Here is a 45,881-nt window from a genome sequence, read left to right as displayed (position 1 = left end):
GGCGGCACCACGGGCTTCGGGGTCGGCTTGGGCGCCGGGCTCGGCGGTGGCGCGTCCGTGCGGCGGGTGGCTGCGGTGCTGAGCGACAGGGGAGGACGGACGACAATGGCCTGGTGGCGGTTCCTGCGGCCCAACGGCCCGGACCAGTTCGACGTGACGAACACGCACAGCGTGGAACTCACCAAGCGGCGGCCCGAGCTGTCGCTGACGAAACACGGTGCCGCGGTCGGCAACATGCGGGTGAACCTGTCCTGGCAGATGCGGCCGACCGACTCCGGGGACTGGGTGACGGATCGGGGCAGTTTCCTGCGCCGCCAGATCGACGTGTTCAAGCCACGTGTGGTCCAGGCGGCCGGCCCGGCGATGGTCAACGTCGACCTGGACCTGGCGTGCATGTACGAACTCGCGGACGGCACCAAGGGGGTGGTCCAGCCGCTCGGCGACTTCCACGGTGACCTGGACGCGCCGCCGTACATCCAGATGACCGGCGACGACCGGTTCGGCGGCACCTCGGGCGAGACGCTGTACATCAACTTCGACAAGCGCGAGGAGTTCAAGCGCCTGCTGGTGTTCGTGTACATCTACGACGGCACGCCGGCGTTCGACCGCACGCACGCGAAGGTGGAGATCTTTCCCGGGTCCGGGCCGCGGATCGAGATCCCGCTCACCGAGCGGGAGCCGCAGGCGCGGTCCTGCGCGGTGGTGCTGATCGAGAACCGCAAGGACGAGATGGTCGTCCACCGCGAGGTGAAGTACGTCTACGGCTTCCAGGCGGAGATCGACCGGCTCTACGGGTGGGGGCTGCAGTGGGGGCGGGGGTACAAGTCCAAGGTGTGACCCTGGCGGTGGGGTCGAGCGGACCCTCCGGGGTGGGTGGTGCTGTCGGTTCCGGGACCACCTGTCGGTGGGGGGCTTGTCGCGCCGTTCCCCGCGCCCCTGGGCAACTTGACGGCTTTTGCTTGAAAAGAAGCTCCCCTGTCGGGGGTGGTTGTTGTTGTTTGGGGATCACCTGTCGGTGGGGGCTTGTCGCGCAGTTCCCCGCGCCCCTGGGTATGCGACGGCTCTTCCTTGAGAAGAAGCTGTCCTGGCTTGGGTGGTGTTTCGGCTGTGGGGTCACTACCCAGGGCTTCGCCTGGGGTTGCCGCCAAGCTCCCGTTGGTTCTCCCGAGCGGTCAGGCGGATTGGAACTGGGGGCCCTGCGGGGGGAGGGTGAAGTGGCCGTCGGGGGGGAGGGCGTTGGTGGCGACGGGCTGGGGGTAGCCGTAGGCCGGGTAGGCCTGTTGGGGCTGTTGGTGGACTACGGGTTGCTGAGGGGGCGGGGGAGGGATGGTGGCGGCGACGGGCTGGGGGTAGCCGTAGGCGGGCTGGGCGGGGACGTGGGAGGGGTACGGGGCCGGGAGGGGGTAGCCGTAGGCGCCGGGGGGTTCGGGGGCGGACACGGCGGGTCCTGCGGCCGCGGTGTAGCCGCCGGTGGGTGCGGGGCCGGGCATGGCGGCGGTGGGGCCCGCGGCGGCGGTGGCGCCCTGGGCGGGCTCCTCGGAGTCGCCGTCGTCGACCGCGATGCCGTATTCCGTGGCGAGGCCGACCAGGCCGGTGGCGTATCCCTGGCCGAGCGCGCGGAACTTCCAGCCGGCGTCCTTGCGGTACAACTCGCCGCAGATCAGCGCGCTTTCCTGGCCGGTGTCGGGCACCACGTCGAAGGTGACCAGCGGGGCGGCGTGCTGCGGGCCGGCCGCGTCGAAGAGGGCGAGCACCAGGTCGGGCACCAGCCGGAACGGCCCGCCGTCGCAGGACGCGGCGACCACCACCCGGTCCACGCCCGGGTCGAGCGCGGCCAGATCGACCTCCACGGTGTCGGTGAAGCCGTCGGAGACGCGCTGCTTCGGCAGGTGCCGGGCCAGGCCCGAGGGGTGCCGGGGGGCGTTGTAGAAGACGAAGTCGGCGTCCGAGCGCACCCGGCCGTCGGCGCCGAGCAGCAGCACGGAGGCGTCCACGTCGGGAGCGGTCGGCGCCGGGCTCCAGCGGAGCACCGCCCGGATGCCCGAGGCGTCCAGCGGGATGTTCGAGCCCTTCACCATCACGTGCGTCATGACTGCCATCCTGCCCGTCCTGCGGGGCGGCCCACAACGCCGCGGACGGCGGGCCGGGCGCGGGGGTCCGCTCCGGCCGCGCGGGCGGGGCGGGTGACGCGCGGGGACGGACACCTGGCCGACCGGAGCCGGTTACCTGTTTGTCACGCGCTGCGGGAACCTTTGCGACACGGGCACACGTACGATAATCGGCCACGCGATTGACGCCTTCTCTCGCGGCTGCGACTCTGAAAGGGGGCGTATGCGACACTTCGGACATCTTGCGTCAGACCTCAGGGGTGAGCTCTTCCACCGGGAACCTCAGGAGTTCACCTCCGGCTCACCCGCGCGCGTCCTCGCGACCGCCCTCGGCGCCACGCTCTACAGCCCGGCCACCCGGCCGCGCCTCGCCGACGACGTGCTCAAGCAGGCCGCCCGCGGCGTGGTCTCCATGGTGCTGTGCCTGGAGGACTCCATCGACGACCGCGACGTCGAGGCGGGCGAGGCGAACCTGGTCCGGCAGTTCGCGGATCTGGCCGCCCGGCCCGGCGCCGAGCAGGCGCTCCCGCTGCTGTTCATCCGGGTCCGCACCCCGGCCCAGATCACCGATCTGGTGCACCGGCTCGGCGGCACCGTACGGCTGCTGTCCGGATTCGTGCTGCCCAAGTTCACCGAGGAGACCGGCGTCCCCTTCCTCGAAGCGGTCGGCAACGCGGAAAGCGCCTCGGGGCATCGGCTGTTCGCGATGCCGGTGCTGGAGTCCCCGGAGCTGCTGCACCTGGAGAGCCGGGTGGAGACGCTCTACGGGATATCCCGCACCGTCGACAAGTACCGCGACCGGGTGCTCGCCCTGCGCCTTGGCGTCACCGACTTCTGCTCCTCCTACGGCCTGCGCCGGGCGCCCGCGATGACCGCGTACGACGTGCAGATCGTCGCCTCCGTCATCGCCGACGTGGTCAACGTGCTCGGCCGCGCGGACGGCAGCGGCTTCGTCGTCACCGGCCCGGTGTGGGAGTACTTCCGGCACCACGAGCGGATGTTCAAGCCCCAGCTGCGCCGCAGCCCGTTCACCCCCGAGGCCGAGGACCTGCGCGAGGCCCTCATCGAGCAGGACATGGACGGCCTGCTGCGCGAGATCGAGCTGGACCGGGCCAACGGCCTTCAGGGCAAGACCTGCATCCACCCCAGCCATGTGCCGGTCGTCAACGCGCTGAGCGTCGTCACCCACGAGGAGTTCTGCGACGCCGCCGACATCCTGCACCAGGACCGCAGCGGCGGCGGGGTGCTCCGCTCCGCCTACACCAACAAGATGAACGAGGTGAAGCCGCACCGCGCCTGGGCCGAACGCACCCTGCGCCGCGCCGAGGTCTTCGGTGTCGCCCGCGAGGACGTCGGCTTCGTGGAACTGCTCGCCGCGAGCCTGCCCTCCTCCTGACCGGTGCCCACCCATCCGCACGTAAGGACACCCGCCTGATGCCAACGAACGCGCCCTGGACCGGGCAGTGGGTCGCCGACCGCCTCGGCGTCACCCTGCACGGCGACGGCCTCGCCGACCTGGTCGGCCTGGCGCTGCGGCGCAACCCCAAGCGGGCCCATCTGCTCGTCTCCCAGGTGCTCGGCAAGCACGTCCCGCAGGACCCCGGCACGGTCTACGGGTGCGCCTTCGCGCTCGGCCTGCGGGTACGGGACCTGCTGGGCGCGGCCGACGCGCGGAACGCGGTCGTGCTCGGATACGCCGAGACCGCCACCGGGCTCGGCCACGCGGTCGCCGACGGCATCGGCTTCGCGCCTTACCTGCACTCCACCCGCCGCGCGGTGCCCGGCGTCACCCCGCACGGCGGTTTCGAGGAGGAGCACAGCCACGCCACCTCCCACCTGCTGCTGCCGGAGGAGCCCGGGCTGCTGACCCGGCCCGGCCCGCTCGTGCTGGTCGACGACGAGTTCTCCACCGGCCGCACCATCCGCAACACCATCGCGGCCCTGCACGCCCTCCACCCGCGCGAGCACTACGTCGTCGTGGCGCTCACCGACATGCGCGCGCCCGCCGACCGCGACGCGCTGGACGCCTTCGCCGCCGAACTGCCCGCGCGCATCGACGTGATCGCCCTGGCCACGGGGACGGTCGGCCTCCCGGACGGGGTGCTCGGCAGGGGCCAGGCTCTGGTGGCCGCGCACCACGCGGCGGACGAGGCGTCCGTCGCCGTCCCTCCGGCGGCCGGCGGCCCCGCTTCCGCCGGGCGCGTACGCCGGGTGGAGCTGGAGTGGCCCGAGGAGGTGCCCGACGGGGGCCGGCACGGCTTCCTGCCCGGGCACGCCATGCGGCTGGCGGAGGCGCTGCCCGCGATGGGCGGCCGGCTCGCCGACGCCCTGCCGCCGTCCGCCGGCCGCGTCCTCGTCCTCGGCAACGAGGAGCTGATGTACGCGCCCCTGCGGCTGGCCAAGGCGCTCCAGGGCGCCCTGGAGGCCCGGGCGCGCGCCTCGGCGCCCGGGAGCGCCCCGGCCGCCGTCCGGTACTCCACCACCACCCGCTCCCCGGTACTGGCCGTCGACGACCCCGGGTACGCCATACGGCACCGGATCGCGTTCCCCGCACACGACGACCCGACCGACGAGGGCAGCACGGACCGGTTCGCGTACAACGTGCGCGGGTTCGACGCGGTGGTGTGCGTGGTGGACTCGACCGGGGACACCGCCGCCCTGCACGCGCCCGGCGGGCTGCTGGACCGGCTGGCCGCCGCCACCGACTCGGTACTGCTCGCGGTGGTGCCGTCCTACCGACCGAACGGAAGCACGCACGCGATGAGCCCGACGAACAGCCCGAGCGGTGCGACCGCGCGGGCCCCGCAAACCCCTGAGGCCCCGGCCGGGTCGTACGGTCCGGCCGGGTCGTCCGGCCTGGCCGAGCCGCTGCGGGGGCCGGAGTTCTCCTCCTACGCGCCCGACGAGGTGGGCTGGCTGCTCAAGGACCTCTCCGACGTCGAGTTGGAGGCGCCCACCGAGGAGCGCGAGGAGGCCATCCAGAGCGGCGGCGCGCACTACGCCGAGTCGCTGCCGGTGGAGTACCAACCCACCCCGGAGTACCAGGAGTTGTTCCGCTCGGCGCTGGACGGCTCGGCGCGGCGGATCGCCCGTGCGGTCGGCACCGTCACCGAACTGGTGCTGGCCGAGCGCGGACCGGACGCCGTCCTGGTCTCGCTCGCCCGCGCCGGCACCCCCGTCGGCGTGCTGATGCGCCGCTGGGCCGAGCACGCGCACGGGCTGCGGCTGCCGCACTACGCGGTCTCCATCGTCCGCGGGCGCGGCATCGACGCCAACGCGCTGCGCTGGCTGGCCGCCCACCACGACCCGGCCGACGTGGTGTTCGTCGACGGCTGGACCGGGAAGGGCGCGATCACCCGCGAACTGGCCGCGGCCGTGGCCGAGTTCGCCGAGGCGCAGGCGTCGGAGCAGGGCTCGGGCGGGGCTTCGGGTTCCGGTGCGGCTTCCGGTTCGGGTTCGGCTTCGGGTTCGGGGAAGCCGGGATTCGACCCGGAGATCGCGGTCCTCGCCGACCCGGGCGGCTGCGTACGCACCTACGGCACCCGCGACGACTTCCTGATCCCCTCCGCGTGCCTCAACTCCACCGTCTCCGGGCTGATCTCCCGCACCGTGCTGCGCGAGGGGCTGATCGGACCGCACGACTTCCACGGCGCGAAGTTCTACCGCGACCTGCTCGGCGCCGACGTCTCCGGGTACTTCCTCGACACCGTCGCCGCCGCCTTCGACTCGGTCGCCGACCCGGTCGCCGCCGACGTCAAGGCGCTGCGCGGGCAGGACCGTTCGCCGACCTGGGCGGGCTGGGCCGCGGTGGAGCGGATCAGCGAGGAGTACGGCATCGGGGACGTCAACCTGGTCAAGCCCGGCGTCGGCGAGACCACCCGGGTGCTGCTGCGCCGGGTGCCGTGGAAGATCCTCGCCAAGCGCGGGGTGGGCGCCGACCTGGACCACGTCAGGCTGCTCGCCGCGCAACGCGGCGTACCCGTCGAGGAGGTGGACGACCTGCCGTACTCCTGCGTCGGCCTGATCCACCCGCGCTTCACGCGCGGCGCGACCGGTGTGGACGGCAAGGCGGTGGCCGCGAAGTGAGCCGCGCACCGATGCCCACGCACCACCGGACCGTGGTCGCCAGCGACCTCGACCGCACCCTGGTCTACTCCGCCGCCGCGCTGGGCCTGACCATGCCGGACGAGCAGGCCCCGCGGCTGCTGTGCGTCGAGGTCCACGAGGCCAGGCCGCTGTCCTACCTCACCGAGGCCGCCGGGCGGCTGCTGGTCGAACTCGCCGACACCGCGCGGTTCGTGCCCGCCACCACCCGCACCCGCAAGCAGTACCGCCGGATCAAGTTGCCCGGGCGGGTGCCGCGTTACGCGATCTGCGCGAACGGCGGGCACCTGCTGGTCGACGGGCGCACCGACCACGACTGGCACGACGAGATGCGGCGCAGGCTCGCCGACGGCTGCGCGCCGCTGGCCGAGGTGCGGGCGCACCTGGCCGCCACCGCGGACCCGGAGTGGCTGCGCAAGGAGCGGATCGCCGAGGAGCTGTTCGCCTACCTCGTGGTCGACCGGGACCGGCTGCCCGTCGGCTGGGTCAAGGAACTCGCCGGGTGGGCCGACACCCGCGGCTGGACCGTCTCGCTCCAGGGACGCAAGATCTACGCCGTGCCCAAGCCGCTCAGCAAGTCCGCGGCCCTCGCGGAGGTGGTCCGGCGCACCGGTGCGCACGAGGTGCTCGCCGCCGGAGACTCGCTCCTGGACGCCGACCTCCTGCTGGCCGCGGACGCCGGCTGGACCCCCGCGCACGGCGAGCTCGCCGACACCGGGTGGACGGCTCCCCACGTCACCGCGCTCGCGTCCGCCGGAGTGGCCGCGGGCGAGGAGATCCTCCACCGCGTCCTCGCCCGGCTCGAAGACCGTCCCGGCGTACGGCTCGACGGCTGACCGGCGCCCGCTGCCGGCCGCGCGTCAGAGCCCGGGGCGCCGTGGCGGGAGCGGGCCCGGAACCGCCGGGACGCGGGAGTTCGCGAGGATGACCGCCAGGCAGCCGACCGCGAGCACCGCCAGCGCGAGGAGCAGCACGGGATAGCCCACGACGGACGACGCGGCGGCGAGCACGGTCGGCAGCAGGAAGCCGGCGTACGCCGCCGCGTAGTACACGCCGGTGAGCCCGGCGAGGTCGTCGGGGCGGGCTATGCGCTGGATCTCCACCAGTCCTGAGACGATCGCGATCCCGTAGCCCGCGCCCAGCACCAGCGCGCCGACCGGCGCCAGCCACGGCGAGCGGGTCTGGGCGTCCAGCCCGCACACGGCCATGCCCAGCGCCATCAGCACCATGGCGGCCGACATCGCCGGCACGCTCGACCGGGCGCCGAGCCGTTTCGCGAGGGGCTGGACGACGGCTCCCATGCCCAGGGTGAGCACGGTCAGCGCGGTGGCGTAGGCCAGGCCCCAGTGGCCGACCCGGGCGTCGACGAGCTGGGGTGTCACGGCGTACGCGATGCCCGCGGACCCGAACACCCAGGGCGCCATGGGGAGGACGATCCGCCGGAAGCGGCGGTGACCGGCGGCCGGGACCCTCAGATCGGCCAGGAACTCGCGGGCCCGCAGCCCTGCGACGCGTAGCCCTCGCCGTCCTCCGGTCGGCAGCCCTCCGGTCGGTTCCGGCCGGACCGCCGGCCGCCTCCGGGTCTCGGGTGCCCCGAGCATGACCGCCAACAGGGCACCGCCGACCGCCACATGGACCAGGTAGGGCAGCGCGGTGGGCCACGGACCCCACTGGGCGAGCGCGCCGGCCACGCCCGGACCGATCCCGAAGCCCGCGGTGAGCGCCAGCGAGCTGCGCCGGGCGCCCGCGCCCGGGTCCGCGCCGGGGTCGAAGGGGGCCTGCGACAGCTCCTTCACCCAGCTCGACCCCACGGCCATCGCGATCCCGACGGCGGCGCCGGTCAGCAGCCGCCCCGCGACGAGCGGGCCGAGCCCTAGCGACCCGGCCGCGAGGACGGCACTGGCCAGCAGCGAGAGCGCCGTGCCGGCGATCATCAGCGGCCGCCGCCCCCAGCGGTCGGAGAGCGGACCGCCGATCAGCAGGCCGGGGATGAGACCGACCACGTACGCGCCGAGCAGCGCGTCGACGGTCACCGTCGAGTAGCCGTCCGTACGCCGGTACATCAGCAGCAGCGGGGTGAACTGGTTGCCGCCCCACCCGCAGGCGACCAGCCCGGCGGCGGCCTGCCGCCAGCCGCGCGGGCGGGCGGCGCGGGGCGTCGTCGCGCGCGTGGCCCCGGTGGTCGCGGTGGAGGCGCTGGAGGCGGTGGTCGCGGTCATCGGGCCGCTCCGCTCCGCGCGGTGGGCTCTGCGGCGCTCGGTGCTGTTCGTGCCGACGCTGTTCGTGCGGGTGCTGTTCGTGCGGGCGCTGTCGGGCTCCGCCGTGCTGTCGCCGGTGTGCTGTGCGCGGTCCTTCGCATGGTCAGCGGTCGCCGCCGTCCAGCGCCCGGTGGGTGTCGTCGAGGTGGCGGCGCAGCGCCGCGGCGAAGGCGGTCTCGTCACGCGCGGCGATGTGGCGCACCAGCGCCTCGTGTTCCCGCGCGAGCACGCTCAGCCGGTCCGGCCGGGGCCGCAGCGCGTGGACGGCCATCCGCCGCTGCCGGTCGCCGAGGGAGGCGTAGAACCGCTCGGCGAGGCTGTTGCCCGAGACGGCGACGATCGCGAGGTGGAACGCCTGGTCGAGGCGGGTGAAGGTGTCGACGTCCAGGTCCCGGGCGGGTGCCTCCTGCTCGCTCAGGCGGCGGCGCAGCAGGGTGACGGCCTCGGCGAGCCGGTCGTCGTCGCCCGCCAGCAGCCGCCGGACCGCCGCGCACTCCAGCGCCTCGCGCACCTCCAGCACGTTGGCGGCCTCGTGCGGCGGGACCGGCACCACGACCGCGCCCCGCTTGGGGATCAGCCGCAGCAGCTCCTCGCTCTCCAGGCGCAGGAAGGCGGCCCGGACCGGGGTGCGGCTCAGCCCGATCCGGTCGGCGACCTCGACCTCGCTGATCAGGCTGCCGCCGGGCAGGTCGCCGGCGAGAATCCGCTCCTTGGTGTCGGCGTAGGCCCGCTCGGCGGCCGAGACGGGCCGGTCCTGGCGGTCCTGGCGGTCCTGGCGGTCCTGGCGGTGCGCGGAGTCGGGAGGTGAGGTATCCATACATGCACCCTAGCATGGATACATGTATGGGCCATGAGATCTCGGGGAGCCGGGCGGGCATCGCGGGAGCCGGTCGGGTGCCGCCGGAACGGGGTCGGGGTCAGGCACCCCGTTCCGCGCTGATGACGCGGGAGCAGTGGGCGCGGCCGGACTCGGCCCGTCGGGCGTTGGGCCGCTCGCTGTCGGCGATGAAGGCGATCGCCTCGTCCTGGGAGCGCCCGCCCCCTACGTGCCGGTGCAGCAGCCGGCGTTCGCGCAGCCGCCGGGGCGTGTCGACGTACCAGAGTTCGTCGAGGAGGTCGCGGACCTCCGACCAGCCGGCCCCGTCGTCGGCCAGGTAGTTCCCCTCGGTGACGACGAGCCGCGCGGTGGCGGGGACGACCAGGGCGGCGGCCACCGGCTCGTCGAGCCGCCGGTCGAACCCGGGCGCGTAGACCGGCCGTTCACGGATCGCCCGCAGCCGGCGCAGCAGGTGCACGTACCCGTCGACGTCGAACGTCTCGGGCGCGCCCTTGCGCCCGCGCAGCCCCAGCCGGTCCAACTGGGCGTTGGACAGGTGGAATCCGTCCATCGGCACGTACGCCGCCGTGTCCGCGCCGAGCCGGCCGTTGACGCCGCCGACCAGTCGCTGCGCGAGCGTCGACTTCCCGGCGGCCGGCGCGCCCGCCAACCCGAGCAGGGCTCGGCGGCCTGGGATGCTGGGTACCAAGGCGATCACGTCATCGACGAGCATCCGGACAGCCTAGGGCGACGGGCCCCGGGGTGGGCCCGAGCCAGACACCGTTCACGGGAGAAGACGTTGTACGAGACGAAGAACCCCCCGCTCACCCCGGAGTTGTACGCGTACGTCCTCGCGCACAACCCGCCGCTGAGCCCGGCCCAGCGCGCGCTGGTGGACACCACGCACCGTCGGTTCGCGGATTCCGCGGGGCTCCAGACGGCGCAGGAGCAGGGCCCGCTGCTGGAGTTCCTGGTCCGGCTCACCGGGGCCCGCCGGATCGTGGAGGTCGGCACGTTCACCGGCTTCTCGACGCTGTCGATGGCGGCGGCGCTGCCGGAGGACGGCCGGGTCATCGCCTGCGACGTCTCCGAGGAGTGGACCTCGGTGGGGCGTGCGGCCTGGGCGGAGGCGGGCGTCGCGGACCGGATCGACCTGCGGATCGCCCCCGCGATCGAGACGCTGCGGGCGCTGCCGGACGGCCCGTGGATCGACCTGGTCTTCCTCGACGCCGACAAGGGCTCCTACGTCGACTACTGGGAGGAACTGGTGCCGCGGATGAACCCCGGCGGCCTCCTCGTGGTCGACAACACCCTCTTCCACGGCGAGGTCACCGACCTGGGCAGGGGCGGCGGGGCCGCGGCGATCCGGGAGTTCAACGACCGGGTGCGGGCCGACGACCGGGTCGACGACGTGCTGCTGACGGTCGCGGACGGCACGACGCTGGCCCGCAAGCGGTGAGGTGGCGGGGGTAGCGGAGCGGGGTGGGGCGGGGCGGGCGGCGGATGGCGGATGGCGGCGGCCCGGCGCGCGGGCTTACGAGGCGGGCGTCTCGGGCATCGCGGGTGTCTCGGGCGTCTCGGGCGTCTCGGGCCTGAGCAGGGCCGCCAGCAGCGGGCGGTAGTGGGCGAAGGGCGGCACCTGCGCGGCCGGGTCCTTCGCCCGCTCGTCCCAGCGGCGCAGCGTCACCGCGTCGCGGGCGTACGGCTCGGCTTCGTACGCCCGCGCCTGCGCGACCGTCATGGGGCCGCCCTGCAGCGCCAGGGTCCGCACCGACTCGGCGGAGAGCTTGTCGTGGTAGCCGGGTTCGGCGCGGCACAGATACCGCTTGGCGGCCACGTGCAGCCGTACCGGCTCCGTGACGTCCGGGCCGAACCACGCGGCGAGCCGGTCCGCACCCGTGTGGCTGTGCCGGTTGTCGGTGCCTTCCAGCCACTCCTCGCCGCTCACGGTGCCGTGGAAGTGGCCGATGTCGTGCAGCAGCGCCGCGGCCACCAGCGCGGGCCGGGCGCCGTCGGCCTCGGCGAGTGCCGCCGCTTGCAGCATGTGCTGGGCCTGGGTGACGTCCTCGCCGAGGTACTGGTCGGCGCCGGCGCCGAGGAAGAGCGCTTCCAGCGCGTCGAGGGGGGCGGTGTCCATGGCCGGAAGATGCCACACCCGGGCGGTCCTTCGGCGTCACCCGGGTTACCTGTGGATGAACGCCGACCCCGCCCACGGCTCCGGCTACCCTGAGGGCATGCCCCGTTACGAGTACCGCTGCAAGGCGTGCGGCTTCACCTTCGAGATGCGCCGCCCCATGTCCCAGTCCGACGCCCCCGCGCCCTGCCCCCGCGGCCACGCCGACACGGTCAAGCTCCTCTCCACCGTCTCCGTCGCCTCTTCGTCCTCCCCTTCCCCGGCAGGGCCCTCCGGGGGTTCCGGCGGAGGAGGCTGCTGCGGAGGCGGCTGCTGCGGCTGACCCCGTCCCTCTGGGGCGCCCGGGGTGCCCGGGGGAGTGCCCGCACTTGCTCAGGGACGCGTGGGGGACTCTCCCCGGCTCCGCCGGGGGCACCCCCACCCAGGCGGAGCCCTGGGCAGGAACGGCGCGATCGGCCCACCCCGGCGGGTGGTCCCGGGACGGCGGCCCGACCCGAGTCGGGGGGTCCGTCAACGCCCCGCCGCGCGGTCCTCCCGAATATTGGACACCACCCGGTTCACCGTGTCGCGCACCGCCGCGGTCTCCGTGAGGAACGCCCAGTAATCGGGGTGCCGCCCCTCCAGCGCGCCCACGGCGCGGTCGAGCCGGGCCACCGCCTCGTCGAGCGGTCGCGCGTGCCGGGGCTCGGGCGTACTCCGCCCCTGCATCGCCAGCCGCTGCGCGTCACGAATCGCGAACCGCGTCTTCTCCACCTCGCCGGTCGGGTCCTTGCTGACCTCGTTGAGCCGGCGCAGCCGATCCCCTGCGGCGGCCACGGCGCCGTCCACGTCGTCCATCTGCGTACGTACGGTCGCCAGCCGCGAGGTGGCGTCGGCCCAGCGCTGCTCCGTACGAGCCACCCGGGCCTCGGCGAGTGCCTGCTCGGCGAGCCGGACCGCCTGCGCGGCCTGATCCGGCACCGCCTGCAGGTCCTGCCAGCAGGCGGCGGAGAAACGGCGCCGCAACTCGCTGAGCACGGGGGCCACCCCCTCCGCCCGGGTGCCGAGTGCCTGCACCCGGGTACGCAGCGACACCAGCCGCTTGTCGATCTCCTTCGCCTGCTCGGGCAGCCGCTCGGCCTCGGCCCTGACTGCCTCCGCGGTGCGCCGCATCTCGTCGGCCCGCCGGACCGTCTCCCGTACGCCGTGCTTGCTCGCGCCCTCGTTGAGTTTTGTGAGCTCCGGGCCGAGCGAGGCGAGCCGGGCCGCCAGCGCGTCGGCCTTCAGCCCCGCCGCGCGCACCGCGTCCAGCGCCTGGCTCGCCGCGAGCAGCGACTGCTTGGCCCGCTCCCGGGCCGGCGCCAGCTGGGCGAGCTGCGTCTCGGCCTTGCCCAGCAGCGGGGCGAGGCCGGCCTGGTACCGCTCCAGCTCGGTCTTCGCGTTGGTCAGGTCGTCCTTCGCCCGGGTCAGCTCGGTCACGGCCCGCGAGGCCGCCGCGTGGTCCAGGTCGTCCCGGTCGATGTCGTGGGCGTCGACGGTCGCGATGTAGGCGCCGCTGACCCGGTCGATCTTCTCGCCGAGTGCCCGGAAACCGTCCAGCGCCCGCCTGGCCTGCGGGGTGTCGTCCACCGCGGAGATCGTCTCTATCGAGATCTCCAGGTCCCGCTGGGCCGTGTCCAGGTCGTAGAACGCCTGGGCCGCGGCGTCCTTCGCCGCCTGGGCCTCCGCACGCAGGTCGTCGCCGCGCCGCCACCACGAACGTGCCGTCGTCACAGTGACACTCTCTCCCCGCGCTCGCTGCTCACTGTCGTCCGCCCCATCCTCCCACCCACCCGGCCCGAACACACGGCCCCCTTTCCCCGCGCCCGCGCTCCGGCCCCGCCGGCTCCAGGCCGAGCCCCGCCGCCGGGCCCGCCCCGCCCCGCCGCCCGGCCCGCCGCGCTTGCCGAGCACGCCCCACCCCGGGGTAACCTGTGACGTCGCAAACCCCGGGGGCGTGTAGCTCAGTGGTAGAGCGCCGCCCTTACAAGGCGGATGTCGGCGGTTCGAAACCGTCCACGCCCACCCCGTGCATCACCCGGAATGTGACGAAGGGCCAGGTCAGGGCGTTGCCCCCGACGTGGCCCTTCGCTTTTCCCGGATTCTGCTGGAACCCACAACCCCTCTTCTGGAATGTGCTTCTCCCTGGACGTCTTCCGGATGTCTCCCAAGTGATCATGGCCACTCCGCAGGTCGGCGCGCCCGTCTCGGGCACGACTCGGCCCCCGTCGCCCACGGAGACGAAGGCCGGTCCTCGGGTGTGGCTGGTGGTGGGTGGCCCCGGCGCGGCAGGGGTCGGCGTGTGCGCCGGGGCCGGTGGTCGCCCGTTTGACGTCGGGCGGCCGTGCCGCGGGACCAACCGCGGCAGCTATCGGGGCGGGACGGTCATGACGGAGCGGGGCGGGGTGCGGTTGGTGCTGCTCGTGTGCCAGGTGTGGGGGCCGCGGTGTCGGGCGTACAGGGCGCAGCCGTCCATCCGGTCCGGGCTGGTCTCGGGGCAGTCGGCGAGGACTCGGAGGTGCGGGCTGCCGTCCCGTCCCCACACGGCCCACACGGCGTGCGTCGGGTCGATCTCGGCGACGAGTCCGTAGTGGGTGCCGGTCTTGTGGGGGAGGCAGCACTGCACGGCCTTGTCGACGGCGCTGGAGTCTGCGGTCATCCGCATGGCGGCGGCGAGCGTGCTCAGCGGCAGCAGTGTCGTCGAGCAGCACACGATCGGCGGGTGGGCGTGGTGGAATCCCGCGGGGGCGGCCGACATCGTCAGGACTCGGTCGGGTTGCGGGTGGATGGGGGCGTGGGTTTGGGGTCGGTGGTGCAGCCGCCCTTACGGCAGCCGGGAACGCCACAGGACATGGTGATCACTCCTCGGTGGGTGGGGCGGCCGGTGCCGCCTCGATCTCGGTGCGCAGCGCGATCGTGAGGTCCAGTGAGGCGCCGGCGCGGTGGTACAGGGTGCTGACGAGCACGTGCAGGCGCCGCCTGCCCTCGCCACCGACCTGCCGTTCGAGGGCCTGGCGGATCTCGGCGAGCGTGACGTCGAGCGGACGCGCGGCCAGTTCGGCGCACGCCGCTTCCAGTGACCGCACCCGCGGGATACGCAGCTCCCCATCGAGCAGACGTCCGACGGCGGACCGCCGAACCGTGGACTGCCGCATGCTGCGCCCCTTGCTGGCGTGGCCGCACCCCGGACCGTGGCGCGGCGCGGGGCTTGCTGCTGCAAGGTTCCGTGACCGTGCGTCGCGATTCGATACCCGAGCGGTAATCTCACCGTGGGATACATTCCGATCCCGCCGTGAACCGTGCGGAGCCGAGGTGGCCACAGCAGCGAACACCCAGGTAGCAATGCCTGATTGGGCCTGGCAGCGCGCCGACGTGCGCGAGGCGCTGCGCGGCCGAGACATGGCCGCCATCTTCCGTGCGGTCCAGCAGCACGCCGGCGCAAGTCAGGCCCGGATTGCGGCCGCCGTCGACATGACGCAGGGCCGGGTGAACGAGGTGATCAACGGCCGCCGGGAGATCTCGCGGCTCGACGTGTACGAGCGCGTCGCCGACGGCCTCGGCATGCCGGACGACGCCCGCCGGCTGCTCGGTCTCGCCCCCTCCCGCGAACAGCGCGCCAGCGGCGCCGCGTTCGACCTCGCAGCCTTCCCCGAGGTCGTCAGGGTCTACTCGGCCCAGGCCGCGGCCGCCGAGGAGATCCAGCGGCACGCCACCACCGCGGCGGAAATCGACGTCCTGGCGGTGCGTGGCCTCGGGCTCTTGGCTCTCAACGACAGCCTGCTTCGGCCCGGCCTCGCCCGCCGGGAGCCGCCACGGGTCCGGGTGCTGCTGCTCGATCCGGACGCGCCCGCGGTCGCCGGCAGGGCGGCCGAGATCGGTGAGTCTGCCGAGTCCCTGGCGGGGGGTATCCGTCTGGCCGAGGCTCGACTGCGCGAGCTGGCCACGGGTCGTCAACTCGCGGTCTACCGGTACCGCTCGCTACCCACATGGCGGATCATCCGGCTGGACACCACCATGTACGTCAGCGCGTTCACCGCGGGCTGGGAGGGGCATGAGTCTGCGGTGTACAAGGTGATGCACACGCCGTCGGGCCCGCTCTACGGCGGCTTCCGCAGGATGCTGGACGCGCTCGCCGCCGATGCCGAGCGGACCATCTAGGAGGGGCAGTTGATCGAGGCAGAGCTGAAGGCGCGGGTCCGCGATCCTGAGCACGTGCACGCAGAGCTGGAGAAGCGTGCGGTCGGCCGCGCCGAGGTCTACCACGACACCTACTACGACACCCCCGACCGCGAGCTGACCGGCGGGGACCGCGAGTTGCGGGTACGCACCGTCCACGGCCCGGACAGCACCCGCACGGTCCTCACTTACAAGGGCGCCCGGGTCGATGACGCCAGCGGCTCCAAGCCGGAGTCCGAGACCGCCGTCACGGACGCCAGTGCGGTGCACGAGATCGTGCGCGGCCTCGGGTACACGCCCGTGATCGAGTTCGAGAAGCGCTGCCGGAATTACTCGATTGAGGCGCACGGCCGCTCGATGCTCGCCACCCTCGTGCAGGTGCCGGAGGTAGACGGGCAGCACTGGATCGAGTTGGAGACGATCGTCCCGGACGACCAGGTCGACGCCGCGCTCGACGATGTACGCGCGGTCCTCGTCGAGTTGGGCATCGAGGACGGCGACTTGACCACCGAGCAGTACACAGACGCGGTGGCCGCCAGCCGGAAAGACTGAGGCCCCCGTCGCGCTGTTGACGGAGGCCGGTCCATTGGCGTCGGGTGCGGTGCGGGTGTGCGCCGCGCGGTGCGTGTCGGCGCCGTACCGTCCGCGTTCGAGCCGCGGAGCGCCCCTCGGCGACGTGCCGCAGCCGGTCCGCGCTCAGCCGGTGAGTTCGGCTCGCCATTGCCGGGGCCATGAACCCGAGGGCGGGGGGTCTCCCGCGATGCCGAGGTCGCGTCGGGCGCTCGCGTAGAAGGCATCGCGTGCCGCGCTCGCCAGGGCGTGGGCCCTGGTCCACATCGCGGGGTCCGCCGGCCCCTCCCGTACGAGGAGTTCGATGGTCCAGATCGTCTCGTGCCAGCGCCGCGCCGCCGCGATGGTCGCCGCGTCACCGACCAGCAGGACGGACTCCCATTCCGTCGCGCGGCGGGACTCGGCGTCGGCGAGGAGCGGGAGGCCGTCGGCGGGCTGCAACGGGTCGGCCACGTCGGCGAATCCGAGGGCGGCGCCTATGCGCTGGGCGACGCGCAACTGCGCCTTGAGCACGTTGGCGTAACGGCCGTACGTCTCGAAGCGCTTCTCGTCCCAACGCTCCTCCCGCTGCCGCCTCCACCGTCGGCGCTCGGTCGAGGTCTGCACGGCGTACGAGCCGAGCGAACCGATCACGACGCCTATCAGAGCGGGCAGTTGATCCCAGAGCGCCACAGTCTCTCCCCGGCCGAATCCGCGCTGCCGCACCCTCGTCCCCGCGGCCCGGGAACCCTACCCACATTCGCCGCGGCACACCTCCGCGCCGCCGCGCCACCGGTCCGGCCCGGTCCCCCTGGCGTCGGGTCGACGGCCGCCCGGCTCGCCCCGTACCGGCTCGCCCCGTGAGGGTTCTTCCGCGGGCGGGGGTCAGAACGGGGTGTCGTCGGTGGGGCGGGTGGTGCCGGGGCGGGTGTTCACGGACCAGATGTGGGTGCAGCGCGGGCACTGGAGGTGGATGACCGGGCCCTTGTTGGCGAGCAGGTAGCGCCAGTGCTCGCCGCAGTTGCGGCGGGCCGCGCAGGTCGCGCAGTGGCGGGCGTCGTCGCAGACGGGGCAGGCCACCCAGGCGCGGCGGGCGATGTCCGCGTGCGGGTCAATGGGCAGCCGCACGACCCGGCTCCTCCCCTGTCCCCGGCAGGACGCCGGCCGCCACCAGCAGGTCGTAGGTGCGCTGCTGGTCGGCGTCCAGGTCCGAGTAGAGGAGGGCGTACGCCTCGTCCTCGCCCCGCAGGACGGCCATCGGGTCCCAGTCCGGACCGAGCGCGGCCACGACCTCGGCCCGGCGGCGGGCTTCCTCGAAGGTCAGGTCGATCGCGAAGGGTATGAGGCCGGTGGTGTTGTCCTGGTTCATGGCGAGACTTCCGGTGTACGGGGGTAACCTCACCATCTGTACCAGGCGCCCGCGAGGTGGGGAAGGGGCTCCGGGGTGGCCCGGGGGCCGTCCGGAGCGGGGCTTCCCTCGGCCCCGCGCCGGCCGCGCCCGGATCGGTCGCCGGGCGGGGGCTGTTGCCGTGCCCGAGCCCCGGCCGCCGGGTATGCCCTGCTTGCGACGGTGTGACGTATTTCATGACGGCTTCCGCGCGGGCGGAGGGCGTGGTTGCGGAGTGAAGGGTGGGGCGGTTGAGTGGGGATCATGATCACTCGAACCCTGTACCTGTTCGCTTCCGCCGCGCCTCCGGTGTTCGACGTGGCGCGGGTGATCGAGTCCGCGCAGCGGGCCGGGTGGGACGTGTGCCTCGGGCTGACGCCCACCGCGGCGCGGTGGTTGGGGGACTCGCTGGACGGCCTCGCGGTGCTGACCGGGCACCCGGTGCGCTGGGAGTACAAGTTGCCCGGGCAGCCGGACGTCTGGCCGCCGGCCGACGTGGTCGTGGTGGCCCCGGCGACCTTCACGACGATCAACGCGTGGGCGGCCGGGATCACCGACAAGTTCGTGGTCGGGGTGGCCGCGGAGGCGATCGGCAAGGGCACCCCGCTGATCGCGATGCCGTGCCTGAACGCGGCGTACGCCCGGCATCCCGCGTTCGAGCGGTCGGTGGGGGAGCTGCGGCTGGCCGGGGTGCGGGTGCTGCACGGCCCGGGCGGCTTCGAGCCGGGCCCGCCGGAGGGCGACGACCCGGTGGGCTACCCGTGGCACCTGCTGCTGGAGGAGCTGGGCGCGGCGGGCGACGTACGGTGACCGGACGAGCCCCGCGCTGAGCGGTGCCGGGAGCGGGTGGCCGGGCGGCGGGTGGCCGGGCCGGCAACGGTCGAGCGACGCCCGGAACCGGCGGGCGGCGCCGGCGTACGCACCCGCTCCCCACCGTGCCCGGCCCCACCCTCGTAACGGCCCCCCGATGAAAGGGCGTTGGGCGACACGCCGACACGTTTAGGGGTTTGCTGACCCTTTCGGGTGAACGAAGGGGGTTCGCGCGGGTGTGCGCGGTGGTGCTGCGAAGCATGGAGGGGTGAGCACTTCATGGGGGAGGCTCGCCCGGATGTGGGCGGCGCTCGCCGTGGTGATGGCAGCGGGTTCATGGGGTCTGAGCGGCGTGGCGGCCGCGACCCCCGGACCCGGCTGCCCCGACGGCATACGCGCGGCCCGCGCCTGTACGACCTCCCGTCCACCAGCCCGCCCGGGCGCCGCGCGAGAACGGTCAGGGCCGCCCGGCCCGGCGTCCTCCCGGCACTCGGGCCCAGCGGCGTACGCGCCGCACCCAGCACACGCGAACCACGCACCGGCGGCGCCCCAGGACCGCCCGGACCGGCCGCACCACCCCGACCGGTCCGGCCCAGGGGCCACCGCGCCTTCGCGGGCGACACCGGACGGCCCGAACCCGTCGGCGGAACCTGACCCGACGCCGAGCCGTACGCCGACCCGCGTGCCGAGCCCTACGCCGACATCGGCACCGACGCCGAACCGTACGCCGGCACCTACCTCCACCCCAACTCCCGTCCCCAGCAAGGTCCCTGCCCGTTCCCCGGCTCCCGCGGCGACCAGCGCGCCGCCCACCCCGGTTCCGACGGTCGGCACACCCGAGGTCGTGCCCGACCGGACCGACCAGCCGCCGTACCCGCGGCAACCGGCCCACGTACGGCCCCCGTTCTGGGAGCTCGGCGCGCACCACGCCGGCCGGCCGCGGACGCATCGGCACCCGAGCCCGTTCCCGGGCTCGCCCTGGCCGCTGAAGTGCGGTCCCTGGTACTGGCCTTGGGCGTGGACCTGGAGCTGGACCGGGGGCTGGTCCGGCACGTGGACCTTCCCGTCGGGCTGGCTGTGGCACCCGCGCCCCCCGGCGTCCTGCCACCCGAAGCCGCCCCCGCCGCCACCTCCGCCACCCACGACCCCGCCACCCACGACCCCGCCACCGTCGACCCCCACCCCCACACCCACGCCCACCCCGAAGCCGAAACCGACCCCGACCCCCACTCCGACCCCGGCCCCCACCCACCGCGCGGCCGTGGCACCGCCGCCCGCTTCTCCACCGCCCCCGCCACCCAGCCCCACCCCGCGTCCGACCCCCACCCCCACTCCCAAGGCCACCCCGAGCCCCGCCGCCGCGCCGCCGCAACCCGTGGCCTGGCCGACCCCCGCGCCCAAGGCCGTGCGCAAGCCGACGCGGCACACCCGCACCGTGATGGAGACGATGCTGCTCACCACCGTGCCCGCCCTGCTCGCCGTGGCCGTACTGCGGCCGGGCTCCAACACCTACCGCAGGAACCGCTAGCGAAAGAGGGGGAGTTCACCCATGTCACAGTGGTTGGTGCTGGTCATCGCGATGGCCGCGGTGTGTGCCGTGGTGATCAGTGTCGTGGTGCTCAGGCAGCGCAGGATCACCGACGACGACGACCCGTCCGAGACCCCGGACGTCATCGAGTACATGGTCATGATGATCGGCGTGGTCTACGCGATCGTGCTCGGTCTGGCCATCGCGGGCGTGTGGGAGGGCCGCGGCAGCGCCCAGGCGGACGTGCTCGCCGAGGCGCAGGCCCTGCACGAGATCAAGGCCCGGGTGCAGGTCTACCCGGCCGGTGTACGGGACCAGGTGCGCGCGGACGTGGACGCGTACGCCTCCTATGTCGCCGACAAGGAATGGCCGTACATGCGGAACCACGACGAACTGTCGCCCAGGGCCACGCAGTTGCTGGACAAGGTGCGTACCGACGTCACGCAGTACGACCCGAAGAGCGACCTCGGCCAGCAGGCGTACCAGCCGCTGCTGGACCAGGTCACGGCCGTGGACCAGGCCAGGACGAACCGGGGGCAGAGTCTCGGGGCCACGATGCCGGGGATGGTGTGGTTCGGCCTGATCACCGGGGCGCTGGTCACGGTCGGGCTGATCTTCACGTTGCAGATCCGGCGCTCCGGAAGGGAGTTGCTCCTCGCCGGACTGTTCAGCGCGCTCATCGCGTTCCTGCTCTTCCTGATCTGGGACCTGGACGCGCCGTTCGGCGACGGCCTGTCGGTGAGCGCGAGCGTCTTCCGGGAGATCGTGCTCCGGCAGTGAGCGGCGGCGCGACCGCCGAGCCGTGAGACGTGAAAGAGGGCGGTTCCCCCACCAGGCCCGGTGGGGGAACCGCCCTTCTCGGTACGGCTGTCATGCGGTTGCTAGGTCCCGCGGCTGCTGCGCGCCGTGGCCGCTACGGCCCCGCGGCAGCTCCGCCGCACGGCTCAGCGCCAGTTGGACACGTTGACGTTCTCCAGCACGCCGAGCGCGTCGGGCACCAGCACGGCGGCGGAGAAGTACGTCGTCACCAGGTAGCTGATGATCGCCTTCTCGTCGACGCCCATGAAGCGGACGTTGAGCCCCGGTTCGTACTCGTCGGGCAGGCCGGTCTGGTTGAGACCGATGACGCCCTGGTTGTCCTCGCCGGTACGGATGGCGATGATCGAGCTGGTCCTGGCCTCGGTGACCGGGATCTTGTTGCAGCTCAGGATGGGCACGCCGCGCCAGCCGGGGACGGTGGAGCCGTTCACCTCCACGGGGTCCGGGTAGATGCCCGCGCGGGTGCACTCGCGGCCGAACGCGGCGATGGTGCGCGGGTGGGCGAGCAGGTAGCGGGTGTTGCGGCGGCGGCTGATCAGCTCGTCCAGGTCGTCGGGCAGCGGCGGCCCGGCGTGCGGCTGGATGCGCTGGTCGTAGTCCGCGTTGTTGAGCAGGCCGAACTCGGGGTTGTTGATCAGCTCGTGTTCCTGGCGCTCCCGCAACGCCTCGACGGTGAGCTTGAGTTGCTGCTCGGTCTGGTTCATCGGTTCGTTGTAGAGGTCGGCCACCCGGCTGTGCACCCGCAGCACGGTCTGGGCGACGCTCAACTCGTACTCGCGCGGCTTGACTTCGTAGTCCACGTAGGTGGCCGGCAGCGCGGCCTCGCCCTTGTGGCCCGAGGCCAGCTCGATCGCGGCCTCACCGCGCTTGTTGGTGCGCTGGGTCGGGATCGCCCGGAACGCGTCGAGGTGTTCGCGCAGCGGTGGGGCGGCATCCAGCAGCGACAGCAGCGACTGCCGCGGCAGTTCCAGCACCGTGGTCGCGGTGGCGGCCTTGGAGGTGTACTGCCAGGTGTCCTCGCCCAGCAGCGCCTGCTCGCCGAAGTAGGCGCCGTCGGCGAGCGAGCCGAGCTGGGTGGGCTCGCCGTACGACCCCTCGCCGATCTTCTCGACCTTGCCGTGGGCGATCAGGAAGACGGTGTCCGCCGGGCGGCCGGCCTCGGCCAGCACGTCACCCGCCGCGTACTCCCGTTGGACGAAACGATCCGCCAGCGCGGTGAGTGCCGCCACGTCGTCGAACGACCGCAGCGCGGCGATCTCGCCCAGTTCCTGCGGGATGACCCGGACCTCGGAGCCGGTCTTCACGAAGGTCACCCGGCCGTCGCCCACCGCGTAGCTCAACCGGCGGTTGACCCGGTACGTGCCCGCGTTGACCTGCACCCACGGCAGCACCTTGAGCAGCCAGCGGGACGAGATGCCCTGCATCTGCGGGGTGGACTTCGTGGTGGTCGCCAGATTCCGCGCGGCGGCAGTGTCGAGACTGGTCCGCGCGTGAGCGTCCTGCGGATTGCCTTGTGCGGTGTCCTGACCCGCATCAACCGACATGGACTGTCCTTCCCGTAAGGAGCTGATACGGCCCAATTCTTTCCAGTACGCAGAGTGCTGACTATTGCCGGATCGAGTGAGAATACTTTCCGAAATTCTGGAAAGCGGGGCTCCGGCCGGGGTGATCCGTCCGGTTCCGTGCGGCTCCGTGGGCATCCGTCCCTGGGGTGCGAACTGATGTGCGTCGCATGGGGGTTGGGGGGAAGGCGAGGGTCTGAGGGCGCCGACCGGGCGCTCGGGGCGCCTACTCCGGCGCCGACCGCTTCAAGGAGGCTTCACATGCTTGCTGCCGTGGGCGCCGTCATCTTCGCCATCGGGTACATCGTCAACGCGACCAGCACCGGAACGGACGCCGGTTTCACGCCATTCAGCCTGCTGCTGGCCGGTGCGTTCTGCGTCGCGCTGCACCTGGCCGGGGTCGGCTCCGGGTGGAGCTACCCGTCGTCCAGACGGCGTCGTCGCTGACCGGCGGCGGCCGGTGGCGGGGACGAGGCGGACCGGGGTGGCCGTAGGGGCCGCAGGCCGGCGCGGAGGCGCTCGGCGCCGCGCGCGGGCAGTGCGGCGCCGGGCGCTCAGCGCGTCAGCGCGCCTCCACCACCGCGCCGCCCACCGGCGGCGTGGTCTGCGGCGGGATGCCGAGCGGGTTGCCGGCGAGCGAAGAGGAGAGCGAGGGGGAGAAGGCCGGCCGCGGCGGGATGAGCGGGGGAACCAGCGGCGGAATCAGCGGGGCGATCGGTGTCGAGAGCGGCGCCGCCGCGGAGGCCGCTGTGACAGGGGCCACGAGGGGCGTCGCGAGGGGTGTCACGGCAGGTGTCGCGTCAGGTGTCACGACGGGGGCCGTCGCCGACGTACCCGCGGTGAGCGGCGCGGCGGCGAACTCGGCCGCCTCGATCGCTATCCGCCGCTCGCGGCGGAAGATCAGCGCGGCGAAGGCCCCGGCGCCCAGCAGTGCGATGAACGACATCAGGGTGCCGAACCAGCTCGCGCCCAGCCACCGGCCGCCGATCCAGCCGAGACCGACGCTGTAGGTGGCCCAGCAGACCCCGGCCAGCGCCGACCAGGGCAGGAAGTCGCGCGGGCGGCGGCGGGCCGCTCCGGCGCCGAGACTGACGACGCTGCGGCCGGCGGGCGCGAAGCGGGCCAGCACCACCAGGGCGCCGCCACCGCTGTTGAGCACCTGTCCGAGCCGTTCATGGGCGGCGGCGAGCCGTCGCGAGTTCGCGATGCGCCGGTCGAACCACGCCCCGCCGCGCCAGGCGAGCCGGTATGCGAGCAGATCGCCCGCGCAGGACGCGGTCGCCGCGCACACCAGCAGCACGAGGATGTCGAGGATGCCGTCCCTGGCGCCGGTCGAGCCGGCGGTGGCCGCGCTGATCACCAGGACGCCGCTGGGCAGGACCGGGACGAACACGTCCAGCAGCACGGAGAGCGCCACGAGAACGTAGATCCACGGCCACTCGAAGAGGGAGCCCAGGTGATGCAGCACTACGCCTCCTCGCCCTTCGCCGTCGTGCCCGTGTCGTGCCTTGGTCTGGTGCCTTGGTCCTGCGAGCCCGTCTGCGAAGTGCCCCGGAGACCTGCTTCCGGTGTCGCGTCAACGAGCGGCGGATCTTCATCCGCCGTCAGCCGTACAGCGTACGCCAGTAGTGGACCGCGGTTCCGTCGAGGGCACGTGACGTAATAGACAATCACGGCGTTATTACGGCGGGAATACTCTCGCGGAAACGGTTCGGCGCAGATTCTGCGGAGTCGGCGACGAAACCGCACGCCAAGTGTGAGGTGGTCCAGTCCCGTGACAGCGGCCGGCGCCGTTCTTCTGCCCGAGTCCGGCGGTTTCCCGGCCGTCTCGCTCCCTTCGTTCCCTTCGATCCCTTTGCCCTCTTCGCTCGGATCACCCGCTTCTTTCCTGGCGTCTTCGTCGTCCTCGTCGCTGCTGCCGGTGAACCGGACGCTCGGGATCGTGCTCGCGGTGCTGCTGGTGGCGGCGGCGGGCATCGCTGCTTACGCGCGGCTGGCCGATGTGCGGGAGAACTACGCGCACGGCATCGTGCTGGCCGGCGTCCGGGCCGCGGTGCAGCTCGCCGCGGTGTCCGCGCTGATCGGGTGGGTGGTCAAGCACCAGGCCGCGCTGCTCGCCTTCGTGCTGCTGATGTACGCGGTCGCCTCGCGAACGGCGGGGCGGCGCGTCACCACCGACCGTACCTGGCGCTGGGCCGCGGTGCCGGTGGGCGCCGGCGCGCTGCCCGTGGTGGCCGTGCTGGTGCTCAGCGGGCTGGTGCCGATCGACGGCATCGCGCTGATCCCGGTGGCGGGCATCCTCATCGGCGGCGGGCTGACGGCCACCGTGCTGGGCGGGCGGCGGGCGCTGGAGGAGCTGTCCGGGCGGGCCGGCGAGGTGGAGGCGGCGATGGCGATCGGCCTCAGCGACCGGGACGCGCGGATGGAGATCGCCCGGCCGGCGGCCTCGGGCGCGCTGATCCCGGGGCTCGACCAGACCAGGACGGTGGGCCTGGTGACGCTGCCGGGGGCGTTCGTCGGCATGCTGCTGGGCGGGGCGAGCCCGGTGTCGGCCGGCGCGGTGCAGTTCTTCGTCCTGATCGCGTTGATGGCGGTGCAGGCGGTGTCCGTGGCGGTGGTGCTGGAACTGGTCGCGCGCGGCCGGATCACCCGGCCCCGGCATGGTGAGCCGCCGCACAGACGCTCGTGGGCCGAGGTCGTGCGGGGGCGGAAGGCGTGAGCCTACGGCGGGATGGCGGGTCGTGCGGTGTCGCGCCCTCGCGGGCCCGTTACCGTAGGCGAGCGCGCCGCTCGGGAGCGTGACCGTGCGCGGTCGCCCCCGGCCGGGCCGGGGGCGGGATGCCGTACGATGAGGGCAGCAGAAGGGGAGTAGCTCTTCGCCGGACCGTCGACATACTGCCGGGCCGTTCCGCATCGCGAGGTGCGCGGACGTGCCGGGCCGGCGCCCGGAGGCGGTGCACCGCGCGTGCCCGCCAGCGAGACCTTCGGCCGCAGTGTCCTGACGCTGCCGTGCCGAAGCGACCCCTGGAAAGCCCATGGTCCTCTCGGTGCGGCCGCCCCGACCGATCGAGGAAAAGCTTCCGTGCTCAGCATCAGCGTCATCGCCGTCGTCTTCGGCGTGATCTTCCTGGCCGAACTCCCCGACAAGACCGCGCTCGCCAGTCTCATGCTCGGGACCCGCTACCGCCCGTCCTACGTCTTCGTCGGCGTCGCCGCCGCCTTCGTCGTCCATGTCGCGCTCGCGATCGCCGCCGGCAGCCTGCTGACGCTGCTGCCGCACCGCTGGGTGCAGGGCGTCGTCGGCCTCCTCTTCCTCGGCGGCGCCGCCATGCTGCTGCTGTCCAAGGGAGAGGACGAGGAGGAGGTCAAGGAGCCGGCCGGCCAGAGCTTCTGGAAGGTGTCGGGGGCGGGCTTCATGCTCATCCTCGTCGCCGAGTTCGGCGACCTCACGCAGATCATGACCGCGAACCTCGCGGCGCGCTACGACAACCCCGTCTCCGTTGCCATCGGCGCCGTGCTCGGGCTCTGGGCGGTCGGCGCCCTCGGGATCTTCGGCGGCCGCCTCCTGATGAAGCGGGTGCCGCTGTCCCTGATCACCAAGGTCGCGGCCGCGGTCATGGTCGTCCTCGCGGGCCTCAGCCTGTACGAGGCGGCGACGGGCGCGGCGCTCCTCTGAGCGACCCGGGCCGCCCCGGTTGTCGGACCCCGTTCGTAGGGTGGCGGTCGTGACGGGAACGAAGAGCGGTGCGGGGGCCCATGTCGTGCGCGAACTGATCGCGTTGACGATGGGAGCGGGGGCCGGCGGGGGAACGGGCGCGGCGCGGGGCGGGGGCCCGGCGGCGGCGCTGGCGGCCGCGCGGCCGGCGCGTACCGCGGCGGCGCGGATCACCGCGGCCGGCGGGGTGGACGAGCAAGTGGCGGGCGGGCTGCGCGCGTTGGTGGCGGAGCGGCTGGGCGGCAGCGCCGCGCGGTGGCTGCGGGTGCACGACGCGCTCGCCGAATACCCCGGCAGCGTGCCCGAGTTGCTCGCCGACGAGGCCCCGCCCGTGCCGCCGGCCCCGTCGGGCGGCGCCTTGCGGGCGCCGGCGCCGCGCAGCGTGCACGACACGTTCGCGCTCCTGATCGAGCACGCCGCGCCCGAGCACGCGGCCGTCGCGCTGGCGGCGCTGCCGGACCGTACGGTGGAACTGCTGCTGTCCGGTGGGGCGTTGCCGGGGCCGGGCCTGACCGCGGCCGTCACGGAGCACGGCGGCACCCGCGCCCGGGTGGCGCTGGCCCGGCACTCCCGGCTCGACCCGAGGGTGCTGGCGCGGCTGCTCGGCGTCGGGGACCCGGCGGTCGGGGCGGCGGTCTACCGCAACCCGCGCGCCACGTACTCCCTGCGCCGTACGCTCGCCCGCCGGCTCGACACGGTGCCGATGGACGAGGCGCTGCGGGCCGAACTGACCGACCCGGGCGCCGATGTGCCGCGCACCTGGCTCGCGCCGCTGCTGTGCTCGGGCGATCCGGCGCTGACGGCAAGGGCGTTGGGCGCCGGTGCCCGGGGCGTGGCCCAGCAGTACGCCCTGGCCCGGGTCTGGGCGCGCGGCGGCCCCGAGGCGCTGCGCGGCCTGCTGGACGACCCGGCCGTCACCGGCCACCTGACCCGGCCCGTACACGGGGCCGTCGCCGCGGCGCTGGCCGAGGAGGACGGTTCGGGCGACGCCCTGCGCCGGCTGTACGCGCGGGGCGAGCCGTACGACGACCCCGGGCGGCTGCCGGGCCTGCTCGCCGTCACCCGCGGCACCAGCACGCTGCGTGACCTGCTGGCGGAGCCGTACGCGCACGACCTGCACGCGCTGCACAAGGCACACGTGGAGCGCCCGTTCATGCCCAAGGCGTGCGAGGAGCTGGCCCGGCACGAGGGGGCGAGCGACGAGCAGCGGCTCGCGTTCAGGCTGAGCGTGCTCAACGAGCCCTGGCGCACCGGCGGTCGGCGCTCCGGGAACATCTCGCCGCCCGAACGCCGCCTGGCCGAGGAGGAGTTGGACTACGGCGCCGAGCTGTGGGCGGAGGGGGTGGTCGCGGCGGGGCTGCTCGACCCGGTCGAGCTGGTGCGGGCCGCCCGGCCGGCTGTCCGGGCGCTCGCGGCGCTGAGCGCGCTGGAGGGGCGCGGCCTGCTCACCGGTGCCGCGGTGGGGGAGTTGCGCGCGGCGGCCGAAGCGCATCTCGGCGACTCGGCCGAGGCGTGGGCGGCGTTCGACCGGCTGCTGCCCGAATATCCGGGCGGGCTGAGGGAGTTGATCGCGGCGGCGGCGGAGGCCGTGGCGGCGGAGGGGCCGCAGGGGTCGGAGGAGTCCGGGGAGTCCGGTGCGGCCGGGGCCTCCGCCGAGGCTTCCGCCGGGGACGACGCGCTCGCGGCGGGAGGTTCGGGGGTCGCGGGGGAGCGGTACGACCCGCCGCTGAAGCCACGGGGAGCCGTCGAGCGGGCCGCGCTGTCCGCCCTCGACCTGCTCCGTACCCTCGCCCCGGCCGACGCGGCGCCGCCCGATCCCGTGGACGTCGGCGTCCTGCGCTTCCTGGCGGGCACCAGTTGGGCGGACAGCCCCGGCCTCGCCACCCCGGGGTGGCTCGCCGGCGCGTGCGCGGCGCGGGAGGTCGAGCCACCGGACCACGGCTCCTGGTACGCCGCGCCCGCGTCCGCGACGGTGCGCGGGAAGCTCCCGGAGTCCTGGGGGTCCAGCGCGGTCCTCACCGAACTCGCCTACACCCAGGGCATCCTGACCGCCGACGACCTGCTCGGCTGGCTGCCCGCGTACCGCCTGCTGAGCCTCCCGCACGACTGGCGGCGGTCGGCCTTCCCCGTCGGATGGCGCAACGCCCTTGCCCGGCGCCTGCGTTCCGAACTCGGCGCCGACCCCGAGGGATGGCTCCGGCTGGCGGCGGTGGCGGGGCAGGCGGCCGTCGAGGACACCTGGCTGGAGCTGCTGTCGCGGGCGCGGGCAGGAGCCGGGCCCGGCGCGGAGGCGGAGGTCGGGCCGGAGGACGGGGCGGGCCGGCCGTCCTGGGACCGGCACACAGCGCGCCCGGGCACCCCTGAGGAGGCACTCGGGCTCCTGGCACACGGCGACCACCTGTGGGTCTGGCCGGTGGGCACCCTGCTGTGCCTGGCCGACGCCGAGGTGATCGACGCGGTGCTGTCCCGACTCGGCCCCGACGGACCGTGGTTGCTCGCCGCGTACCTGCTGCGCCACGACCACATACCGCGCCCGGCCTTCGAACGGCTGCTCGCCGGCCGCGACCCGCGGGCCCTGCGGGTCCTCGCCACCCAGCAGCGTTGGCTCGAAGACGGCCTGGCCGCGCGGCTGGCCGACGTCGACGACCCCGGCACCGATCTCGCGCTGCTGCGACACACCCGCGATCCCCTCGTCGTACGCCGCGTCGTCGAGCGGTCGTCGCGTCGTACGGCTGCGGCGGCAGCGGCTCAGGCAGCGGCAGGAGCCGCACGCACGGATGCCAGTACGGATGCCGGTACGGACGCCGCTACGGCTACGGGCACGGGCGCGCCCATGGAGCCGGTCGCCGCGCTGGTGCTCGCCGAGGTGCGGGCCGATCCGTCGGCGGGGCCGGCCGGGGGCATGCGGTGGCTCGGCTCGGCCGAGCCGGACCTGGTCGAGGAGATCCTCGTCCGGTACGCCACCGAACTCGGCTTCGTCCAGCAGGTGTTCGGCTGCCTGAGCCTCCTCGAACACGGCGGCGCGACCCGCCTCACCGCGCTGGTCGGCCGCGGCCCGCTCGGCCAGGCCGCCACCAAGCTGTGCGTCAAGGCGCTGGACTCCCGTGATCCGGCCGCCGTGCTCCGCGCCCGGCTCGACCGGGAACGCGCCCCGGCCAAGATGGTCAAGAAGCTCCGCCGCGCCTCCCACCGCTGGACCGCGACGAGCGCCGTGACGGCGGACCCGGTCGGCGCCGACTGGCAGGCGTTGGAGGCCGCGCACCAGGAGGAACCGCTGCCGTACTGGGAGGAGTTGATCGGCATGTCGCTCGCTCCCCCCGAACTGCGGCTGCGCTATGCCGGGTCGGTGCGCGAGCCCGGCCCGTCCGGCCTGCCCGACGGCGCCGCACTCACCCGGGCGCGCGCCCGCCACGGGGTGGCCGGCCTCTACCACTGCGCGACCGTCACCCAACTCGACGGCCTCCTCACGTCCGGCCTGCTGACCGCCACCGACCTGCTGGACGTGGCCGCCCCTGCGGCCCTCGTCCTCGACTACCTCGGCAGCGCCGCCCGCCGCACCGACGCCCCGTCCGAGGCGGCCGCCGCACTCGCGGCGCTGGCCCGCCTCGTCCGGGTCCGGCTCGGCTCCGACGAGGCGGCCTGGGCGCGGGTCACCGCGCGGCTGACGGGCCGCGATCCGCGCTGGGAGCCCGTGTCCCCGGTGGACGCGCTCCTCTCGTGAAGACTTCGCGGAGGGCGGCGCGGGGCGCGGGAGGGCCGGGTTAGGCTGCGCCCCACGTCTCCGGGGGGAGCTCATCGTGCGCCGATCACCGGCCGTCCCGCTCATCGCCGTCGCGGCTGCCGTGACGGCCGCGCTGACCGGGTGCGGGGGAGGGCACGCGGCGCCCAAGCCCGCGCCCTCCCGTACGCCCGACTCCGCGCTGGAGTCGTTGAAGTCGCAGCAGAGTCTGGTCACCACGGTGCGGCGGGCCGCACCCGACCCCGACAAGGCCACCTCGTGCGACAGTCTCGTGCTGGACTCGTGGGAGCAGCGGGTGGCCGGCTTCGTCGTCAACGGCGAGCACTTCCCCGCCGTCGCCGATCCCGCGCACCCGAAGACCACCACGTCCGGGCAACCGGATGTGTACGCCAAGCGGTTCAGCGCGGGCCGGGCGTTCCTCGACCCGTCGAGCGGACGGCTGGTCGACGGCGCCGACGCGGCGCAGACCCGCGCGTACGACGCCTGGCTGGTGGACCCCGCCGTCGTCCACAAGGCGTACCAGCCCTATCAGAACTTCCTGTTGGGCTATCTCGACGGTGGCGGGTCCTGCTGACGCCTACTTGCTCGCCAACGTCCCCAGCGGGCTGGGGTCTTCGGCCAGCGCGGCGGCCGCTGCCTTCCAGCCGGTGTCCTCGGGGCGGAGCGCGCTGTGCAGGAAGGCCGTGCTGAGCCGCTGGACCAGCGCGACGCGGGCCGGGTTCTCGTCCGTCGTGGCGGTGGACTCGTACCCGTTGATGCCGCCGAGCGAGTGCTCGGCCCCGAAGAGCGTGAGCAGGCTCTTGCCGCCCGGGCTGTAGGTGTAGGGGTCGGTGAACCAGTCGGGGCCGCGGGTGGACAGCGCGGACTGGTCGTGGTCGCCGGCCACGATGAGGGCCGGCGCGGTCATGGCGTCGAAGGACGGCCGCATGAAGGAGAAGTGCTCGGCGGCGAACGGGGTCAGCTCGTCGCCCAGACCGGTCAGGGCGAACAGGACGCCGGCCTTGACGCGGGGGTCGGTCATGTCCTCGCCGGGCACCCCGGCGGAGTCCAGGACGCGGGCGCCGAGCAGCGTGCTCGCGCTCTGGGCGCCCCAGGAGTGGCCGGCCACCGCGACGCGGTCGTGGTCGACGCGCCCGGCGAGGCCCGGCACGGCGGCTTCCAGCAGGTCGAGCCCGTCGAGGACGCGGGTGAGGTCCTCGATGCGGAAACGCCAGATGCGGGGGGTGCGGGGGTCCTCGGCGGGAACGCCGAGGGTGCGGGAGTCGAGGTGGGTGGGTTGCAGGACCACGAAGCCGTGGGCGGCCCAGAAGTCCGCGAGCGGGGCGTAGTCGTTCATCGACCCGCCGAAGCCGTGCGAGAAGACGACGACGGGCAGGTGGTGGCCGTCGGCGGGGGCGGAGACGCGGACCTGGAGGTCCTCGCCGCGCTCGGGCGCGGCGGGCAGGACGACCGGCCGTGCGGATATCACGGTCGCGGATGTGCCAGAGGCGCCTGAAGTGCCGGAAGTGGCTGATGTGGTCGAGATGGTCGCAGTGGTCGGGTCGGACATGGAGCTGCCTTCCGTTCGATGCGCCCGGCAGCGGGCGGCCGGTGTGGCGCCGAGGGTCCTGCCGGGCGGGAGCGAGAGCGCGAGGAGGGCGTGCCGCGGCGCGGGACGGCTTGGTGGCCGGCCCCCGATCTGCCACAATGCACGAAACGGAACCTCGCTCCGCCAACGATACGGAGCAACGTTCCGCTTTGCAAGCTCCTGGGAGGATCACGCGGTGGACGACGTGGACGACGTGGACGGCAGCGCTCGCGGCACGGGAAGCGGACCGGCCGGGTCCAGGCGCAAGGACGCCCGGCGCAACCAGCAGACCCTGCTGGACGCGGCCGCCGAGGTCTTCGTCGCCTCCGGCGTCGAGGCGCCGGTACGCGCCATCGCGGAGAAGGCCGGGGTCGGGGTCGGCACCGTCTACCGCCACTTCCCGACCCGCGCGGACCTCATCGTCGCCGTCTACCACCACCAGGTCGACGCCTGCGCCGCCGCCGGCCCCGCGCTCCTCGCGAGCGCGGCCACCCCGTACGACGCCCTGCGGCAGTGGGTCGACCTCTTCGTCGACTTCCTCGTCACCAAGCACGGGCTCGCCGCCGTCCTGCGGCCCGACAGCCCCGGGTTCGACGCGCTGCACGCGCACTTCGTCGACCGGCTCGCCCCCGTCTGCGACCGGCTCCTCGACGCCGCCGTCGAACACGGCGACATCCGCGCCGACCTCGACGGCGCCGACCGCCTCGACGGGCTCGAACTCATGCGGGGCGTCGGCAACTTGTGCGTCGGCGCGGACAGCGACCCCGACTACGACCCGCGCCGCCTGATCTCCCTCCTCGTCGCCGGCCTCCGCGCCACGCACTGACGCACCCCACGCACTGGCGCACCCCGCGCACTGGCGCACGCGGCGCACTGACGCGTAGCCCGACCGGGTCTGCGCCGCGCAGGCCGCACCCCTTCGCGTCAGTTGCCCACGTGCAGCCCGAAACCCGTGCGGCCCGCGGGCTCCAGCCCCTCCTTCAGGTGCAGCGACGGGATCTCGTAGTCGCCGAAGTTCTGCCGCCGGAACGCGATCGGCTCGGTCGTCTCCAGGGTGAGCAGCCGCTGCTGCCAGGCCCGGGCGACATCCGGGTACTCCTCGTCGGTCATCCGGTCGGTGCCGTACAGCACGAAGGGCGGCAGCACCTCGATGCCCGGGTAGTAGAGGATGCCGTGCTGGATCGGGAACAGCAGGTCGTCGATGGGGCCGTTGATCCCGCGCGCGGCGTAGTGCGACTCCGGGCCGCCGGCGGTCACCGACAGCAGCGCCCTCCTGCCCGCGAGGGAGCCCTCGCCGAAGCGCTCGCCGTACTTGGTGGCGCTGTGCTCGCCGACGCCGTACGCGAAGTTGTAGGTGAACACCCGGTCCACCCAGCCCTTGAGGATGGCGGGCATCGAGTACCACCACAGCGGGAACTGGAGGATGACCGTGTCGGCCCACAGCAGCTTCTCCTGCTCGGCGCGGACGTCCGGGCCGAGCGCCCCGGCGTCGAAGGCCCGGCCGGAGTCGCGGGCGACCTTCAGCGGGCTGGAGGCGTGCGGGCCGTAGTCGGCGGCGTCCACCACCGCCTTCCAGTTCATCGCGTAGAGATCGCTCACCAGCACCTCGTGGCCGGCGCTCTCCAGCGTGGACACCGCGAGGTCCTTCAGCGAGCCGTTGAGCGACTTCGGCTCCGGGTGGGCGTGGACGATCAGCGTCTTCACGGGGGACTCCTTCGGATCGGGTGGGTGCCTTCGATTCTGGGCACCGCGTCGCCCGCTGTTCAGGGGCGCCGCTTCCGTCGGACGGGACTTCCTGGTATCGGCAGGACCACCTTCGCGCGGCGCCGCCGAGGCCATACTGGAGGTCATGGACGATCTCGCGGGCTTCCTGCGGACCCGGCGCTCCCGGGTCGACCCGGCGGTCTTCGGCCTCGCCACCGACAGCCGCCGCCGGGTCGAGGGGCTGCGCCGCGAGGAGGTCGCGCACCTGTCCGGCGTCAGCGTCGACTACTACGTACGCCTGGAGCAGGGCCGTGCGACCCAGCCCTCCCTCCAGGTGCTCGACGCGCTCGCCCGCGTCCTCGGCCTCGACGAGACCGAACGCGACCACCTGTGCCGGCTGGCCCGGCAGCGCCGCCGCCGCGCGAAGGCGCCCGGCGGACGGGTCAGGCCCGAACTGCTGCGCGTCCTGGACCTGGTCGGCGACGCGCCCGCGCTGCTGGTGGACCACCGCATGGACGTGCTCGCCGGGAACCGCCTGGCCGGCCTCCTCTACGGCCGGCCGGTGGCGGGCCTGAACACCGCCCGGCACATCTTCCTGGAGGAGGCCGAGCGCGGTCTCTACGCGGGCTGGGAGGACTGCACCGTGGACGTGGTCGGGCACCTGCGGCTGGCCGCCGGAAAGTACCCCGACGACCCCCGCCTGGCCTCGCTCATCGGCGAGCTCGCGATGGGCAGTGACCGCTTCCGCCGCCTGTGGGCCCGCGCGGACGTGCGCGCCCGCACGCACGGACGCAAGGCGTACCGGCACCCGCTGGTCGGACTGCTGGACCTGCACCAGGAGAACTTCTCGCTGCCCGACGCGTCCGGCATGGAGCTGCTGGTGCTGACCGCGGCTCCCGGCAGCCCCTCCGAGGACGGGCTGCGCCTGCTCGCGGGCCTGGGCACGGACCGCGCTGACGTGCGGCCGCTGGTGGACGCCGAGGTCCGCGAGTAGCCGGACGGTGTCCGCCCGGGGCGGGGCGCGCGGGGAACGGGCAGGGCGCGCGCTGGAAACGGGCAACGCACGCGCAGGGCACGCGCTGGGCGCGGCTCCCCGGTCACCAGGGTCCGTGGTCGGCCAGGCCGAGGGTCAGGGCGGCCACCGCCGTGGCGAGGAAGACGATCCCGCCCACGATGTTCCGCGAGCCCACCCGCAGATGGGCGAAGATCGCGCCGATGAAGTACAGCACGAGGCCGCAGGCGGCGAGGGTCCCCAGCAGCGGCACGGCGAACCCGGCCGCCAGCCCCACGGTGCCCGCCGCCAGCAACATGCCCAGCACCGGCACCCACTTGCGGGCTATCCCCTTCATGTCCGCCTGGGTCTTGGGGTATTCGTGGCCGATCAGGTAGGTGACGGCGGCGGCGCCGTTGAAGACCACACCGAGGATGGTGACCGTGACGTAAGCGGCGAACACGTTCTCTCCGTTCTGTGCTGCGAGCCGGGCGATGAGGTTGCCGGGCACTCCGTCGCGGGGTGCCGCTGCCTTGAACGACCGGCGGGCGACCCGATCTGTGACATCGGCCGGTCGGCGGGCGGCCCGCGTACTCCAGGACGTGCTCCGGGACGTACTCCGATCCGCGTAGTGCGGATGCCGCCCTGGGGCGGACGCGGCCCGGCTCCGCCCGGACCATGCTGAGCAGGTTGGGGACGTCGGGGCGGGGGAGAGGAGACGGCGCGGGTGGTCGCGGTACCGATCGGAAGCCGGCGGCAGGGGAGCGCGGGCCGTACCAGGACCAGCGGGTGGCTGCTGGGCGACGCCGTGACGGCGGTCGTGATCGCCGTCGCCGGAGCCGTCGGCACGGGGTTCGAGGGGAGCCCGCAGCGGCCGGAGGTGCCCATCGACGCCCGGGGCTTCGCGCTGTTCGTGACGGCCGCGCTGGTCCTGGCGCTGCGCCGCAGGTGGCCGCTGGCCACGCTTGCGGTGGTGGCGGTCTGCACCGCCGGCTACCTGGACCTCGGGTACGCCTACGGGCCGATCATCGCCACCTTCATGATCGCCGTCTACACCGCGGCCAGGCACGCGCCCCTGGCCGGAGCGGTGCCGTACGCCGCGGGCGGGCTCGTGCTGGTCCTGCCGCACCTGATCGTCCGTGACTCCGGGCTCGGCGTGTCCGGGGCCATCCCGGTCTCCGCCTGGGCGGTGGTGCCCTTCGCCCTGGGGTACGCGCTCCGGCTGCGGCACGAGACGGCGACCCGGGCCCGCGCCGAGGTGATCCGGCAGAGCGTGGACGACGAACGGTTCCGTGTCGCCCAGGAGGTGCACGACATCGTCGGCCACGGCCTCGCCGCGATCAAGATGCAGGCCGACATCACCCTGCACGTGCTCGCCAGGAAGCCCGAACAGGCGGAAGTGGCGCTGGAGGCGATCAGCCGCACCAGCAGCGAGGCGCTCGACGAGCTGCGGGCCGCGCTCGCCGTGGTGCGCCGCACCGGCGCCGGCCCGGAGCGGTTCCCGGTGCCGAGCCTGGTCCGGCTGGACGAGTTGCGGCAGCGGATGGCCGAGGCGGGGGTGTACGTACGGCTCGACGTCGACGGCGACGCCGCGGCCGCCCTGCCGGTCGCGGTGGAGCTGACCGGCTACCGGATCATCCAGGAGTCGCTGACCAACGTGCTGCGGCACAGCGGGGCCCGGCAGGCCACGGTCGGCATCCGCTACGCGCGCGACAGCGTGTCGATCGTCGTCACCAACCCCGTGGTCGCCAATCCGGTGGTTGCCGATCCCGCCGTCGCGGCGCCGCCCGGTGCCGGCGCGTCGGGCACGAGTGCCGGCGGGGGCGCGGGCGACGAGACCGCGGGCAACGGGTCGACGGGCAACGGACGTTCGGGCGGCGGCGGTTCCGGCATCGCCGGCATGCGCGAGCGCGCCCTCGCCCTCGGCGGGGAACTCACCGCCGCGCCCTCCGCCCGGGATACGTTCGAGGTGCGTGCCCGACTTCCCCTCGGAGCCCCGTCATGATCACCGTGCTCGTCGTCGACGACCAGGACCTCGTGCGCTTCGGCCTGCGCACCCTCGTGGAGAACGAGGAAGGCATGGCGCTGGCCGGCGAGGCCGCGGACGGGCTGGCCGCGGTGGCCGTCGCGCGGCAGACGCGACCGGACGTCATCCTCATGGACATCCGCATGCCGGGCATCGACGGCATCGCCGCCCTGCGGCGCATCACCGCGGACCCGGCACTCGCCGGCACCAAGGTCATCATGCTCACCACGTTCGAACACGACGAGTACATCTTCGACGCCCTGCGCCACGGCGCCGGCGGCTTCCTGCTCAAGGACACCAAACCGGCCGAACTCCTCCAGGCGATCCGCTCCGTCGTCGACGGCGGCACGCTGATGTCGCCGTCGGTGACCCGCAAGGTGGTGCGCGAGTTCGTCTCGGCGTCGCCCCGGTCGCTGAAGCCGCATCCGCAGCTGCGCTCCCTCACCGACCGGGAGCGCGAGGTCGTCGTCCTGGCCGCGGAAGGGCTCGACAACGACGAGATCGCCGAGCGGCTCGTGATCAGCCCGGCCACGGCCCGCACCCACGTCAGCCGGGCGATGGTCAAGCTCGGCGCCAGGAGCCGTGCCCAACTGGTCGTCTTCGCCTACCAGTCCGGGCTCGCCGACGGGGCGTGACGCCCCGCCCTGACGTGACGGCCCGCCCCGACGTGGCGGCGCAGCCGGCGTACGCGGATCTGCGTACGGCGACTGCCGCCCGGCAGCCGACGTCCGCGGGCGCGCCGCGACCCACGATGGGCGCATGGTCAACCAACGACATCAGGCACAGCCGCACCGGGCGGACACGACGCGCAGACTGGCCGTCGGCGGGATGACCGCCGCGGCCCTGGGAATCTACGTGCAGCGCGCGGGCGGCGCGGACTACCCGGTCGTCCCGCCGGGCGTCGTCGTCCTGCTGGCCGGCGCGGCGCTGCTCGCGCTGCGCCGGCGGTGGGCTCCGCCGCTCGGTGCGCTGATCGCGGTCTTCATCTCCTTCGGCGGGATCGTGACGCCCAAGATGCGCGACCAGTTGGGCGCGGCGTCCAAGGTGACGGCCTTCTCCGGAACGGTGATCGAGCTCGTGGGCCTGGTGCTCGGCCTGGTCTGCGGTGTCGCGGTGGCCGTCCGCGCGGTGCGCGGGAGGCGGCCGGCATGAGCGGAACCGGCAACGCCCAGGGCGACTTCGGCTCCTTCGCGATCGACGTCCGCGGCCTGAGCAGGAGTTACGGCGGCCACACGGTCGTGGACGGTGTGACCTTCGGCGTGCGGCCCGGAGTCATCACCGGCTTCCTCGGCCCGAACGGAGCCGGCAAGTCGACCACCATGCGCATGATGATCGGCCTCACCCCGCCGACCTCCGGACGCTGCACCGTACTCGGCCACGACTACCGGCACCTGCCCAACCCGGGCCGCCGGGTCGGGGTGCTGCTGGACGCGTCGGCGCAGCACTCCGGGCGCACCGGCCGCGAGGTGCTCACCCTCTCGGCGATGGTGATGGGCCTGGAGCGCACGCGGGTCGACGAGGTGCTCGAACTCGTCGGCCTCACCCCGACCGAGGCCCGCCGCCGTACCGGCACCTACTCCCTGGGCATGCGCCAGCGCCTCGGCGTGGGGCACGCGCTGCTGGGCGATCCGCGGGTGCTCATCCTCGACGAGCCGGCCAACGGGCTCGACCCGGCGGGCATCCACTGGATGCGCGGCCTGCTGCGGGACTTCGCCGACGGCGGCGGCAGCATCCTGCTCTCCTCCCACCTGCTGCGCGAGATCGAGGTCATCGCCGACGAACTGGTCGTCATCGGGCGGGGGAGGATCGTCGCCCAGGGCGCCAAGGAGCAACTGCTCGCCGCCGGAGGCACGTTCGTCCGCGCTACGGACGACCGCGCTCTGGCCGACGCGCTCACCGCTGCCGGCATCGACCACACCGCCACCGACGGCGGTCACCTCACCCAGGCCCCCACCGACCAGGTCTCGCGCGTGGCGGCAGCGGCCGGGGTGCGGCTCACGGAGTTGCGCGCCGCCGGGCAGACCGGCCTGGAGGACATGTTCCTGCGGCTGACCGCCGACCACTCGCGCGAGAACGCGAAGAACCCGAAGAACCCGAAGAGCGCGAAGAGCGTAGAGGGCGCGACGACCGCGACCACCGCGAAGGATGCGACGCGACGATGACCACGAACGTGCACCCGGCCCCGCGGCCCGCGCCCGCGCCCGCGGAGCGGCACCCCGGCATCCCCTTCTCCCGCCTGCTCGGCACCGAACTGCGCAAGCTCCGCGACACCCGGGCGGGCCGCTGGCTGCTGATCGCCATCCTCGTCACCACCCCGCTGGTGGTCGCGGTCATGCTGTTCACCGCCGACCCCGCGAAGCTCACCTTCACGAAGCTGGTCGACTTCACCCAGACCCCGCAGAAGCTGCTGCTCCCCGTCGTGGGCATCCTCGCCGTCACCAGCGAGTGGAGCCAGCGCACCGGACTGGTCACCTTCACCCTGGAGCCCGACCGCTCAAGGGTGTTGCTGGCCAAGGGTGGCGCGGCCATGCTGCTCGGGCTGCTGATGGTCGTCAACACCCTTGTCTCGGCGGCATTCGGCAACCTCCTGGGCGTCGTACTGCGTCACGGCGACGGCAGTTGGGCGTTCGGCGCCGGCGGTCTCGGCGACATCACCCTGGTCCTGCTGAGCGGTCTGGCGCTGGGCCTGGCGTTCGGCATGCTGCTGCTGAACGGCGCCGCCGCGATCGTCGCGTTCTACGTGCTGCCCAACCTGTCCAGCGTGCTGTTCAACGCCGTGCACGGGCTCAAGGGCGTCAGCCACTGGCTCGACCTCAACCTCGCCCAAGGACCGCTCTACGACCACGGGTTGAGCGGGCACCAGTGGGCGCAGCTGTGCACGGCGACGCTCCTGTGGGTGGTGCTGCCCGGGGCGTTCGGCGTCCTGCGGGTGCTGCGCAGCGAAGTCACGTCGGGCTGAGGGCAACGCCGGCCATGGCCTCCACCGAAGCGCCCTCCCACCGCCGGGCCTGGGCCCTGTTCGTCGTCGCGGCCGCCGCCGGCGCGGGCCTGGTCAGCCCCTACGTGACGTTCCACGTCGGCAGCGGGCGGCTCGACATCACCGGCCGCCTGCACTGGTACGTCCTGGTCGTGCACATCTTCGCCGCCCTGGTCGCGCTGGTCCTCGGGCCGTTGCAGTTCATCCCGGCGATCCGGGCGCGCCGGCCGGTGCACCGCGCGATCGGCCGCGGCTACCTCCTCGCCGGGGTACTGCCGGCCGCGCTGGCCGCGGTCCCGGTGGCGCTGCTCTCCGGGCGGCTGCTCACCCAGGTCGGGCTGACCGTGGCCGCGGCCGGCTGGCTGGTCACCGGCCACCTCGCGCTGCGGGCCGCCCGCCGGCGGGACTTCGAGGCGCACCGGTCCTGGATGGCGCGCAACTACGCGTTCACCTTCCTCGCCGTCACCGCCCGCGTGGTCGTGCCCCTGCTCCTGCTGGCCCAACTCCCTTTCCGGGGAACGGCCGAGCGCGCCTCCTTCGGCAACGAGGCGCACGACCTCATCCCCGTCGGCCAGACCCTCGGCTGGATCGTCAACCTCGCCGTGGCCGAAGTGCTGATCCGGCGCCGCCGTGCCCGCTCAGCCCACACGTGACCGCCCGTTGCGCCCGCGCCTGACCGCCAGGTCAGTCCGACGTCTGCGCCGGCCCGCCCGTGCGCCGGTAGAGGGCCCGCGCCTCGTCGGTGCGGCCGAGGCTCTCCAGGCAACGGGCCTCGTCGTGGCGGCTGCTGAGGGTGTCGGGGTGGTCGGGGCCGAGCACCCGTTCGCGTGCGTCGGCGACCTCGCGGTAGGCGACCAGCGCCTCGCCCCACCGCCCGAGCCAGCCCAGGCACACGGCGACCTCCCGCTTGCTGACGAGGGTGTCCTCGTCGTCGGGGCCGAGCAGCCGCTCGCGGGCCGCGGCCACCTCGCGCGCCTCGGCCAGTGCTTCCTCCCAGCGGCCGAGGCGGCCGAGGACGACACCGCGCACGTGACGGGCCCGCAGGGTCTCGCTGTCCGTGGCCCCGGCGCCGCGGGTACGGCCCGCCACCAGCTCCTGGAAGACGTTGAGCGCCTCCGCGTCGCGGCCCAGGCGGCCCAGGCAGATCCCGATCTCGTAGTGGGCGGCCAGCGTGTCGGGATGGTCGGGGCCCAGCACCCGCGACCGGGCGCCGGCGACCTCGCGGTTGGCCTCCAGCGCCTCCTCCCAGCGCCCGTTCCGACCGAGCAGGAGAGCGGCCTCGCCACGGGTGACGAGCGTGTCGGGGTGGTCGGGGCCCAGCACCCGCTCCCGGGCCTCGGCGACCTCGACCGTGGCGGTGTAGGCATCCTCCGTACGGCCCGACTGGGCCAGGTTGTAGGCGAGGTTGTGCTTGCACCGCAGCGTGTCGGGGTGGTCGGGGCCGAGGGTGCGCACGCGCGCGTCGAGTACCGCGGCGAACTCCTGGCGGGCCTCCAGGTGCCGGCCGAGCATGCCGAGCGTGTACGCGGCCTCGTGGCGCGCAGCGAGCGTGTCGGGGTGGTCGGGGCCGAGCACGCGGCCGCGGACCTCGGCCACCTGGGTGTGCAGCGGCAACGCCTCCTCGGCCCGGCCGAGTCGGGTCAGCCAGCAGGCCGCTTCGTGCCGGCCGGCCAGGGTGTCGGGGTGCTCGGGGCCCTGGACGCGCTCGCGTTCGGCGGCGACCGCGGCGCTCAGGCCGTACGCCTCGGTCCAGAGCCCGAGTCGGCCGAGGCTGTCGGCCGCGGCCTGGCGGGCGGCCAGCGCGGAGACCCGGTCGTCGTGGCCGGACGGGGACGGCACGTCGTCGGTCGAGGGGGCGGCGGCGGGGCCGGGGTCGGCGGCCGGTGCGGAAGGGTGCCACGACTGCTGCTGGGGGGCGGCGGCCTGCTGATGCCTCGCCGTGAGGCGCGCGGTCACCTCGGCGGCCTGCTGCGGGCGGTCCGCGGGGTCCTTGGCGAGCAGGTCGAGGATGAGGCGTTCCAGCTCCTCCGGCAGGTCGGGGCGCCGTGCGCGCGGCGGCTCGGGGATGTGGTCGCGGTGCGCGATCAGGATGGACCAGGCGTCGCCGAGGTCGAACGGCGGTTTCCCGGTGGCGAGTTCGTACAGCACGCAGCCCAGCGCGTACAGGTCGCTGCGCTGGTCGACGACGGAGGCGTTGATCTGCTCGGGGGACATGTAGTGCGTGGTGCCCAGGGCGACGTCGGCGTTGGTGAGGCGGGAGGAGAAGCTGTCGTTGCCGAGCCGGGCGATGCCGAAGTCGCAGACCTTCACGGTTCCGTCGCCCAGGCGCATGATGTTGGTCGGTTTCAGGTTCCGGTGCACGATGCCGCGCTCGTGGGCGTAGGCCAGTGCGGACGCCAACTGCAGCGCGATGTCGACGAGTTCGGGGATCGGCAGCAGGCGGCCGCCGGACTGGGCGAGCACCTGGCGCAGGTTGCGGCCGTCGAGCAGTTCCATCACCAGGAACAGCACGCCGTCGTGCTCGCCGAAGTCGTGCACGACGGTGATGCCGCGGTGCTGGAGCGCCGCAGCCACCCGCGCCTCGCGCCGGAACCGCTCCTGGATGGCGCGGGTGAGCCCAGCGCGGCCGGAACGACCCGGCGGCAGAAGGCACTTGACCGCCACCCGGCGGGCCAGCGACTCGTCCTCCGCACGCCATACCTCGCTCATCCCGCCGCGCCCGATCAGCCGGCGCAGCCGGTAGCGGCCCTGGATCAGGGCGGGCGGGGCGAGTCCCACGGCAGGGACCGCCGGCATCGCGGGGAACTCCCGCGCGGTCTGCGGGCCTTGGGCCGCCAGGGAGAGGGGCGGCGCGGGTGGCGGGGCGCCCGGCGGCGCGATGTCCGCCAGGTCGTCGAGGAACCGGCGGGCCGTGGGCCGCCGGCGCGGATCGGGGTCCAGGCAGCGCTCGATCAGCGTGCGCAGGTCGCCCAGGTGCCCCGGCAGCCGGGCCGGGAAGCGGGGATCGTGCGTCACCTCGTAGACCAGGGTCGTCCCCAGGCCGTGGATGTCGAAGGAAGGGTCCAGCGGCTCGATCGTCGAATATCCCTCGGGCGGCAGGGGACCGGTGGCGCGGGAGCGGTACTGCGGATACGGGTGGACGCGTCCGTCGAACTGGGCGTAGACCCAGCTGATGAGGACCACCGAGCCGGGGACGGTCAGGACGGCGTGCGGTGAGAGGTTGCCGTGGACGATGCCCGCCGCGTGGGCCCGGTCGAGTGCCGTGGCCAGCTCGCGGGCCAGTGCGGCCAGGGAGCGGAAGTCGTCCGCGGGGCGGGCGCGCTGCCAAGGGGCGCGGATGAGGTTCGCCGCCGCGCCGCCCGACGGCGAGGTGACGTACTGCATCGCCAGCCAGGACGGCGGGGTCTGCGGGTCGATGCCGAGGAACGACGGTGCCTGCCGGCCGTCCATCCGGCGCAGCGCCTCCGCCTCGACGCGCAGAAGGGCGCCGAGCATCTCGGGGCCGGGGGTGGAATCCCACGGCAGCTCCTTGACCAGGGCCTGCCTGCCCTCGGCGTCCTCCCCCAGGTAGACGTCGGAGAAGTCCGCCGAGCTGACGAAGCGGACGAGCCGGTACGGGCCGACCGTGCGCGAGGTGCCGAGGGTGCCGGGGGTGCCGGGGGTGCCTGGGGTGCCGGGAGCGGCCCGGCCGCTTCTGGCGGTCCGGCCGGCCGCCGGGTCGGTCGGGCTGGTCGGGTCGGTCGGGTCGGTCGGGTCGCTCGGGCTGGTCGGGAGGCCCGGGAGCCTCGGAGCAGTGCGGCTGCTCGGGTTGGCGGGGGAGGCGGGCGCAGCGGGGGCGTCGGGGTGCGCGAGGCCGTCGGCCGAGGACCGGACCCGAGGAGGCGGGCTCGCCAGCCCGGCCCGGTCCAGCGCCTCCTGCCGCAGCAGCGCCCAGGGAATCCCGTCGGCGGGCAGCTCCGCACCGCCGGCGGGATCGGGCAGCAGGCCCGGGACCCGTCCGGCCGCCCGCGGCGCCTGGCGCTCGACGAACCGGGACACCGCGCGGATGACCTGGTCCGTCTCGTGGCCGCGCAACGACCCGAGCAGGGTGGCGCGCACGCCGGGAAGGAAGTCGTGGGGGATGTCCTCCGGCGCGACGTCCTCCGGCGCGGTGGGGCGGCCGGTCGGCTGCGGGACGACGAGGCCGCTGAACAGGACCTCGGCCAGTACCGTCGGCGGGCTTCCCGGGATCATGGCCGCCTGCACCACCCGCATGATGGACACGCTGAGCGGCACGGCCGACAGGCACGCCAGCAGCCGGAACGCCGCCGGCGTGGCGGTCGCGTGGAAGTCCCGCAGGCGCCGGTCCGGCGTTCGCGGATCGTCGCGGGCCGGCGACGGCTCGGGGTCGGCGGACAGCAGCGCGACCGCGGCGTTGGCACTGCGGGAGCCCGGGCCGGCCAGCAACTCGGCCCAGGGCCCGAGCCACGCGGGGCTCAACTCCAGCACCGGCACGGGGATGCTGCCGTGCGGAAGTTCCCGGCTGCCGCGCCGCCGCCCGGTGTATGCCAGATCGGTGTTCGCCGCCGAGAGGGGCGCGCGCCGCAGCCGGGCGGGAACGGCCGGCAGCGCCGTACGGCTCCACAGCCGTTCCGGCAGCGCCTGGAGGACGGCGAGGGGTCCGGCCGCCGCCCACCGCCGCATCGTGTGCCGCACCGCGGGGTCCTGCCAGCCGGGCGCCACCGCGTCGGTGAGGACCAGCACCAGCCTGCGGCCGGACGGGTCGTGCAGTTCCGAGGTGGCCCGCAGCCGGCCCGACGGCGGCGCCGGTTGCGCGCTCACTCCCGGTGAGCCGTCGCGCCCGGCATGCAGATAGCGCACCCGTACGGTCCTGAAGGCCCCCAACTGGATCAACAGGCGGTGCACTTGGCGGGCGAGGGGAGCCCAGAGCAGCAGGCTGGTCGGGTGGCCGTCCACCACGAGGACCGCGTCGAGCCAGCGTTCCGGCGCGGGCCGCAGCACCGGCAGCCGCGCGGCCCCGCGATGCCGGGCGGGCCGCCCCGCCATGGCGTCGACGGTGGCTTCCTCGTCGAGGTCGCCGCCCTGCCGCGAGGGCACCCGCCGCTTGAGCGGCCGCAGGGCGCGCAGCAGTTCGAGCTGATGGGGCAGCGGCGGGGCGGCGGACAGCCGTACCGGACGGGCCGGCCGCCGGCGGGCGCCGCCCGGGAACGGGGCGCTGCCCGGGGCGTGCAGCGGGATCGCGGGATCGCCGGCCGCGGGCGCCCGCTCGTCCGGGAGCGCGGGGCCGGTGTCGACGGTGTCGTCGAGCGCTGCGGGCGGGGACTCCGCCGGCTCCTCGCCGGCCGCGGGCGCGCCGGCGCCGGCGGGCAGCCGCGTGGCGAGCCAGAGGATCTCGGCGATCTCCCGCGGTGTGGGGTCCTCCGCGCCGGGTCCGAGACCGGGTCCGGGTCCGGGGCCAGGCCCCGGTCCGAGTCCGGCCAGCACGGACCGGAACGCGTCCACGCTCACAGGCGGTCCTGGTTGAGGAACTGCAGGACGAGATCGGCGACATGGCCGCGGTCGGTCGTGTCGCCCTGCGCGTGCCGGGCCAGGTACACCGCCTGCAGCAGCTGGTCGGTGGCCAGTTCGCCCTTGCTGCGCCGGTCGAGGAAGAGCGAGATGAGGTGCTCGGCGTGCGGTGCCGCCTCGCCCAGATGGGCGTGCACGATGGCGCGCAGCCGCTCCGGCGAGGGCGTCGGAAGGTGCAGGCGTACGCACCGCCGGAGGAAGGCGGGCGGGAAATCCCGCTCGCCGTTGCTGGTGAGCACGACGAACGGGAAGGCCCTGCACCGCACTTGACCCGCGGCGACCGCCACCCGCCGGCCGTCGTCGGCCGGCCGGACCTGCGCGTCGGTGAGCGTGTCGGCGACCCGCGACAGCTCGGGGATCTCGAAGAAGCCTTCCTCGAACACGTCCAGGAGGTCGTTGGGAAGGTCGATGTCGCTCTTGTCGATCTCGTCCACGAGCAGCACCCGGGGCAGCGCGTAGGGCGCCATCGCGGTGCCGAGCGGACCGAGCCGGAAGTACCGCCCGACATCGACCGGCGTGGCCTCGGGTGTGCGGTCGGCCTCCTCCAGCCGGCCGATGGCGTCGTAGCGGTAGAGGCCGTCCTTGAGGGTGCTGCGGCTGGTGATCGGCCAGCGCAGCACCGGGCCGAGCCGCAACTCGTGGGCCACCGCGTACGCCAGGCTGGACTTTCCCACGCCCGGGTCGCCGGTCACCAGCAGGGGACGCCGCAGGTACAGCGCGGTGTTGACCATCTCGACCGTCTTCGGGTCGGCCTGGTAGGCGACGGCCCGCAGCGGCCAGCGGTCGGACAGGCCGTAGGCGTGGTCCCGGTCGAAGGGGGTGGGCCGGTCGGAGTAGAACGCGCGCCAGGGCGGCGGAGCGGGCAGATCCTGGATGCCGTCGTGGGGTTCGCCGCTGCCGCGGTAGATCAGCCAGTCGTCCATCGGATCGCTCTTCTCTTCCTACGCGTAGCGCAGCGGCGGGTGGGGGAGCCGCCGCTCGGGGTCGTCCCACAGGAGCACGAGGTCCTGGGCGTGGTGTCCGCCCGCGGGGGTGACCGCGGCCCTCCCGCGCAACTGGCGTACCCGCTCCGGCCACTGCTTCGGCGGGGTGACCTCCACGTCCGTGCGCAGCCTGGTGAAGAACGTCTCGGCGGGGCAGCGCCGGTCGCCGGCGCCGCCGGGACAGTCGCGGGGCAGCCGGGACGGGCAGCCCGAGTACGCGGCGGCGGAGCAGTCGTGGAGGTCGGACCGGCGCCAGAGGATCACCGGCACCCCCGAGGCCAGCGCGACCTCCAGGACGGCGCCGGAGGAAGGGTGCCGAAGCGAGCTGGCGAGCACCAGCG

At 74.1% G+C, this 45,881-nt stretch carries 43 protein-coding genes and 1 tRNA gene (1 of these 44 only partly in view); 25 read left to right on the top strand and 19 right to left on the bottom strand.

Features of this window, described 5'->3' with window-relative positions:
* Nucleotides 1–105: 105 nt before the first annotated feature.
* A complete protein-coding gene (locus AB0399_RS18840; protein ID WP_329369753.1) occupies nucleotides 106–837 on the top strand; it encodes a Tellurium resistance in 732 nt (243 codons plus the stop codon).
* Nucleotides 838–1,172: 335 nt separating this feature from the next.
* On the opposite strand, the gene AB0399_RS18835 is transcribed toward AB0399_RS18840, so the two are convergent.
* Nucleotides 1,173–2,090: a TerD family protein gene (locus tag AB0399_RS18835; RefSeq protein ID WP_366412069.1), complete on the bottom strand. Its 918-nt coding sequence runs from the start codon at nucleotides 2,088–2,090 to the stop codon at nucleotides 1,173–1,175.
* 241 nt (nucleotides 2,091–2,331) lie between these two features.
* Here AB0399_RS18835 and AB0399_RS18830 point away from each other — a divergent pair, with 241 nt between their 5' ends.
* The 3 genes from AB0399_RS18830 to AB0399_RS18820 are packed head-to-tail and all read left to right on the top strand — an operon-like array spanning nucleotide 2,332 to nucleotide 7,048.
* A complete protein-coding gene (locus tag AB0399_RS18830; protein ID WP_366412068.1) occupies nucleotides 2,332–3,504 on the top strand; it encodes an HpcH/HpaI aldolase/citrate lyase family protein in 1,173 nt (390 codons plus the stop codon).
* Nucleotides 3,505–3,542: 38 nt separating this feature from the next.
* Nucleotides 3,543–6,194 (top strand): phosphoribosyltransferase, encoded by a 2,652-nt coding sequence (locus AB0399_RS18825; RefSeq protein WP_366412067.1) that lies wholly within the window; start codon nucleotides 3,543–3,545, stop codon nucleotides 6,192–6,194.
* 11 nt (nucleotides 6,195–6,205) lie between these two features.
* Nucleotides 6,206–7,048, top strand: coding sequence for an HAD family hydrolase (locus AB0399_RS18820; RefSeq protein WP_366412066.1), 843 nt, complete (start codon nucleotides 6,206–6,208; stop codon nucleotides 7,046–7,048).
* A gap of 24 nt (nucleotides 7,049–7,072) precedes the next feature.
* Here the strand turns inward: AB0399_RS18820 and AB0399_RS18815 are convergent, their stop codons facing one another.
* The 3 genes from AB0399_RS18815 to AB0399_RS18805 all read right to left on the bottom strand — a co-directional run bounded on the left by AB0399_RS18815 (nucleotide 7,073) and on the right by AB0399_RS18805 (nucleotide 10,020).
* Entirely contained in the window at nucleotides 7,073–8,653 is a 1,581-nt protein-coding gene (locus AB0399_RS18815) for an MFS transporter (RefSeq protein WP_366412065.1), read from the bottom strand.
* Entirely contained in the window at nucleotides 8,574–9,287 is a 714-nt protein-coding gene (locus tag AB0399_RS18810) for a GntR family transcriptional regulator (RefSeq protein ID WP_366412064.1), read from the bottom strand. Before AB0399_RS18810 ends, AB0399_RS18815 begins: the two co-directional genes overlap by 80 nt.
* A gap of 100 nt (nucleotides 9,288–9,387) precedes the next feature.
* The gene (locus AB0399_RS18805) at nucleotides 9,388–10,020 is read right to left on the bottom strand and encodes a nucleoside/nucleotide kinase family protein (protein ID WP_366412063.1); all 633 of its coding nucleotides are present in this window, start codon (nucleotides 10,018–10,020) and stop codon (nucleotides 9,388–9,390) included.
* Between the two features lie 66 nt (nucleotides 10,021–10,086).
* Here AB0399_RS18805 and AB0399_RS18800 point away from each other — a divergent pair, with 66 nt between their 5' ends.
* Nucleotides 10,087–10,746: an O-methyltransferase gene (locus AB0399_RS18800; protein ID WP_366412062.1), complete on the top strand. Its 660-nt coding sequence runs from the start codon at nucleotides 10,087–10,089 to the stop codon at nucleotides 10,744–10,746.
* A 75-nt stretch (nucleotides 10,747–10,821) separates the two neighbouring features.
* On the opposite strand, the gene AB0399_RS18795 is transcribed toward AB0399_RS18800, so the two are convergent.
* Complete coding sequence (locus AB0399_RS18795; protein WP_366412061.1) at nucleotides 10,822–11,424, bottom strand: phosphonate degradation HD-domain oxygenase; 603 nt, start codon at nucleotides 11,422–11,424, stop codon at nucleotides 10,822–10,824.
* 97 nt (nucleotides 11,425–11,521) lie between these two features.
* Here AB0399_RS18795 and AB0399_RS18790 point away from each other — a divergent pair, with 97 nt between their 5' ends.
* On the top strand, nucleotides 11,522–11,743 hold the full coding sequence (locus AB0399_RS18790; protein WP_328463643.1) for a zinc ribbon domain-containing protein: 222 nt from the start codon (nucleotides 11,522–11,524) through the stop codon (nucleotides 11,741–11,743).
* A 188-nt stretch (nucleotides 11,744–11,931) separates the two neighbouring features.
* Here the strand turns inward: AB0399_RS18790 and AB0399_RS18785 are convergent, their stop codons facing one another.
* A complete protein-coding gene (locus AB0399_RS18785) occupies nucleotides 11,932–13,173 on the bottom strand; it encodes a hypothetical protein (RefSeq protein WP_329369772.1) in 1,242 nt (413 codons plus the stop codon).
* A 219-nt stretch (nucleotides 13,174–13,392) separates the two neighbouring features.
* Between AB0399_RS18785 and AB0399_RS18780 the strand changes: the two genes are divergently transcribed.
* Nucleotides 13,393–13,464 (top strand) — tRNA-Val (locus tag AB0399_RS18780).
* 343 nt (nucleotides 13,465–13,807) lie between these two features.
* Here AB0399_RS18780 and AB0399_RS18775 read toward each other — a convergent pair.
* On the bottom strand, nucleotides 13,808–14,197 hold the full coding sequence (locus tag AB0399_RS18775; RefSeq protein ID WP_366412060.1) for a hypothetical protein: 390 nt from the start codon (nucleotides 14,195–14,197) through the stop codon (nucleotides 13,808–13,810).
* A 100-nt stretch (nucleotides 14,198–14,297) separates the two neighbouring features.
* Entirely contained in the window at nucleotides 14,298–14,594 is a 297-nt protein-coding gene (locus AB0399_RS18770) for a hypothetical protein (protein ID WP_366412059.1), read from the bottom strand.
* A 187-nt stretch (nucleotides 14,595–14,781) separates the two neighbouring features.
* Here AB0399_RS18770 and AB0399_RS18765 point away from each other — a divergent pair, with 187 nt between their 5' ends.
* Both AB0399_RS18765 and cyaB read left to right on the top strand, forming a co-directional pair.
* Entirely contained in the window at nucleotides 14,782–15,597 is an 816-nt protein-coding gene (locus AB0399_RS18765) for a helix-turn-helix domain-containing protein (RefSeq protein ID WP_329369778.1), read from the top strand.
* 9 nt (nucleotides 15,598–15,606) lie between these two features.
* On the top strand, nucleotides 15,607–16,167 hold the full coding sequence (gene cyaB, locus AB0399_RS18760) for a class IV adenylate cyclase (RefSeq protein WP_366412058.1): 561 nt from the start codon (nucleotides 15,607–15,609) through the stop codon (nucleotides 16,165–16,167).
* Between the two features lie 144 nt (nucleotides 16,168–16,311).
* On the opposite strand, the gene AB0399_RS18755 is transcribed toward cyaB, so the two are convergent.
* The 3 genes from AB0399_RS18755 to AB0399_RS18745 all read right to left on the bottom strand — a co-directional run bounded on the left by AB0399_RS18755 (nucleotide 16,312) and on the right by AB0399_RS18745 (nucleotide 17,533).
* Nucleotides 16,312–16,857: a hypothetical protein gene (locus AB0399_RS18755; RefSeq protein WP_366412057.1), complete on the bottom strand. Its 546-nt coding sequence runs from the start codon at nucleotides 16,855–16,857 to the stop codon at nucleotides 16,312–16,314.
* A gap of 192 nt (nucleotides 16,858–17,049) precedes the next feature.
* A complete protein-coding gene (locus tag AB0399_RS18750) occupies nucleotides 17,050–17,292 on the bottom strand; it encodes a hypothetical protein (RefSeq protein ID WP_366412056.1) in 243 nt (80 codons plus the stop codon).
* Nucleotides 17,276–17,533 (bottom strand): DUF6400 family protein, encoded by a 258-nt coding sequence (locus AB0399_RS18745; protein ID WP_329369787.1) that lies wholly within the window; start codon nucleotides 17,531–17,533, stop codon nucleotides 17,276–17,278. Before AB0399_RS18745 ends, AB0399_RS18750 begins: the two co-directional genes overlap by 17 nt.
* Nucleotides 17,534–17,815: 282 nt before the next feature.
* On the opposite strand from AB0399_RS18745, the gene AB0399_RS18740 reads away from it, so the two are divergent.
* The 3 genes from AB0399_RS18740 to AB0399_RS18730 all read left to right on the top strand — a co-directional run bounded on the left by AB0399_RS18740 (nucleotide 17,816) and on the right by AB0399_RS18730 (nucleotide 20,669).
* The gene (locus AB0399_RS18740; RefSeq protein ID WP_366412055.1) at nucleotides 17,816–18,361 is read left to right on the top strand and encodes a flavoprotein; all 546 of its coding nucleotides are present in this window, start codon (nucleotides 17,816–17,818) and stop codon (nucleotides 18,359–18,361) included.
* A 1,375-nt stretch (nucleotides 18,362–19,736) separates the two neighbouring features.
* On the top strand, nucleotides 19,737–19,889 hold the full coding sequence (locus AB0399_RS18735; RefSeq protein WP_329369791.1) for a hypothetical protein: 153 nt from the start codon (nucleotides 19,737–19,739) through the stop codon (nucleotides 19,887–19,889).
* A gap of 21 nt (nucleotides 19,890–19,910) precedes the next feature.
* The gene (locus AB0399_RS18730; protein WP_329369793.1) at nucleotides 19,911–20,669 is read left to right on the top strand and encodes a DUF4239 domain-containing protein; all 759 of its coding nucleotides are present in this window, start codon (nucleotides 19,911–19,913) and stop codon (nucleotides 20,667–20,669) included.
* A gap of 164 nt (nucleotides 20,670–20,833) precedes the next feature.
* Here AB0399_RS18730 and AB0399_RS18725 read toward each other — a convergent pair whose 3' ends face one another.
* Nucleotides 20,834–22,252, bottom strand: coding sequence for a family 2B encapsulin nanocompartment shell protein (locus AB0399_RS18725; protein ID WP_329369795.1), 1,419 nt, complete (start codon nucleotides 22,250–22,252; stop codon nucleotides 20,834–20,836).
* Between the two features lie 279 nt (nucleotides 22,253–22,531).
* Here AB0399_RS18725 and AB0399_RS18720 point away from each other — a divergent pair, with 279 nt between their 5' ends.
* Complete coding sequence (locus AB0399_RS18720) at nucleotides 22,532–22,717, top strand: hypothetical protein (protein ID WP_328463621.1); 186 nt, start codon at nucleotides 22,532–22,534, stop codon at nucleotides 22,715–22,717.
* Nucleotides 22,718–22,832: 115 nt separating this feature from the next.
* Here the strand turns inward: AB0399_RS18720 and AB0399_RS18715 are convergent, their stop codons facing one another.
* Nucleotides 22,833–23,738 (bottom strand): VTT domain-containing protein, encoded by a 906-nt coding sequence (locus AB0399_RS18715; protein WP_366412054.1) that lies wholly within the window; start codon nucleotides 23,736–23,738, stop codon nucleotides 22,833–22,835.
* Between the two features lie 444 nt (nucleotides 23,739–24,182).
* Between AB0399_RS18715 and AB0399_RS18710 the strand changes: the two genes are divergently transcribed.
* The 4 genes from AB0399_RS18710 to AB0399_RS18695 all read left to right on the top strand — a co-directional run bounded on the left by AB0399_RS18710 (nucleotide 24,183) and on the right by AB0399_RS18695 (nucleotide 30,298).
* Nucleotides 24,183–24,989: an ABC transporter permease gene (locus AB0399_RS18710; protein ID WP_366412072.1), complete on the top strand. Its 807-nt coding sequence runs from the start codon at nucleotides 24,183–24,185 to the stop codon at nucleotides 24,987–24,989.
* 363 nt (nucleotides 24,990–25,352) lie between these two features.
* Nucleotides 25,353–25,946, top strand: a complete 594-nt coding sequence (locus AB0399_RS18705; protein WP_329369800.1) for a TMEM165/GDT1 family protein — start codon at nucleotides 25,353–25,355, stop codon at nucleotides 25,944–25,946.
* A gap of 49 nt (nucleotides 25,947–25,995) precedes the next feature.
* Complete coding sequence (locus AB0399_RS18700; protein ID WP_366412053.1) at nucleotides 25,996–29,706, top strand: hypothetical protein; 3,711 nt, start codon at nucleotides 25,996–25,998, stop codon at nucleotides 29,704–29,706.
* A 76-nt stretch (nucleotides 29,707–29,782) separates the two neighbouring features.
* Nucleotides 29,783–30,298: a hypothetical protein gene (locus AB0399_RS18695; protein ID WP_366412052.1), complete on the top strand. Its 516-nt coding sequence runs from the start codon at nucleotides 29,783–29,785 to the stop codon at nucleotides 30,296–30,298.
* Nucleotides 30,299–30,301: 3 nt separating this feature from the next.
* Here the strand turns inward: AB0399_RS18695 and AB0399_RS18690 are convergent, their stop codons facing one another.
* Nucleotides 30,302–31,249 carry a dienelactone hydrolase family protein gene (locus tag AB0399_RS18690; RefSeq protein WP_366412071.1) on the bottom strand — a complete coding sequence of 316 codons (948 nt, stop codon included), beginning with the start codon at nucleotides 31,247–31,249 and terminating at the stop codon, nucleotides 30,302–30,304.
* 247 nt (nucleotides 31,250–31,496) lie between these two features.
* Here AB0399_RS18690 and AB0399_RS18685 point away from each other — a divergent pair, with 247 nt between their 5' ends.
* Entirely contained in the window at nucleotides 31,497–32,117 is a 621-nt protein-coding gene (locus AB0399_RS18685) for a TetR/AcrR family transcriptional regulator (protein ID WP_366412070.1), read from the top strand.
* Between the two features lie 98 nt (nucleotides 32,118–32,215).
* On the opposite strand, the gene AB0399_RS18680 is transcribed toward AB0399_RS18685, so the two are convergent.
* Entirely contained in the window at nucleotides 32,216–32,995 is a 780-nt protein-coding gene (locus tag AB0399_RS18680; RefSeq protein WP_329369808.1) for an NAD(P)H-dependent oxidoreductase, read from the bottom strand.
* 145 nt (nucleotides 32,996–33,140) lie between these two features.
* Here AB0399_RS18680 and AB0399_RS18675 point away from each other — a divergent pair, with 145 nt between their 5' ends.
* Entirely contained in the window at nucleotides 33,141–33,989 is an 849-nt protein-coding gene (locus AB0399_RS18675) for a helix-turn-helix transcriptional regulator (RefSeq protein ID WP_366412051.1), read from the top strand.
* Between the two features lie 103 nt (nucleotides 33,990–34,092).
* Here AB0399_RS18675 and AB0399_RS18670 read toward each other — a convergent pair whose 3' ends face one another.
* Complete coding sequence (locus tag AB0399_RS18670; protein WP_328463605.1) at nucleotides 34,093–34,449, bottom strand: DoxX family protein; 357 nt, start codon at nucleotides 34,447–34,449, stop codon at nucleotides 34,093–34,095.
* A gap of 264 nt (nucleotides 34,450–34,713) precedes the next feature.
* Between AB0399_RS18670 and AB0399_RS18665 the strand changes: the two genes are divergently transcribed.
* The 6 genes from AB0399_RS18665 (at nucleotide 34,714) to AB0399_RS18640 (ending at nucleotide 39,642) form a co-directional block, all read left to right on the top strand.
* Nucleotides 34,714–35,991 (top strand): histidine kinase, encoded by a 1,278-nt coding sequence (locus AB0399_RS18665; protein ID WP_366412050.1) that lies wholly within the window; start codon nucleotides 34,714–34,716, stop codon nucleotides 35,989–35,991.
* Nucleotides 35,988–36,647: a response regulator transcription factor gene (locus tag AB0399_RS18660; protein ID WP_366412049.1), complete on the top strand. Its 660-nt coding sequence runs from the start codon at nucleotides 35,988–35,990 to the stop codon at nucleotides 36,645–36,647. The genes AB0399_RS18665 and AB0399_RS18660 overlap by 4 nt, the downstream gene beginning before the upstream one ends.
* Nucleotides 36,648–36,771: 124 nt before the next feature.
* Nucleotides 36,772–37,164 carry a hypothetical protein gene (locus tag AB0399_RS18655; RefSeq protein WP_329369817.1) on the top strand — a complete coding sequence of 131 codons (393 nt, stop codon included), beginning with the start codon at nucleotides 36,772–36,774 and terminating at the stop codon, nucleotides 37,162–37,164.
* Complete coding sequence (locus AB0399_RS18650; RefSeq protein WP_366412048.1) at nucleotides 37,161–38,174, top strand: ATP-binding cassette domain-containing protein; 1,014 nt, start codon at nucleotides 37,161–37,163, stop codon at nucleotides 38,172–38,174. Before AB0399_RS18655 ends, AB0399_RS18650 begins: the two co-directional genes overlap by 4 nt.
* Complete coding sequence (locus AB0399_RS18645) at nucleotides 38,171–38,971, top strand: ABC transporter permease (protein ID WP_366412047.1); 801 nt, start codon at nucleotides 38,171–38,173, stop codon at nucleotides 38,969–38,971. Before AB0399_RS18650 ends, AB0399_RS18645 begins: the two co-directional genes overlap by 4 nt.
* A 14-nt stretch (nucleotides 38,972–38,985) precedes the next feature.
* Nucleotides 38,986–39,642, top strand: coding sequence for a DUF2306 domain-containing protein (locus tag AB0399_RS18640; RefSeq protein ID WP_366412046.1), 657 nt, complete (start codon nucleotides 38,986–38,988; stop codon nucleotides 39,640–39,642).
* A 31-nt stretch (nucleotides 39,643–39,673) separates the two neighbouring features.
* Here AB0399_RS18640 and AB0399_RS18635 read toward each other — a convergent pair whose 3' ends face one another.
* The 3 genes in view from AB0399_RS18635 to AB0399_RS18625 are tightly spaced (at most 18 nt apart) and all read right to left on the bottom strand, a layout consistent with a single transcriptional unit that may run on beyond the window.
* Nucleotides 39,674–44,497: an SAV_2336 N-terminal domain-related protein gene (locus tag AB0399_RS18635; protein ID WP_366412045.1), complete on the bottom strand. Its 4,824-nt coding sequence runs from the start codon at nucleotides 44,495–44,497 to the stop codon at nucleotides 39,674–39,676.
* Entirely contained in the window at nucleotides 44,494–45,480 is a 987-nt protein-coding gene (locus AB0399_RS18630) for a MoxR family ATPase (protein ID WP_366412044.1), read from the bottom strand. Before AB0399_RS18630 ends, AB0399_RS18635 begins: the two co-directional genes overlap by 4 nt.
* A gap of 18 nt (nucleotides 45,481–45,498) precedes the next feature.
* A protein-coding gene (locus AB0399_RS18625) for a trypsin-like peptidase domain-containing protein (RefSeq protein WP_366412043.1) crosses the window boundary here: on the bottom strand, nucleotides 45,499–45,881 show its 3' end. 1,519 nt of this gene lie beyond the right edge of the window; the window shows 383 of its 1,902 coding nt (coding positions 1,520–1,902); its start codon lies off the right edge, out of view; it ends in the stop codon at nucleotides 45,499–45,501.

The sequence above is a fragment of the Streptomyces sp. NPDC088194 genome (genome assembly GCF_040702025.1).
Classification (GTDB): Bacteria; Actinomycetota; Actinomycetes; order Streptomycetales; family Streptomycetaceae; genus Actinacidiphila.
Note: the sequence above shows the minus strand (reverse complement) of the source record. Positions and strands in the feature narration are given on the sequence as shown.

Excerpts from the sequence above, each read along its gene's own strand:
- AB0399_RS18740 (WP_366412055.1), top strand. The coding sequence starts at position 17,816 with ATGATCACTCGAACCCTGTACCTGTTCGCTTCCGCCGCGCCTCCGGTG.
- AB0399_RS18745 (WP_329369787.1), bottom strand. The coding sequence starts at position 17,533 with ATGAACCAGGACAACACCACCGGCCTCATACCCTTCGCGATCGACCTG.
- AB0399_RS18655 (WP_329369817.1), top strand. The coding sequence starts at position 36,772 with ATGGTCAACCAACGACATCAGGCACAGCCGCACCGGGCGGACACGACG.
- AB0399_RS18775 (WP_366412060.1), bottom strand. The coding sequence starts at position 14,197 with ATGTCGGCCGCCCCCGCGGGATTCCACCACGCCCACCCGCCGATCGTG.
- AB0399_RS18795 (WP_366412061.1), bottom strand. The coding sequence starts at position 11,424 with ATGGACACCGCCCCCCTCGACGCGCTGGAAGCGCTCTTCCTCGGCGCC.
- AB0399_RS18630 (WP_366412044.1), bottom strand. The coding sequence starts at position 45,480 with ATGGACGACTGGCTGATCTACCGCGGCAGCGGCGAACCCCACGACGGC.
- AB0399_RS18790 (WP_328463643.1), top strand. The coding sequence starts at position 11,522 with ATGCCCCGTTACGAGTACCGCTGCAAGGCGTGCGGCTTCACCTTCGAG.
- AB0399_RS18810 (WP_366412064.1), bottom strand. The coding sequence starts at position 9,287 with ATGGATACCTCACCTCCCGACTCCGCGCACCGCCAGGACCGCCAGGAC.
- AB0399_RS18835 (WP_366412069.1), bottom strand. The coding sequence starts at position 2,090 with ATGACGCACGTGATGGTGAAGGGCTCGAACATCCCGCTGGACGCCTCG.
- AB0399_RS18805 (WP_366412063.1), bottom strand. The coding sequence starts at position 10,020 with ATGCTCGTCGATGACGTGATCGCCTTGGTACCCAGCATCCCAGGCCGC.
- AB0399_RS18645 (WP_366412047.1), top strand. The coding sequence starts at position 38,171 with ATGACCACGAACGTGCACCCGGCCCCGCGGCCCGCGCCCGCGCCCGCG.
- AB0399_RS18650 (WP_366412048.1), top strand. The coding sequence starts at position 37,161 with ATGAGCGGAACCGGCAACGCCCAGGGCGACTTCGGCTCCTTCGCGATC.
- AB0399_RS18730 (WP_329369793.1), top strand. The coding sequence starts at position 19,911 with ATGTCACAGTGGTTGGTGCTGGTCATCGCGATGGCCGCGGTGTGTGCC.
- AB0399_RS18725 (WP_329369795.1), bottom strand. The coding sequence starts at position 22,252 with ATGTCGGTTGATGCGGGTCAGGACACCGCACAAGGCAATCCGCAGGAC.
- AB0399_RS18770 (WP_366412059.1), bottom strand. The coding sequence starts at position 14,594 with ATGCGGCAGTCCACGGTTCGGCGGTCCGCCGTCGGACGTCTGCTCGAT.
- AB0399_RS18675 (WP_366412051.1), top strand. The coding sequence starts at position 33,141 with ATGGACGATCTCGCGGGCTTCCTGCGGACCCGGCGCTCCCGGGTCGAC.
- AB0399_RS18825 (WP_366412067.1), top strand. The coding sequence starts at position 3,543 with ATGCCAACGAACGCGCCCTGGACCGGGCAGTGGGTCGCCGACCGCCTC.
- AB0399_RS18720 (WP_328463621.1), top strand. The coding sequence starts at position 22,532 with ATGCTTGCTGCCGTGGGCGCCGTCATCTTCGCCATCGGGTACATCGTC.
- AB0399_RS18765 (WP_329369778.1), top strand. The coding sequence starts at position 14,782 with ATGCCTGATTGGGCCTGGCAGCGCGCCGACGTGCGCGAGGCGCTGCGC.
- AB0399_RS18640 (WP_366412046.1), top strand. The coding sequence starts at position 38,986 with ATGGCCTCCACCGAAGCGCCCTCCCACCGCCGGGCCTGGGCCCTGTTC.
- AB0399_RS18820 (WP_366412066.1), top strand. The coding sequence starts at position 6,206 with ATGCCCACGCACCACCGGACCGTGGTCGCCAGCGACCTCGACCGCACC.
- AB0399_RS18840 (WP_329369753.1), top strand. The coding sequence starts at position 106 with ATGGCCTGGTGGCGGTTCCTGCGGCCCAACGGCCCGGACCAGTTCGAC.
- AB0399_RS18660 (WP_366412049.1), top strand. The coding sequence starts at position 35,988 with ATGATCACCGTGCTCGTCGTCGACGACCAGGACCTCGTGCGCTTCGGC.
- AB0399_RS18830 (WP_366412068.1), top strand. The coding sequence starts at position 2,332 with ATGCGACACTTCGGACATCTTGCGTCAGACCTCAGGGGTGAGCTCTTC.